This window comes from Butyrivibrio hungatei DSM 14810, assembly GCF_900143205.1.
GTDB lineage: Bacteria > Bacillota > Clostridia > Lachnospirales > Lachnospiraceae > Butyrivibrio > Butyrivibrio hungatei.
This window is the reverse complement of record NZ_FRDH01000011.1, coordinates 57,672-115,342: the sequence shown is the minus strand read 5'-3', so window position 1 is coordinate 115,342 and position 57,671 is coordinate 57,672. Positions and strand designations below refer to the sequence as shown.

Genomic DNA, 57,671 nt, shown 5'->3' with positions numbered 1-57,671 from the left:
ATTTGAAGTAAAGCCTGTTACATCGACATCAACTTCTGCAGACTGAATGTTCTGGATAACTGACTCTGGTCCGTTTATCCTGATCATATTCTGCTCTGTTGTAACATCTCCGATGATATAGCCATCAGACAACGTTCCGGAAGTAGTCGCTGTAAGAGCCAATGTCTTGGAAGCTTTACGCTCCACGCTGAGTTTGACAACGTCCGTACTGGTGACGATCTTTTGGATCTTGTCACTATATTTATTAGTCGTAACATTGATGGTTACTGTATTAAGGCTAGATAAATCCTGAACATCAGCTGTAGCAACCACATTGTTCTGGCTAAGTGAATCAATTATAGATCTGGGCGCATAAATAGTAACCGAACTGATAGTATCGCTACCATCAAGTATGGTGTACACCTGACCCTGATCTGTGATCAGATTTGTATTCTTGAGCGTTACAGGAACGTTCGTATATCTTACTGAAATAACCGGATCATTAATATTAGTAACAAGAAACCATATTATGATTGCAAAAATAAGAGAAGCAAGTTTGAGTCCCCAATTAGATGTAATCTTCTTCATTTTCTCACCTTAGCCTTTCTGGCAAGATGTTTGATAGGAGTCTCTTCTGTATGCTTGTCCTGCAAGATTCTCAAACGTTCTCTCAGCCTGTCGCTATCTACTGCTCTTTCAAGCTCGCCTTCGTAGGCAATACTTATTTTTCCTGTTTCTTCTGAAACAATGATAGTAAGTGAATCTGTAGCCTCTGAAACACCGATACCGGCTCTATGTCTAGTTCCAAGTTCCTTACCAATTCCCATATTATCCGACAAAGGAAGATAACATGTCGCCGCTGTCACTCTGTCGCCTCTGATGATGACTGCACCATCATGAAGCGGTGTATTATGTTCGAATATATTGATAAGTAGCTGGCTTGTAACAATACCATCTACATCTATTCCTGTTCTTTCATACTCAGCAAGAGGATGATTCTGCTCAATAACAATAAGGGCACCAGTTCTGACTTTACCCATTTCAACACATGCTCTTACTATCTCATTTAATGTTCTGTCTGAAAAACGGCCTTCTGTCTTGGGATCCCCCAAAGATAACACATTGGAAAAGAAATTTTTTCGTCCCAGCTCTTCCAACGCTTTTCTAAGTTCTGGCTGCAGTATTACAACCATAGCTATGATAGCTATACTGAATACTCTCTCGACAATCCATAGGATAGTAGACATATTAAACAGCGCAGCTATCAAAATAAAGACAACTATGACGATTATTCCCTTTAAAAGAGACCATAATCTTGTATTTTTTGCCCACACTAAAATATGATATACCAGAAATGCGATAATAAAGACTTCTAGTATATCTGAAAATCTTATAGTCGGCATGTGCAGACTAGTTCTATTAAAATCAAAAAGAAAATCTATCTGCTTCATAGTGTTCCTTTATATCTTATCTGTGCTGTTCTCTAGCACGATTTATCTTTTTTACTTTTCTCTCTGGAGTTGAAACTGTAACCTTAGGTACAGCCTTAACATAATAGTAGTACTCATCATCTTCGAACTGAACTTTCTCTGTTCTGCTGTAATCAAGGCTGAAGGAGAAGAATTCTACAACCAGCATCAAAAGAGCTGAGATAATTGTACCAAATATCACTCCAATTATCGAAATCTCTGCATCACACACAAGACTTCCAATGAGAATACAAATGATAAGTGAGATTGCTCCGCAAGCAATGGCGATTTTCCATGAATTATCTGCTGAAGATCTGCGGATCATATATACAATAACTACTGTTATCGCAAAAGCTACGATCATAACGATCATAGTCTTGTTACCAATAATTCCTGCAAGGATCGTATGGAACTCATTAGCAGCCTCTACTACTCCATCACTTCCAAAGGTTGCTGCGTTAGATGAAAAGTAAGAGATTACAAACGAAATAACTACTCCAAATGCAACAGACACTGCAGATGCAGGTGTTCCAAGAAGTCCCATCGCAAGTGGCATAACAAATGGGATATGAAGAAAATAAAAGACAGGAGTAAGTAAAACAGCCAGTGTATCCTTAGGTGAGAACCTGAAATACAATAAAAACATCAGCACAAAAATGATTGCAACGATCATTGCACATTCAGGTGCCAACGCATATAAATGTCCAAGAATAAACACAGCTGAAATAAATACAATAAAGTTTGCTGGAAGGATGGCGCAAAGAAGTGCAGCCATCATAACAATAGCAAAGTTATTGAGAGAATTCATATAACCAAGCTTGCCATTGATCATTAAAATAGATACAAGTGCAAGCAAGAACTTCCAAATGTAAGTAATGTAAGTTTCATTTTTGATATAAAATTTTTTGATGTATTGCTTTAATTCTAAAAGTGATGTCATGATATCATTGTTCCTTTTCGTACATTCTTGCTAGTTTTTTCAGATTTCCATAATACTCTTTCATATTCTTGCGCATCTTGGAATAACGATAGGAATAGATGATATATGATGCAAGAGAATACACGCCAACAAGCAGGAGGTAATATATAAGAAACCTCCTGCCGATTGTCAGTAAATTATCAGTATTATAAAGATTAGATATTACATTTTCAAAATCATAAAGTGCATATGTACCAACAATAATTGCAAAAACTATTGTAGCACTGATCACCGACTTGATAATGTTAAAGCCAATGTAATCACTTCTAAAGTAGGAATTGATAGTTCCGTTCTTTTTGCCTTCACGATCCATAAACGCAGTCATCTTGGTCATCAAAATGACTTTTTCTTCATTTAACATTTTTGCTCCTTAAGTATCCAGGAAGCGCATACCTGCCTTAGTCTCTTTCTTTACAGGCTGCTGCTGAACAGCAGGCTGAGGCTTAGCAAATGTATTAGTTAAATTATTTGCCATAGTACCTTTACATTTAGCACAAAATCTTCCTGTCAAAATAGGCTCTCCACACTTTTCACACTGAAGTGCAATTGGAGATCCCTCTGAGAACATTAGTCTCTCTTCACGGATCCACTGCTGAATCTGCTTTGTTGTAACCCCATTATCTTCGGCGATCTGCTTAATATCGGCATGTGGATTTTCCTCAATGTACTTCTTTACATTTTGAAAATCTTCTTCCAATGCCTTTTTACATGGCTCACAGATAGGCTGTCCACCGATGTAATTAAACATCTTTCCGCACCTAGAACAATTACGAATGTTCATAATTCTGACCTCCATTTATGTTAAGTAGTTTGCCCGATAGCTAGTGTCAGAGAATAAACATTCTCCACTCCCGCCATCTGAAACTCATGGGCGATCTCATCAATGGTACTTCCTGTTGTATAGATGTCATCAATAATAAGTATACACTTAAATTTTACATCATTTCGCACTATATTAAAAGCCTTTTTCAAATTAATGCGCCTGCCTCTGGCGTCCAGTTTCTTCATTGGCAATGTCGGTCTGGCTCTGACTATGATGTCATCTCTATATTCAATTCTTAGTTCCCTTGCAAGCTTTTTGGCGTATACTTCAGCCTGATTATAGCCTCTCTGCTTTTTCTTCCCACTATACATTGGAACAGGTATTATTGCTTCAACACCAAGCTGCTTTATCTTTTTAGACAGCTTTTTGGTTGTTACACGAGCATAGTAATCTGCATATTCCTGTCTTCCCATGTATTTGAATTTATATATGGATCCAGATATGCTCCTATACTGAAACACGCCAAAGTTTCTTTCAAATCTATGCTTTATTCGTACACAGTCACTACAGTACTCACTGTCATTTCCCATTCCAAGCTGCTTGCCGCATTTCATGCATTTTGAACCAGATATAAGCCTTACCTTTTTCTGGCATTCTAAATGAACGAGCTCTCCACTTTTAACCAGCTCATCACATATAGGGCAGTGCCTTGGATACAAAAAGCTCAGGGCTTTATCAATAAAATCAAATTGCATCAAAAACTTCTTTTATCCTATCTGAAAGTCCTGTATATCTCCTGAGTTGCTCCTCATTATCAACCATAGTCATCAGAGTCTGGCTACTTCCAAGGATACAGACCGTACTCTTAGCCCTTGTGACCGCCGTGTAGAGAAGATTTCTGTTAAGAAGCATTCTTGGTCCGCCAAGGAGTGGCAAAATAACTGCAGGGTACTCACTTCCCTGTGATTTATGTATCGTAATAGCATAAGACAGCTCAAGCTCATCAAGTTCAGAGAAAGGATACCTGACTCTTCTGTGCTCATCAAATTCCACCACAAGATCCTGAGAATATTCATTGATTTCTTTTACTATTCCCATGTCTCCATTAAAGATTCCCATTCCAGAATCTATAGGAACATTGTATTTACCTACAACTTCCCATTCAGCCTGATAGTTATTCCTGATCTGCATGACTTTGTCACCTTCACGAAGTGTCATATCGCCATAGGTATGCTCTTTTTTAGAAGGATCCGGCGGATTTAAATATTCCTGAAGAACCAGATTTAATTGCTGTGCTCCAAGTGGTCCTTTTTTCATAGGTGTCAGCACTTGAATATCATAAGGTCCGGCATCAACATACGCAGGAAGCTTATCCCTGATGAGCTGTACCATATGTTTGTATATGACGTTACTGTCATTTCTTTCAAGGAAAAAGAAATCCTTACTCTTATTATCAATAACAGGCTTTTCACCGTTGTGGATCCTGTGGGCGTTCATTACTATGTCACTCTCTTCCGCCTGCCTGAAGATCTTTTTCAGATATATAGTCGGAAACTTCTGGCTGGAAATGAGGTCACTAAGCACCTGACCTGCTCCAACGCTTGGAAGCTGAGAACTATCTCCCACCAGTATCAGGTGTACTCCAGGTACCAAAGCTTTTAACAATGAATAAAAGAGATGTGTATCTACCATGGACATCTCGTCAATGATGATGGCATCTGCTTCCAGAGGATTATCTCGATTTCTCTCAAAATGAACGCCTGAGCCTTTTTCATCATCCATCTGTCCTGAAACTTCAAGCAATCTGTGTATGGTCCTGGCCTCGTATCCTGTAGTCTCAGTCATGCGCTTTGCTGCTCTCCCCGTAGGTGCCGCCAGCATTATATCCATGCCCTGACTCGCATAATATTCAATTATAGTGTTGATAGTGGTAGTCTTACCCGTACCTGGTCCACCGGTTATTATCACCACTCCATTAGAAATGCTCTTTAAAACCGCATCTCTTTGAAGGGTATCAAGCTCAATGCCTTTTCTCTTTTCAATCTCAAGTATCCTGTCCAGATAAATCTTTTCCTCAGCCGGCTCAGTCTTCTCAGTAAGATTAAGATCAGAGAGCATTACTGCGCAGCCCTGCTCCTCATAGTAAAAACTGGCAGCAAAAATATTAGTGTCATTCTTGACCACCAGCTTCTTGTCAATTGTAAGGTTAGCTATTTGAGTGCGAACACTTTCTGAATCGATAAGCGCTTCTGGTCCTGTTTCCAAAAGTGCTAATGTCTTGGGCACAAGCTCATCAATAGGAAGATATGTATTTCCATCAAGCGATGCCTGTAAAAGAGTGAACAAAATGCCGCTTCTGATCCTGTATTCTGAATCGACTCTTATTCCGATCTTACCCGCAATCTCATCTGCAGTTCTAAAACCAATACCGGAAATATCATCAGCAAGCTGATATGGATTCTCCTGAATGATGCCATATAGCCTTGATCCATAGGTATTAAAAATCTTAACAGCCATGGTATTGCTGATACCATATTGAGAGAGAAACATCATGGCATCGCGCATTTCCCTCTTTTCAGCCATCTGCATAGCAATATCTATAGCTTTTTTCTCACTGATTCCTTTGATCTCAGCAAGTCTCTCAGGCTCATCTTCTATGATCCTAAAGGTTTCAGCGCCAAACTTCTTAACAATTCGTGCAGCCAGAGCTTCTCCAACACCTTTGATAGCTCCTGATCCAAGATATCTCTGCATAGAAACAGCATCATCCGGCATAATGATCTTGAAATTAGCCACTTTGAGCTGCTCACCATAAACCGGGTGATTTACAATATCGCCTTCAATCTCCAGAGTATCTCCCACATCAGCATCCTTGAATATGCCAGTGCAGACCAGTTCCTCTCCGTCCACAACAAGGCTCACTACTCCATAACCATTCTCGGCGTTTTTATATATAAAATGATCAATGTATCCTTTAACAACTTCTTTTTCCATAGCAAATAGTATACCACAACAAAAAGCGCGCAATCCTTAAGTTTTCTTAAGAATTACGCGCTATATTATTCATCAGTTATTTATTTTCCAACTTTCCTTCCGGAATGTCGTAATTACGCTTCAAGTTCTCATACAGCATCTGTGCAAATCCATTACTCTGAGTATCAACGGATGTTGAACAAACTTCCTGAAGTGTCTGATCTTTAAAGAAATCCACCAAAGTGTTTGTGGAATTATCTCCCTTTTCAGGTTTAAGAGCATCTACAGACTTCTGCATCTCTTTGAACATCTGCTCCAAGAAGTAAGCTTCAAAACCTTTGCAGGCTTCCATAAGCTCATCATCAGTAGATGACTTAGAAGTGCTCTCAAGCTTCTTTTGAAGAGCAACTGTACTTGCATTCTTGCTCTCCTGCATGGCATATTCAGTTACCGCGGTAGCATTAAGCCCCTTAATATCTAATCCAGCCATATTAGCTCCTTACTTTATCTCTTAAGACCATTAGCAGTCTGCATCATCTCATCAGTTGTCTGGATTGCTGTTGAATTCATTTCGTAAGCACGCTGTGCAACGATAAGGTTTACCATCTCTGTTGCTACATTTACGTTTGAACCTTCAAGATAACCCTGAACGATCTCACTAACCTTGATATTGTCTGCATCTGCCTCAAGAACAGGCTCACCGCTTGCTGCTGTCTCTTTCCAAGCTGCACTACCCACTCTCTCAAGACCTTCTCTATTTCTGAACTGCCAGATACCAATCTGAAGATTATTAACCGGTTCAGGTACACCCTCTTCATTTGGATAATATATCTTACCATCACCACCAATAGTGATCCTGCTGGCAATAGCGTTATCAATAGTGATCGCGTTACCATCAATATCAAGCACAGGGTTACCTTCAGCTGTTGTAAGTTCTACTGTTGTTCCACCTGTCTCTGTAAGAGCCCATGTGAAATTACCGTTTCTGGTATACAACTGTGTCTCACCATCAGCATCCATATAACTAAAGAATCCATCACCACTTATAGCAAGTGCTGCTGGGTTATCACTATTCTGAAATGATCCCTGGGAAAAGAACTGATTAATGGTTGAAGTTCTAACACCAAGTCCCACCTGTGAATTGGTTGGTTTTGGTGTGCCATTAGCAGTTGTTGTTACAGTCTGAAGCTCCTGATAAAGAAGAGATTTAAACTGAGCGCCCTGTGCCTTATATCCTACAGTGTTAACATTGGCAAGATTGTTTGAAATAGTATCTACATTAGTCTGCTGGGCATTCATACCAGTTGCTGCTGACCAAAGACTTCTTACCATAAGCCACCTCCGATTTCAATATCAAATAACATTTGAATACATCCGTCCTCCGTGACCTAATGTATCTCTCTTACCGTTTATCGGCAGATTTCTGTAATTACTTAATATTGTTTGCAAAAAATATTATGAAAGTCTACCAAGCTGATTAACTGCAATATCCAAAGATGAATCCACTGTAGTGATCATACGCTGGTTAGTATCGTAATTTCTCTGAACTGCGATCATATTGACCATCTCATCGACAACTGAAACGTTGGACTGTTCAAGGAATCCGGCATAAAGCGCTGATGTTGATTCTACAGCATTGGTTCCATCGATAGGAATATACATATTCTCGCCGTAATGCTCAAGATTATTATATGTTATCCTGCCATCAGGATATGTTGTCTTCTCAAAATCAAAGCGGCCAACTGTGGCAACTACTTCACCATCCTGAATAACTTCGCCCAGAGTATTGATCTCAACCGGAAGGTCCGGGTCGATCTCAATATGACCACCATCCTGAGAAAGGACATAGTCGCCATCCTGAGTTACTAAAACTCCGTCAGCATTCAAAGTGAAATTACCATCACGTGTATACATGATATTTGTCTGATTGGCTACATCTCTCTCGATATTAACAGCTTTGTTAGTGTATTCGATTCCAAAGAATCCATAACCGCCAATAGCCATATCGAAAGTATTATTTGTTTCCTTCATTGGTCCCTCAGACCAATCTACATAGCCTTCGCCAATCTTAACACCCGGATTAATAATGCCCAGTCCACGCGCAGTGAACGGGGCATCAGTATAATCTTTTATTTTCAGCGCAAGCTGATCACTGAAAGACTGTGATGTTGCGCCTTCCTTTTTGTATCCATTAGTGTTGGCATTGGCAAGATTGTTGGTGAGCACATCCATTCTGTGTTGCTCGTTGATCATACCTGTGTAAGCAGTATAAAGACCCTTTACCATACAAAATCCCTCATACCATCCTGGTTTATTTGCAGTTCAGTCCATGAACCGCACAACAAATTATTAGTCCTGACGATAACCTACAATAAACTCAACATAGCGACCGGTTCCGATAGCAACTGCTGTCATTGGATCCTCAGCTGTCATTGTGTTAATGCCAGTCTTAGAATAGATAAGATCCTCTAAACCACGAAGAAGCGCTCCACCACCTGTAAGAACAATTCCTCTGTCAGCAATATCAGCTGCAAGCTCTGGAGGAGTATTCTCAAGTACGCTATGAATAGCTTCAATAATCTGAGATGTTGGTTCTCTTAAAGCTTCCTCAGTCTCTTCTGAAGAAACTCTTACTGTCTTGGGAAGACCTGTAACAAGGTTTCTACCACGCACGTCAAGGTAATCATTCTCAGCTCTAGGATAAGCTGAACCGATCTTGATCTTGATATCCTCAGCTGTTCTGTCACCAATGAGAAGATTATGTTTCTTTCTCATGTAACGAACAATTGCCTCATCGAAGTCATCACCGGCAACCTTAACTGATGTACTAACAACAGTTCCACCAAGTGAAATAACAGCGATATCTGATGTACCACCACCTATATCAACGATCATATTGCCGCATGGCTTAGTAATATCAATTCCTGCACCGATAGCTGCTGCAATAGGCTCTTCGATAGTCTTAACATCTCTTGCGCCACAAAGTCTTGTAGCATCTTCTACTGCCTTCTTCTCAACTTCTGTTGCTCCACTAGGAACACATACAGCAATAAAAGGCTTTCTGTGAATTCTACGACCAATTGCCTTCTTGATGAAGTATCTCATCATCTGCTCAGTGATCTTGTAGTTTGAGATAACACCCTGTCTAAGAGGTCTGACTGCAACGATGTTGCCTGGTGTACGACCAAGCATAAGACGTGCATCCTCACCAATTGCCTTGATCTCTTCTGTGTCTCTATCGTAAGCTACAACTGAAGGCTCTTTTAAAACAACACCCTTACCTCTAATGTAAACAAGTACAGATGCTGTACCTAAATCAATTCCTATATCTGCGTACTGCATAACGTATAAAACCCCTTTCAATCAACAAAATAGCAAATATTTCAGCGCATAAATGCGGATAATACAGTTTATAATATCATTAGCATTATAAACCAAATCAAAAATAATGAAAAGGGGATATCCATCTTTTATATATATCGGATATCCCCCAATTCCTCTTTATATTATTTAAGCATCTTTTTGATATATGCTCCCGTGTAGGACTCCTTGCACTTGGCAACTTCCTCAGGCGTACCTGCTACTACAACCGTTCCGCCCTTGGATCCTCCTTCAGGTCCCATATCAATAATATAATCTCCAGTTTTGATAACATCAAGATTGTGTTCTATGACTACAACTGTGTTGCCCTGTTCAACAAGCTCATGCATGATCTTAACAAGCTTCTGAACATCTGCAAAATGAAGTCCTGTTGTAGGTTCATCAAGAATATAAACAGTTTTTCCTGTTCCCACTTTACTAAGCTCTGTTGCAAGCTTAATCCTTTGAGCTTCACCGCCTGAAAGTTCAGTACTTGGCTGGCCAAGCTTAACATAACCAAGTCCAACATCATAGAGAGTCTGAATCTTTCTCTTAATGGTCTTAACATTCTCAAAGAAAGGAAGTGCCTCTTCTACAGTCATATCAAGTACATCGTAGATGCTCTTTCCTTTGTACTTAACTTCAAGTGTCTCGTGATTGTATCTCTTACCTCCGCAGACTTCACATGGAACATATACATCTGGAAGGAAGTGCATCTCGATCTTGATGATTCCATCTCCGCCGCAGGCTTCACATCGTCCGCCCTTAACATTGAATGAAAATCTGCCTTTGGCATAACCTCTTGCCTTGGCATCAGGAGTACCTGCAAAAAGATCTCTGATAAGATCAAATACTCCAGTATACGTTGCCGGATTAGATCTTGGCGTTCTACCTATAGGTGACTGATCAATGGCAATTACCTTATCAACCTGTTCAAGGCCTTCTATTCCCTTGTGCTTACCTGGAATGCATCTAGCTCTGTTGAGATCTCTTGCGAGATGCTTGTAGAGTATCTCATTTACAAAAGAGCTCTTTCCTGAACCTGACACACCTGTGACTATGGTAAGTACACCAACAGGCACATCTATATCAATGTTCTTTAAGTTATTTTCAGCTGCTCCAATTACCTTGAGCCATCCTGTAGGCTTTCTGCGAACCTTTGGAACTTCGATCTTGAGCTTGCCAGCAAGGTACTGGCCTGTGATGGACTCCTTGACCTGCATGAGCTCTTCTGCAGTTCCGCAGGCTACGATCTTGCCGCCCTTGGATCCTGCTCCAGGACCAACATCCACAATATAATCAGCAGCTCTCATTGTATCTTCATCATGCTCAACTACAATAAGAGTATTGCCAAGATCTCTCAGATTCTTGAGAGTGTTAAGGAGCTTATCATTGTCTCTCTGGTGAAGTCCGATACTTGGCTCATCAAGGATATAGCAAACGCCGCATAGTCCTGAACCGATCTGAGTAGCAAGACGGATTCTCTGGGCCTCTCCGCCTGACAAGGTACCTGTTGCTCTTGAAAGAGAGAGGTAATCAAGGCCAACATCCACTAGGAAGCCAACTCTAGCCTTGATCTCTTTGAGAACCTGCGCTCCGACTATCTCCTGATGCTCGGTAAGTTTCATGTTATCGAGATAATTCTGAAGCTCATCTATGGACATAGATGTGATCTCATAAATATTCTTGTCATCAATAGTAACAGCAAGAGATTCTTTTTTTAGTCTCTGACCGCCACAAAGCTGGCAAGGAGTGATTCTCATGTACTCTTCATACTCAGCTTTGGCTGTCTCTGAAAAAGTCTCGCGATAACGCTGCTCAACATTTTTGATAAGTCCGTCGAACAGTACCGGATAATCACCTTCTCCACGGCTACCCTTATAGTGAACATTAACAGTCTTATCCGCACCATAAATGAGCATATTCTGAACCTTCTCAGAAAGATCCTGGAAAGGTGTATCCATGCTAAATTTATATGCCTTGGCAAGCGCCTTCAAGGTTGCATTGGAAAAGCTTCCTTCTTTGTTGGATGATTGCCATCCCATAACCTGAATACAACCTTCGTTAAGTGAAAGTGACCTGTCTGGAATCATAAGATCTGCATCAAATTCCATCTTGTAACCAAGTCCTGCACAATCAGGGCAGGCACCAAATGGATTGTTGAACGAAAAGCTTCTAGGCTCTATCTCTGAAATACTGATACCACAATCAGGGCAGGCAAAATTCTGGCTAAAACTAAGCTCCTTGCCATCAATTACATCCACGATCAAAAGTCCATCAGCAAGCTGAAGAGCACTCTCAACTGAATCAGTAAGTCTGCTTCTTAAATTCTCGTTGTCGCTTCTGACTACGATCCTATCTACAATGATCTCAATGCTATGCTTGATATTCTTATCAAGCTTGATCTCTTCTTCTGTGATCTCGTACTGGCTTCCATCGATCCTTGCACGGACATAACCAGCTCTTTTGGCTCTATCAAGAGTCTTGGCATGTTCACCCTTCTTGCCTCTGACAACAGGAGCAAGGATCTGGATCTTGGTTCCATCTCCAAGAGCCATGATCTGATCACACATCTCATCTACAGTCTGGCGTCTGATCTCCCTTCCACAGTTAGGGCAATGAGGAATACCGATCCTTGCATATAAAAGTCTGAAATGATCGTATATCTCAGTCACAGTACCAACAGTTGATCTGGGATTCTTGTTTGTTGATTTCTGGTCAATAGAAATTGTAGGTGAAAGTCCCTCTATTCTCTCAACATTTGGCTTATCCATCTGGCCAAGGAACATTCTGGCATATGAAGAAAGTGACTCCATATATCTCCTCTGTCCTTCTGCAAAGATGGTATCAAAAGCAAGTGATGACTTACCTGATCCTGAAAGCCCTGTAAAAACAGTAAGGGTCTCTCTTGGTATCTTCACATTTACATGCTTTAAGTTGTGCTCACTGGCACCCCTTACTCTGATGTAATCATGGATATCAGAAGAAAGTATCCTCTTGGTCGTAGTATTCTTTTTGGTCATTCTGTTATTTTCTGACATATCATTCTCCAAAAACATGAAACTGTTTTATTCCAGTTTCAGCAAAACCTCTTTAAGCGATATCAATTCATCACGGAGCATAGCTGCAGTTTCGAAATCAAGATCAGTTGCAGCTCTCTTCATCTTCTTCTGAAGCTGAGCAATAAGTTTCTCAAGTTCATCCTTGTCCATAGACTCAGGATCTTTCTCAAATCTGGCCTCTTCCTTGGCCACAGACTTCGTTACAGCAATCAGATCTCTGACCGCCTTCTTGATGGTCTGAGGTGTTATGCCGTGTTCTTCGTTGTACTTTTGCTGAATAGCTCGTCTTCTGGCAGTTTCATCGATAGCCTTCTGCATGGACTCAGTCATGTTATCTGCATACATGATAACTCTACCTTCTGCATTACGGGCTGCTCGGCCTATAGTCTGAATAAGTGAAGTCTCTGATCTAAGGAATCCTTCCTTATCGGCGTCAATGATCGCTACAAGTGATATCTCCGGAATATCAAGTCCTTCTCTCAAAAGGTTGATACCAACCAGAACGTCAAACACATCAAGTCTCATATCTCTGATGATCTCTGATCTCTCAAGGGTATCTATATCAGAATGAAGGTACTTGACCCTGATTCCTGACTCCGCAAGATATTCTGTCAGATCCTCAGCCATTCGTTTGGTAAGAGTAGTAACAAGCACTTTGTTTTTCTTGTCAATTTCAGTTCTGATCTCACTTATAAGATCATCTATCTGGCCCTCCACAGGTCTTACTGATATTTCAGGATCCAAAAGACCTGTTGGTCTGATGACCTGCTCGGCTCTTAAAAGTTCATGTTCCTCTTCATACTTACCAGGAGTAGCTGAACAAAAGAGCATCTGATCTATATGAGATTCAAATTCTTCAAAGTTAAGCGGTCTGTTATCAAGAGCTGATGGAAGTCTAAAGCCATAATCCACAAGAGTAAGCTTCCTGCTCCTGTCACCATGATACATAGCCCCAATCTGAGGAATAGTCATATGTGACTCATCCACTATTATCAAAAAGTCTCTGTCATAGAAGTCTAAAAGAGTAAGTGGTGGTTCCCCTGGTGCCATAAAATTCAGATGCCTTGAATAGTTCTCAATTCCCGAACAAAAGCCTGTCTCTCTCATCATCTCAAGATCAAAGTTCGTTCTCTCTGAGATTCTCTGAGCTTCTATCAGTCTATCTTCTCCCTTAAAGAACTTAACCTGTTCTTCAAGTTCTTTTTCAATGTTGTCGCAGGCCTTATTTATCTTTTCCTGAGGAACAACGTAATGAGAAGCAGGATAGATCATAACGTGAGAAAGCTCGTGTCTGACCTTGGCTGTAACAGGCTCTATCTCCGTGATCCTGTCTATCTCATCCCCAAAAAATTCAACTCGGATAAGATAGTCATCAGCATTGGCAGGGAATATCTCCAATGTGTCTCCCCTTACTCTAAAGTTGCATCTTCCAAGATCAAGGTCATTTCTGGTGTACTGAATAGCTATCAGTTCCTTGATGGTCTCATCTCTATCCTTGCTCATGCCAGGTCTTAATGAAATTGACATTCCCTTAAATTCATCAGGGCTGCCAAGGCCGTATATACATGAAACACTGGCCACAACTATTACATCATTTCTTTCAGAAAGAGATGCTGTAGCTGAGAGCCTGAGTTTATCGATCTCATCATTTATTGAAGAGTCCTTGGCAATATATGTATCTGTCTGGGGAACGTAAGCTTCAGGCTGATAGTAATCGTAGTAGGACACAAAATATTCTACGGCGTTTTCAGGAAAGAACTCTTTCATCTCGCCATAGAGCTGACCTGCCAGAGTCTTGTTGTGAGAAATGATAAGGGTTGGCTTGTTTAAAGCCGCAATAATATTGGCCATGGCAAAAGTCTTACCGGAACCAGTTACTCCAAGGAGCGTCTCAAACTGATTGCCAGCTTTAAATCCATCTACCAAAGCTTTGATTGCCTGAGGCTGATCGCCAGTAGGCTTATATGGCGCAACTAACTTAAAATCTCCCATATCAATCTCCACTAAAAATCATTCCAACATGCTAGTGGAAGTATAACACAATAATATGCCTTTCGCAAACACTTGTTCTGATTTAGATATTTATCGAATCATACGTATAGACCATATCCTGTTCTATCACAAAATCTTCCAGCATATCCTCTTCTACACATTCATTCTTTTCAAGGAGCTGCGTTGTGCACATCGAGGCTGTAGCCATTCCCTCTATCTCCTCTTTATCATCAATAGGGATATCAGCCAAAAGACCTCCAACTCCTAATATCAATACTATTGCCAAAAACACAATAGCAAATGTATATGCAAATATGATCATCTTTCCTCCTCTATTGCCTCCAAAGCTCCATCGATCCTTTGTTTTGCATTATAAAATCTCATTTTTACTGCAGGCAGCCTCTGTTCCACGTCGCAAGTAACAAACTCTTTTACCTGATCATAGTAAGATGTAGAAAAAGAAATCACCATCGCTACAATTCCAGATACAACGCCTATCTTCAGATATCTGAGCATCTTTCTATGCCGAACTCTTTCCGGAACTTTCTTTATTGCCTTTTCAATTTCCCTGCAGTTCTTATATCGTTCCTTGCGGCTGGGCTTTATACACCTGTAGACCACATCAAGGGTTTCAGGGCTTACTCCTCTAATGCCTTTTTTCTTTATCTCATTTAATCTGCTGCTGTCTTTTAGATTTGTTCCTGAAACCATCTGCAAAAGAGTCATTCCAAGGCAGTAGATATCTGTCTGCTGGCTACTCTGACCAAGACTTCCAAACTGCTCTGGTGCCGCATAGCCTACAGTACCAAGGTTTACAGTGTCCGCCTCAACATCATCTCTAAAAATCCGGGCTGCTCCATAATCAATGAGTCTTGCCTTTCCATCATCTCCGATTATGATATTGGCGGGCTTTAGATCTCTGTAGATTATCGGTTCATTTCGTTCATGCAGTATCCTTAGTGTTTCTGCCAGGTCCGCCGTATATTTTAGTGCTTCTTTTTCTTTCAATTTACCTTTTTTCTTGAGAATACTGAGAAGATCTTCTCCTGAAACATAAGAAATTTTGATGTATTCTTTTTCAACTCCTAAAAGTTCTGGGCCTCCATTGCCACCAAGCCTTTTAAGTATCTCTATCTCCGAGGCAAAGGTCTCCTTAGCGCTTTCACAGGTAGCATCTTTTACAAATTTCAGTGTGACGTACCTTTGCAGTTTCTGGTCATATGCAAGATAAACCTTGCTGGTTCCACCTCTACCTAGTTCCTTTATTATCTTCATGGTCAGAACTCCATGCAAAGGGCAGCTGCAGTGATATTGTCTTTTTCTTCCCTTTCCCACGCCATATCAAAAAGAGATCTGCACTGATCCAGCATATCCTCTGATGTCACGCACATCTGCGGGCAAAGTGCTCTAAATATCTCTTTTTCTTCCAGTTTCCTCCAAAAGCCATCAGAACAAGCCACAATAGTAGAGTCCGATTTAAATTCGCCCCTTACTATCTCAGGATCAGGCGCCTTAGAAGAGCCAACACACTGGATGAGCACATTTCCAACACTCTGATCCTGTGTGAGCTGCTTTATCTCCCTCCGTGACAGCAGGTAAATCCTTGAGTCGCCAACATTTAGCAAAATGTACTTTCTTCCAACCTGCAATAAAGCTGCCATTGTAGTCCCAAGAGAAATCCCCCTGTGCTTTCCATATCTTTTTATATCTCCATTTATCTTGCTAACAAGCCTTCTCCATGACTTTTCTACAGTATCCAGCAGCTTGTCATCAGACAGATCTTGCATCAGCGCCAGTTCTTCATGAAACCAGCTCTCCATTGTCCTTACTGCCTTGCAGCTTGCCACTTCGCCTTTGGAGAGTCCGCCCATTCCGTCACATACTACAACAAAAGAGATCCTTCCAAGCTTTCCAGAATTGGCAACCTTAATAAGTGACGAATCCTGGTTCTCCTTTCGCTTTTTACCTACATCGGTATTAATGCACGCTTTTACTTTCATAACAATAAAATCCTTTCGTACTAACACAATTCCAAAAGTGGAAAATTCGCTCGAAATGAGCAAGAAAAAACTGTGCTAAGAATTAGCACAGTTTTGAATAATACATTTTTTTATTTATCTTGTCAATCCATTTCCTGTTTGATCACTTCCACAGCCTTATTCAGCTGATTATCAGTCTTGTCCTCAGAATAGGCATCGGCATCAAACTCAACTTCTACATCAGGTTCGATACCAACTCCGTGGATATTAACACCATTAGGAGTAAAATAGCTGCTAACTGTAAGCTTAATAGCTGTTCCATCCTTCAGATCAAAGATTCTCTGAACAATTCCCTTTCCGTAGGTAGTTGTTCCAACAAGCTTAGCTTTATTGTAGTCCTTAAGTGCACCAGATAAGATCTCAGAAGCACTAGCAGAGTACTTATTGACCAGAACAACAACAGGTATATCGATCTCATGCTCACCATCGCAAGTATAATCTTCTCTGTTACCGTCTCTATCAACTGTATAAACTATCGTACCCTGTGGAAGAAGCTGTCTTGCGATCTCGCATACTGCCTGAAGACTTCCGCCGGGATTACTTCTAAGGTCGATAATAAGTCCCTTGATATTAGACTCTCTAAGCTCTGCCATTCCCTCAATGAACTGGTCAGGTGTGACATCATCAAACTCAGTGATCTGGAGATATCCAATTCCATCATCCATTACTTTTGTAGTTACAGTTGGAACCTCTACGGCATCTCTTATTACATCAACCTCTACTTCTTCAGCATCTGAGCCTCTTAAGAGCGTTAGATGTACTGAAGTGCCCTTTTCGCCCTTGATCATAGACACTACGTCTTCAAGTTCAAGGCCCTGAGTACTTTCTTTGTCAACTTCATAGATGATATCCTCTGGCAAAAGACCTGCTGCCTCTGCGGGACTTCCTGGAATTATACCAGAAATCCTAGGATAATTCAGTGTCTGATCAACGCCGACATATGCTCCGATCCCGTAGTAAACGCCAGCTGTATCAGTCATAAGATCATTGAGCTCTTCCTCAGTGTAATAAACCGAGTAAGGATCTCCAAGGGAATCCAAAAGGCCTTTATAAAGACCGTCTGTCTCTTTTTCCTTGTCTATTTCAGTCTTGTAATAATTTGAATCTATTACAGCTTCAAGTTTTTTGATCTTGTTTACAGTCTCTTGTGTCAGGATCTCGCTGTTATCCTTATTGATTCCAAACACGTTAGATGCAAGGAAAAGAGCTACAGCTGAGCACACAAACATAGAGCACAAAAAACCGATGAGGATTCCGGCTACAAGACGCTTGGTAAGTAAACTCTTAAGTCCTTCCTCCTGTTCATTTTCTTGACCATTATCCTGTTCAATATATTCGTTATTTTCCACTTTAACACCTCTACAAGGTTGTATCTATTTCAGGTAATTCCATGGACTTACATAAGCTCCATTTAATCTAACTCCAAAGTGCAGATGGTTACCGGTTGATCTTCCGGTAGAACCTACTGCAGCTATCTTGGTACCTGATGTTACATCTTGTCCTTTTGAAACATACAGCGCAGAGCAATGCATGTAGATCGTGTACAATCCACCACCATGATTGATCATGATATAGTTACCCATAGATGAATTATAATCTGCAGCAACTACTGTGCCGTTATAAGCCGCTAATATTGAAGAGCCTGCAGGAGCCGCAAGGTCGATACCATTATGCATCTTCTCGATTCCGAGAGTAGGATGCATACGCATTCCATAGTTATCAGAAATGCGGGAATATGATGGACATGGCCATGTAAACATACCGCCATCATACATATATTTGCTGTAAAGAGCTGCCTTATCAGCTGCAACTTCTTTTTCAAGTGCTGCGATAGCTGCATTCTCTGCTTTGATCTCAGCTTCATACTCAGCAATAGCTGCTTCTTTACTGGAGATATCGCTCTTAACGTTAGAAAGTTCCTGTTCTTTGGTATCAAGAAGAGACTGAAGATTCTTTTCTTCCTGCTCTTTTTCAGCCTTAGCAGCATCAAGAGTAGCTTTTTCCTCTTCCAGTGCCTCTTTGGTCACCTGAATGAGCTCTGTTGTAGCAATATACTCATCGAGTTTCTTCCTGTCATAGGAAGAAAGCATCTCGATATATTCAGCCTTATTGAGCATATCTGAAAAGCTTCCAGACTCAATGAGCAGTTCCACATATATTGTGTCGCCGCGCTCATACAGGAACTTAATCCTCTTTTTCATGGCTTCATACTGTTCCTGCTGGATACGTTCAGCTTCCTCAAGCTCTTTTTCTGTAGTCTCAATTTCCTGTTCTTTGGCAGTAATCTGGTCATTCAAAGAGTCGATCTTGCCCTGAATATCTGTAAGGGAAGCATCAAGCTGAGTAATGTAAGTATTAAGGTCAGACTTGCTCTTTTCAAGATCTTTTTTGACCTTCTCAAGATTAGTCTTGGCACTACTTAAGTTATCACGTTCCTTTTTAGCCTGTGATATCTGTTCCTCTTTTGCCTTGATACTTTCTTCTGTTACCTCCGCAGTAGCAGTAATGCAGCTATTGGCAAAAGTACAGATTGCAATAGCTGCACATAATAAAAGCGTTATTATTCTTTTGTTCAAGCCTTGTTTTCTGGTAAAAAACTTATACATGCAAATGCTTTCTTACTGTTGTGAAACTTCCGAAAAATCCGATACCAATACCTATTGCAAGTGATATTGGGAAAAGCTTGTTGAATACGATCTCAACAGGCAGGAAATTCAAGATAGATGACAACATTGTAAATTTTGATACTATATATGAGATCGCATTGGTATATACGAAATAAATGATGACCAACGGAATAAGTGAACCAATGATTCCAATGATAATACCTTCAACCACGAAAGGTGCTCTTACAAAGAAGTCCGTTGCTCCAATGTATTTCATAATATTGATCTCGTCTTTTCTGACAGCTATACCCATTGTAACTGTGTTGCTGATAAGGAATATTGATACCAGCAAAAGAATAATGATGATACCTGCAGAAATATATGCAATTAGCTTATTAAGACCGCTAAGAGTTGTAGCCGTTACTTCTGAACGGTTAACTTCTCTTACGACGTCAATAGATTCGATATATGTTACTAATGCGCCCTGCATAGATACGTCATTTAAGTATATCTGCAAGTTAGCCGAATCTGCCAATGGGTTCTCAGTAAAACCATCAGCGTATTCGCCAAGGTACTCCTCTTTAAAGCCTTCCCAAGCCTCATCAGCTGATACATATACAATTTCTCTGACTTCCGGGCGCTTCTCGAGGTCACTCTTAACAACAAGGATCTGCTCTTCGCCAACTCCCTCATTGAAGAAAACAGTTACAGAAACGCCTTCCTCAGCAGTCTTGACCACATTCTGGAAGTTCGTGATTATTGAATAAAACAGTCCGAACAAAAACAAACAAGCACTTATTGTCGCAATTGAAGCAAGTGTATACCACTTATTTCTGCCTAAATTCTTGAAGCCCTGTCCGATGGTGTAAAAGAAACTACTAATCCTCATCGATGTACATACCTTCTTCCTCGTCCTCTATGATGACGCCTTTTTTCATGGTGATAACTCTCTTCTTCATGGCATTAACGATCTCTCTGTTGTGAGTTACAACGATAACTGTTGTGCCATTCTCATTGATCTGCTCCATGAGTTTCATGATCTCCCATGAATTGTTTGGATCGAGATTTCCTGTAGGCTCATCGGCCAAAAGAATTGTTGGCTTATTTACCAAAGCTCTGGCAAGAGCAACTCTCTGCTGCTCACCACCTGAAAGCTGATTTATCTTGTTTTTGTACTTACCAGCAAGGTTAACTGTTGCAAGAATTGATGGAACATTTCTCTTGATCTCCCTTGTTGGAGTCTGAACGATCCTCTGTGCAAAAGCAACGTTCTCATAAACATTTCTGTCCTTGAGAAGACGGAAATCCTGGAATACGATTCCAAGGTTACGTCTAAACTTAGGAATCTTTCTATGTTTGATTTTTCTTAAATTGTAACCAAGAACAGTGATCTCACCGTCTGTTGGTACTAATTCTCTAAGTAAAAGCTTTATAAGTGTTGACTTACCAGATCCACTATCACCTACGATAAATACGAACTCACCTCTTTTGATGTGAAGTGTGACTCCGTTTAATGCAGGTGCCCCTGTAGAATATGACTTAGTGACATTCTCCAGAGTGATGACTTCATCATCAGGAATCTGTCTAGAAGTCCTTCTTTTTCTGTATCCTTTTTCCATACCTATCTCCTGATCAAGTAAACTTTTCCATGTACTTCATGTATCTTACAACCATAAGAGCAATTTTGAAAGTTATGGCATCATCAAATACTCTAAGGTCAAGTCCTGTGCTCTTCTGAAGCTTATCCAGTCTATACACAAGTGTATTTCTGTGAATAAAGAGCTGTCTTGATGTCTCTGACACGTTCAGACTGTTCTCAAAGAATTTATCGATAGTCGTAAGTGTCTCCTGGTCGAATTCATCAGGATTTTTGCCGCCGAATATCTCTTTGATAAACATCTTGCAAAGAGGAATAGGAAGCTGATAAATAAGTCTTCCAATACCAAGTTCGCTGTAGCAGATAACTTTTCGCTCGTCAAAGAATATCTTTCCAACATCTAGTGCCATCTTTGCTTCTTTGTAGGAACGGCTGACTTCTTTGATCTCCCCTACAACTGTTCCATATGCAATTCTTACTCCTGAAAGTCCCTCTTTTTCAAGAGTTGCAAGCATATCTTCTGCGACCTTAGCAATCTCGCCAGGCTTGCCCAGATCTGTAACATCCTTGACCACGATGATATTATCTTCATCAACTTCAGTAACAAAGTCTGTTCCGTTGCCAAAGTGAGTTCTTGCAACTTCAAGGGCATTGTTGTCCCTTCCGTTAATAGACTCAACGATCATGGCAACTCTCTTAGCATCAGTCTGGATGTGAAGCTTTTTGGCTCTGCTATAGATATCAACCAAGAGAAGATTATCAAGAAGGAGGTTCTTGATAAAGTTATCCTTGTCAAATCTCTCTTTGTAAGCCACAAGAAGACTCTGAATCTGATATGCGATCATCTTGCCGAGCATATAAACATGCTCGCCTGAACCTGTGCAGATCAGAATGTATTCAAGCTGCTGTTCATCATATATCTTGAAATACTGAAAGCCCTGGATTTCCTGTGAATCAGCTGGTGAATCAACGAAATCTCTGGCTACAGCTGTAACATTACCGATATCACTGGCTGTAGCTGCAACTTCCTTACCATCAGTATCAAGCACATAGAGATCAACATGCGCTATGTTTTTTAACCCATCAATGGTGTTCTGAAGAATTTGATTCGAAATCATTTTTCACTCTTTCTGCAGTCTTCTATCTGCGAATTGTATACATAGCATTTTAATACAAATGTACAAAAAAATCCACTCTTTAAAGGGCGTTTTTTGTACATTTTTCAATTTTCCTAGTCAAAAGTACCAAAAACGCCCTCTTCTTTTTGGTATCAACTTACCCCCTAAATAATCCGATATACTAGATATGATAAAGTGAAGTGTGCCCATTTGGCACAGGAGGTGAATATGGATATTCCAGCTTTATCGATGGCTCTTTCCCAAAATCAGATTTTAAATGATGTTGGGATTGCTATGCTATCCAAGAACCTCGATTTCATGGAAGATGTAGGAAGTGGATTGGTAGAGAGCATTGATGCTGTCTCAGAACTTTCTGTGAATCCTAATATCGGTTCAAACATTGACATCCGTATCTGATTGAGCCATCCAAAAATGCTCCAGGTTTTCCTGGAGCATTTGTTTTTTAGTAAGTGTAATTCGATATATATGCCACGAAGCACATATACGCTACTGAGATCACTATTGCTATCACAAGAGGCACTGTGATCAGTTTATAGCCTTGTTTTTCGCTCTTTCTAATATAGTTATAATATTCCGTCCTGCCCTGAATATCAGCAATCTTACGAACTATATAAAAAGCCGCAGTTGTAAATATGACAGACATAACCAAATAAAATGCCAGAAACTCCAAAGTGCTATGGTCTCCGACCACGTTTTCCACGACCACGTCTGCTTTCCCAACAGTTCCTGATGCAGTGTACATCACGATAACTTCAATAGTGTTGAACAGTGCATGGGCAATAAATGATGACAAAACACTTCCTGTTGCCTCCACCAATAGACAGAACATCACGCCCATTACCGCGCCATAAGCAAACTGGTTGAAATTAAGGTGCATCATTCCAAAAAGTACTGAAGAAAGGATGATAGATCCTACTATTCGTCCTGTCTTTTTGTAGCTGTGGAATATCACTCCTCTAAATACAATTTCCTCAATAAACGGTCCAATAAGTCCCATAGAAAGGATCATCTTCCACATCGGCATGGCAAGAACCTCATCGCTTATGGAACTTACCATGTTCTCAACAAAGAACATCGAGATGTAATTCACCAAAGTAACCAATGGAAAAAGTGCTAAAAGATAACCTACTGTAAGCACTAAAGAAGCTGGTTTTATGCCTCTCATTGGAATAACATGTGATATCTTTTCACCACTAAGCAAAACCACAGCCATTGTCGGCAAAAGTATAACAAGCTCACATAGGAGGTTATCCATAAAAATTGAAAGTGATCTTCCAGTAACTGCATAATAATAGCTGATCAAAAGAACCAGGACCAAAGTCGCTACTATCATATATAGATAAGTTCTGTTGGCACGCCTATAATCCATATTTTCTCCTTATTTCCTGATAATGGAATCCTTGCCTATCTCAACCTTGCCCTCTTTTAAAAGTCTTCCAATAGCTCGTTTAAACTCATTTTTACTCATATGAGTCTTCTCTCTGATAAGTTCAGGTGATGCCTTATCAGTGAAAGGAAGCTTTCCTCCATTATCATCAAGCATCTTGAGAACCTTTTTGGCGTCATCATCCATCTGAAGATAAGCCTTTTCCCTAACACTTAAGTTAAGTCTTCCATCCTCTTTGACTGATGTTACTCTGGCATTTACTTCATCACCGATCTGAATATTGCCATAGAGTTCTTTCTTTGGAATAAGTCCTGAATAGATGTCATCTACTGCAACAAAAGCGCCAAAGTTGTCACTCATCTCGTATACAGTTCCGATAACCTTATCATCTTTTGAATAAGGACTCTTGTCCAAAAGATATTTATATACATTCATTGTTACAGCAAGTCTGCTGCTCTTATCGATATAAAGGGCGCAGAGTACTTCATCACCAACCTTGATCTTGCCACGCTGCTCTCTAAATGGCATCAGTACGTCTTTTTCAAGGCCCCAATCCATAAATGCGCCGATCTTACTGAGTTCTTTTACTCTAAGTCTTCTTACGTCTCCTAACATGATCTTGGGAGTTGTTGTTGTTGCAATAAGTCTGTCGTCTGAATCTTTGTATATAAAGACCTCTATCTCAGAGCCTAACTTGGCATCAGCCGGAACCTGCTTGCCAGGAAGGAGTACCTTCTCCTCACTGTCCATGTTCTCAGCAAGATATACGCCAAAATCCACCTCTTTGATTACTACTAGTGTCTGTTTTTCACCTAATTTGATCATAAGTCCTCCGTTCAAAAAATATAGCGATGTCAATTATCACTAACTACTAGTTCTACAATACATACCGGTGAGCCTTCTGTGTTATTGAGACTCACAGTATATATACTATTATCTACTTCTTTGTTTTTTATAACAACCGGTAAAAGAATATCTCCAAGCCTTGCCTGTTTTTTGTATTCAGCACGCATTGAAACCACTTTTCTGCTCTTATCTTCCAGACAGTCTATTGCCATTCTGATGTACTGGCCGTTATTCACATGGTTATTGGTGTCAAGATTATGCCTTCTTACTACTATTTCTTCACAATCTATCTTTTCACCTGTTTCAGGTATCTTGATCTTCCTGTCGCCATACTCCATCTCAAGTTTATCTTCAAGAGGATAGGCAGCTACAATTACTGGAGTTACTCTTACAGGGACATTTTTTTCAAAATCAAATAATGTCCATACGGAATTGGCAATTGCAAGCCTCTCACCGTTATCAGTATCCATAAAGAAATTCCTAAGTCCCAATGGGCCTTTAAGCATATATGGAACTGTTCCTATAGTAACATGCTCACACAGCTTAGGATATCTATTGATCGTAATCTGCCATGAGTTCAATACCCAAGCCATATTCTGCTCTCTAAGATACTCCATTTTAGCTGGACCATCCTGAGTCTGAAAGGTTGAGCAATCCTGAAAATAATCAATCAGAGATTCAAGGGTAAGCTCTGCGTTACTATCAACTTCACTATATCTGATCCTGGAATTAAATGTATACATGCTTATAGTCTCCAATCAAAAAATAATTCCCGATTGTATAAAAAAAACGAGATTGTTTCCAATCTCGTTTCTAGCTGGGCTAGTAGGATTCGAACCTACGTAATGACGGAGTCAGAGTCCGTTGCCTTACCGCTTGGCGATAGCCCACCGACAAGAAATGATTATACGTGAGGTTTTAGAAAAATGCAAGTACTTTTTTCAAATTTTTCTAAAAACCTCACAATCACTTATTTTATCTACATTTCACGAGATGTTATCAGCCTTCAAAAAGAAGATCTGCATATGTTGGGAATGGCCAATCCTTTTTATCAACCAGCATCTCAAGCTTGTCTGCAGGTGCTCTGAGGGCATCCATAACAGGTCTTACCTTATCCTTGTAGAAGAAAGCAAGTTCTCTGTGGTCTGAAATCTTACCAGCCTTCTCTTCACACGCCTTGAGCTTGTCTAAAGCCTTCTTCATGTTGCCGAGCTGAGTCTGGATCTCCTTAAGTTCATCCTGCTGTACAGTGGCATCTACGCCTGCTGCCTTGATTTCATTAACATCTGCTGCAAGTCTTCCTGCATACTTCATAACTGCTGGAATGATCTGCTTGGAAGCCATATCTATCATTGTAAGTGCTTCGATATTGATTGTCTTAGCATATGTCTCAAAGATGATGTCTTTTCTTGATTCAAGTTCAACCTTTGTGTATACGCCAAACTTCTCGAATAGTTCGATTGCTTTCTTGGTTGTGAGAGTATCTGCTGCCTCAATAGTGGACTTGATATTTGGAAGTCCTCTCTTCTTTGCCTCTTTTACCCAATCCTCTGAGTAACCATCTCCATTGAAGATGATGCGCTGATGCTCAGTCATGTATTCCTTGATAATGTCATGAACTTCTACATCAAAATTCTTGGCCTTCTCAAGTCTGTCTGCTGCCTCGCAGAAAGCTTCAGCAACAATTGTATTAAGAGTAGTATTTGAGCTGGCCATTGAATCTGATGATCCAACCATTCTGAACTCAAATTTGTTTCCAGTAAATGCAAATGGTGATGTACGGTTTCTATCAGTAGCATCCTTCTCGAACTGAGGAAGTGTTGATACACCAGTCTTGAGCTTGCCGCCCTTCTTGCTGGACTTGGCTTCACCTGTCTCGATGAGCTGTCTGACAACGTCCTCAAGCTGTTCGCCAAGGAACACTGACATAATTGCTGGAGGAGCCTCATTAGCCCCAAGTCTGTGGTCATTTCCTACGTCTGAAGCACTCTGTCTCAAAAGATCTGCATGCTTGTCAACTGCCTTAAGAATACAAGCAAGAACAAAGAGGAACTGAATGTTCTTGTTTGGTGTATCACCCGGATCAAGAAGATTCACTCCATCATCTGTGCAAAGAGACCAGTTGTCGTGCTTACCTGAACCGTTCACACCTGCAAATGGCTTCTCGTGGAGAAGACATCTCATGTGGTGATGTTCAGCTACTCGCTTCATTGTCTCCATGATGATCTGGTTGTGATCAACTGCAATATTAGCTGTCTCATATATTGGAGCAAGCTCGTGCTGTCCAGGTGCTACCTCATTGTGCTGAGTCTTGTCTGGAACACCAAGCTTCCATAATTCTACGTTGAGATCTTTCATGAATTCGCCGACTCTCTCACGGATTACGCCAAAGTAGTGGTCCTCCATCTCCTGTCCCTTAGGAGCTGGCGCACCGAAAAGAGTTCTGCCTGTGAAGATAAGGTCCTCACGTTTCATTGACTTATCCCAGTCTACAAGGAAATATTCCTGCTCTGGTCCTACTGAAACGTTAACCTTTGTGGCATTTGTATTGCCGAATAATTTGACGATCCTAAGAGCCTGCTTGTTAACAGCCTCCATAGATCTTAAGAGAGGAGTCTTTTTGTCTAAGGCTTCTCCTGTGTATGAACAAAAAGCTGTTGGAATGCATAATGTAACACCAGCTCCTGATTCCTTCAAAAATGCTGGTGACGTGATATCCCATGTTGTATATCCTCTGGCCTCAAATGTTGCTCTAAGACCACCCGAAGGGAATGATGAAGCATCTGGTTCTCCCTTGATAAGCTCTTTTCCAGAAAAAGATGTAAGCATTCTTCCGTCTTTGTCAGCACTTCCAACAAATGAGTCATGCTTCTCAGCTGTGATTCCAGTAAGTGGCTGGAACCAGTGTGTATAGTGAGTTGCTCCGTTTTCTACTGCCCATTCTTTCATTGCATTTGCAACTACATCAGCAGATTCCTTGGAAAGCTCACCGCCATGTTCTGTGACACTAACAACCTCTTTGTAGACATTCTTTGGAAGACGTTCTCTCATCTTCGCAAGAGTAAAGACGTTCTGCCCGAATATTTCTTCAACATTCACCTTATTGTTCATCAATGCATCCCTTCCTTTGTTTAACTTGCTTACGCTACCCTTGAGTTTACAACAACTGTATTAAAACGTGTAGTATTTTTTTGATTTCTTTTGCAAAATTATTCAGAAGGGATTCTCAAAATATCGAATTTATCAGGCTTTACTGATAGATCAAGGTAAATAACCTGCTTTGGATGTGGGCATGAATCAACACTCTCACCATCCTCAGTATACATTCCATTCACCTTAGCCTTGACATCTGTTCCGTCAGGCTTCATGATTTCTATCTCATCGCCAACAGAGAACTTATTTCTCTGTTCGATCTTGGCAAAGCCTCTGTCGTCAACCTCTCCAACAATTCCAAGATAAATGTATTCGTTAACATAAGTATTATTGTCATAGATCTGAGCTTCATCACTAGGTTTTCCGAAATAAAAGCCTGTGGTAAAGAGTCTGTATGTACATCTTGAGATCTGATCAAGGTACCATGACATGTTCTCTCTGTACTTTTCTTCAGACTCAAAGTAATCATCGATTGCTTTTCTATAGGTTCTGGCAACTGTAGCTACATAAAGGGCTGTTTTCATTCTGCCCTCAATCTTGCAGCTGTCTACTCCGGCGTCCACAAGCTCAGGAATGTGTTCGATCATGCACAGATCCTTTGAATTAAAGATGTAAGTTCCTCTCTCATTCTCATAAACTGGAAGATATTCGCCAGGTCTCTGTTCCTCAACAATTGCATACTTCCATCTGCATGGATGTGTACAAGCGCCTTTGTTGGCGTCTCTTCCTGTGAAGTAATTTGATAAAAGACATCTTCCTGAATAGGAAATGCACATAGCACCGTGAATGAAACACTCCATTTCAAGGTCTTCCGGGATTCTCTCCTTGATCTCTTTGATCTCTCTAAGAGAAAGCTCTCTAGCAGCAACTACTCTCTTTGCTCCAAGATCATGCCAGAAATTATAAGTCTCGTAGTTTGTATTGTTGGCCTGTGTTGATACGTGGATCTCTATCTCAGGACAGATCCTTCTGGCTTTCATGAAAATACCAGGGTCTGCAATAATGAGTGCGTCTGGCCCTAACTCTTTTAACTCATGAAGATACTTCTCAACGCCGTCAAGATCATAGTTGTGAGCAAGGATATTAACTGTTACGTGAACCCTTACTCCATGGGCATGAGCAAACTCAATTCCCTCTTTCATCTCTTCTGGACTGAAGTTCTTGGCTTTAGCTCTAAGTCCAAAAGCGTCACCACCAATATATACTGCATCGGCGCCAAACATTACCGCTGTCTTTAATACTTCCAAACTACTTGCCGGAATCAATAATTCTGGTTTTTTCATAAATTACCTCATTTCGTCTTTACAGAAAGAGTCATTCCATCTCCAACTGTCAAAATAACTGTGTTAAGCATGTCGTTATGCTTTAGCTCATATAGATACTCACGCATTCTGGCGTGTATTGTTCTGTCTCTTCTTGTCACAGCAAATCTTGATTCTATGACGTCTCCGTCCTGAAGGACATTGTCTGATACCAAAAGACCTCCCTTATTGAGTATCCTTAAACACTCTGGCAGGAAGTTGATATACTGCCCTTTTGCTGCATCCATAAAAATAAAATCATACCCTGGAGTCAGCGTCTTTAAAATGTCTGTCGCATCACCTTCCAAAAGTGTGATTTTATGTTTTGAGTCGTACTTTATAAAGTTGTCCCTGGCTATAGGGATTCGCTTTTCATATTTTTCTATTGTAGTGATCTTGGCATCATCTCCGCTGTACTCAGCCATCAAAAGAGCTGAGAATCCAGTAGCACAGCCAACTTCCAATATATTCACCGGATTTGCCTGTGCCATCAGGAATTTGAGTAGTGCCTGAGAATCCTTGCGTACAATAGGGACGTCGTCCTTTTTGGCGATTCTTTCAAGTTCATCAAGATAAGGTGCATTGCCCTGATCAAGAGAATTGATGAATGCCGTCATTCTATCTTGTTCAGTTACCATTAGATTCCTCAGAATTTTCTACTTCTTCTGTCTCTTGTGTTTCTTCTATCACTTCAGTTTCCTCAGCAGCACCTTCTTCGAGAGCGCCATCTTTGTCTGAAGATTCCTCACCATTCTTGATGCCGCCAGACATGATAGAGAGCATCTCCTCCGGTGTCATTGCTGTGCTGAGAGTATATGTTCCTGGCTGTTCCATTCCGTGATACTCTGAGAACATCTCCTGAAGTTTGAACAAAAACTTATCTGTAATAAGCCCAACCTCTGCAAGTTTATCTGCAATCTGGCCCACTGAATCACCCTCTGAGATAGTTACAGTTACCTCTCTTCCTGTTCCGGAAGATACTGCTGTCTGATTAAAAATATGATAGCCATAGTTGTAAGCAACCTTGGCATACTTAATGATCAGCATAGCAACAATGATGATGAAAACTACCTTGACTATGGTGTCCAATATGCCCAAGCCGAGTTTCTTTGTATTCATAAAATACTTCTCCTAAAGACCTCAAATATTTGTAGACATTATTATTGGCATTATCATTGGTCTTCTCTTTGTCTTCTTCCAAATATAATCGCTTAAGACATCTTTGACAATATTTTTTAATTTATTCCAATCAGTTATGCCCTTATCAGTAGCTTCGATAAGTTCGTCGTAAACAAGATCTGTAGCATCGTCAATGAGCTTGTCTGACTCTCTGACATATACAAATCCTCTTGATACAATATTAGGACCTGAAATAAGCTGTCCACTTTCCTTATCAAGACCAAATACAACTATAACGATTCCATCCTCAGCAAGATGCTGTCTGTCACGAAGAACAACATTACCTACATCACCTACACCAAGACCGTCAACAAGGATAGCTCCTACAGGAACCTTACCCTTAACTTTTGCGCTCTCTTCATCAAGTTCAAGGATATCTCCAGAATGAAGAATGAATACATTCTCCTTTGCAATTCCAAGATCTCTTGCAATATTGCTCTGAGCAATAAGGTGTCTGTACTCGCCGTGAACAGGAATTGCGTACTTAGGCTTAACAAGTGTATAGATGAGCTTGATATCTTCCTGGCAGGCATGTCCAGATACATGAACATCCTGGAAGATTACATCTGCTCCCTTCATCTGAAGCTCGTTAATGATATTAGTAACAGCCTTCTCATTACCTGGGATTGGATGAGAAGAGAAAATAACAGTATCTCCAGCACCGATGGTGATCTTCTTGTGCTGGCTGCTGGCCATTCTACTAAGAGCGGCCATACTTTCACCCTGGCTACCTGTTGTAATGATAACAGTCTTGTTCTCAGGGTAATTTTTGAGCTGATCGATATCAATAAGTGTATTCTCAGGAATCTGGATGCATTCCAGTTTCTGAGCAATATCAATGATGCTCACCATACTGCGGCCTTCTACTACTACTTTTCTACCGCATTTATGAGCTGTGTTGATGATCTGCTGAACTCTGTCTACATTGGACGCGAATGTAGCTACAATGATCCTCTGGTTCTCATGTTCTTCAAAAAGAGAATCCAAAGCTCTTCCTACTGTTCTCTCAGAAGCTGTAAATCCTGGTCTCTCAGCATTTGTTGAGTCGCACATAAGGGCGAGAACGCCTTTTTTACCGATTTCAGCAAATCTCTGAAGATCTATAGGATCACCAAATACTGGTGTGTAATCAACCTTAAAGTCTCCTGTGTGGACTACAGTTCCGGCTGGTGAATATATTGCCAGAGCTGCCGCATCGACTATCGAGTGATTAGTTCTGATGAATTCAACTCTGAACTGCCCAAGGTTAATGGACTGTCCAAACTTAACTACTTTTCTTCGAGTCTTTTTGAGAAGATTGTGCTCCTCAAGCTTGTGCTCAATGATACCCATTGTAAGTCTTGTGGCATACACAGGGACATTGAGTTCATGAAGAATATATGGAAGTGCTCCTATATGATCTTCATGACCATGTGTTATAACAAAGCCTTTTACTTTGTCGATATTTTCCTGTAAATATGTGATATCCGGGATTACAAGGTCAATTCCCAACATGTCATCATCAGGGAATGACAAACCGCAATCCACTACAATAATACTGTCTTCATACCTGAAGGCAGTGATATTCATTCCAATCTGCTCAAGACCACCAAGTGGGATGATCTGCAGTTTGGAGCCATTTTCAGTTTTCTTTTTACTCAAAATTAATCCTCCATTTATACATTGGCGGAGAAATAGAAAAAGCTGTCAACCGCACTCCCCGTTAGGCATCAAGATCTATTCCATCCTCAGAAAGCAGCTTACGAAATACACCTGCAACAGCTTCCAGCTCCAGGTCATCGTCCACAATCACATAAACCGCTTCTTCATCTTTAATATCGGAGTCGTCGCGTAAAATAAGCGCTTCTCCGTCACCATCTTCTTCATCTGTAACAAGCAGGTAGGTCTTGCCTCCAAGGCTTGTCTGTTCAAGGCAGTAGAACTCTACTGCTTCGCCCCCATCCGGGCTAAATAAAATCTTTTCCAAATTATCCACCATTTCCTGACTATAATCAGGTTTTATCTTTGCTATTATCCAGATAATCCTGAAGAATTATCTGAGCTGCAATCATATCTACGTACTCTTTACGTTCACGACCTCTGATACCGGCTTCATCCATGATCTCGTCCGCTTCTACAGTCGTAAGTCTCTCATCCCACATAACAACTGGGATTCCCGTCCTACGTTCAAGCTTATCCTTGAACTCAAGGCATAACTCAGAACGCTCAGAAGGAGTCTGGTCCATATTAAGAGGTAGACCAAGCACCATCTTCTCAACATTGTACTCCTGGATCAACTCTTCAATTCGAGCCATTGTCCTTCTTAACTTATTTTCCTCTTTTCTACGGATTATCTCTTTACCCTGCGCAGTTAAAAGAAGCTCATCGCTTATGGCAACTCCAACTGTTCTGGAACCGTAGTCCAAACCCATGATTCGCATAATATTACTTTCTAGCCCAGTTGTTGCTCTTGATATACTCTGTGAGCATCTCCTCAACAAGCTCATCACGCTCAACCTTCATAATAAGGCTTCTGGCGCCCTTGTGACTTGTAATGTATGTAGGATCTCCAGACATGATATATCCAACAATCTGATTAACAGGATTGTATCCCTTTTCAAGCAAGGCATCATATACTACAGAAAGTACCATCTTAACGCCAGTTTCTGGCTCGACTTCAACTTTGAAGAATTGGGTGTTCTCTAAATTCTGCTCTGCCATATCATCTCTCCATTCGTATTTTTTTATTTTAAAAAGCACACAGGCTCAATATACTCCAAAAATAATTGTACACTAACTAATTCAAATAAGCAATGTATCAGGAGTTAGGAAGGCTGTTGGAACAACTGTAGAAATGGCTCCAGTACTAGCTTTGTAGTTCTCTTTATCATCAACGTGCAGTGCAACTCTGACATATCTGTCAGTATGTCCGATGATATAAGTCTGACCACCAATCTCTTCTTCATCTTCCCACAAAACTGTGAGCTCTGTTCCGATAAACTTACCTCTATATTCCTTGGAATGTTCCCTTGTCATGTTAAGAAGCACTTCACTTCTCTTGGACTTTTCTTTGTCCGTGAGCTGATCTGGCATTCCTGCGGCAACAGTTCCTTTTCTAGGAGAGTACTTAAATACATGCATCTCATAGAACTGGATCTCTTCTACAAACTTGCGGCAATCCTCAAACTCTTCCTCTGTCTCACCAGGGAATCCTACAATAACGTCTGTAGTGATAGCTGGTTTATCAAAAGCTTCTCTTAATAGTCTTACGCCTTCTCTAAATTCATCAGCTGTATAATGCCTATTCATTCTCTTGAGGACTGAATCACATCCACTCTGAAGTGATAAGTGGAAATGTGGACAAAGCTTATCAATGGCTGCCAATCTCTTTGCATTTTCTTCAGTTATGATCCTTGGCTCCAATGAACTAAGTCTTATTCTCTCTATTCCCGAAATTTCATTTATCTTTTCAATAAGATCAATAAGCTGAGCCTTACCAAAATCTATACCATAAGAGCTTGTGTGAATACCTGTAAGAACCACTTCTTTGCAGCCCTTCTTAACAAGGCCCTCGATCTCGCTCAGGATTTCATCCATATTTCTACTTCTTACTCTTCCTCTTGCGTACGGAATGACGCAATATGAACAGAACTGGTTACATCCATCCTGGATCTTGATATAGGCTCTTGTGTGCTCCGGAAGCTCTTTTAATGTCATACTCTCGTATTCATTAGTATGGTTGATGTCAATTATGGTACTACCAAAAAGAGTCTTATCTATAACTTCATTCCTGGCTTCGATGAACTCATTTAATATATCTACTATCTCTGATTTCTTGTTGTTTCCGATAGCAAGATCAATGCATTCATCCTTCTTGACGCCATCAAGACCTGTCTCTACATAGCATCCAACTGCAACAACTATAGAATCAGGATTCTCCTTCTTGGATCTATGGAGCATCTGTCTTGATTTTCTATCTGCAATATTAGTAACTGTGCAGGTGTTTATGATATAGATGTCCGCCTTCTCTTCGAAAGGCACGATTATAGCTCCCTGTTCCTGGAGTTTTTGACTCATAACATCCATTTCATAGCTATTTACTTTACATCCTAGGTTGTGCATTGCAACCTTTAATCCATTAACGTTATTTTGCATAAAGGCATTTCTTTCTTATTTTGTTTAGGGTTAGTCATTGACTTTTGCAGTTACTCCGTTTACTATAAAGAAAAGAAGGAGGTATTTGCGCAATGAAGACCGTAAAAATTTCTTTAAATTCTATCGATAAGGTAAAATCTTTCGTAAACGATATTACGAAGTTTGATTATGACTTCGACCTCGTTTCAGGAAGATACGTTATCGACGCTAAGTCTATTATGGGTATTTTTTCATTAGATCTTTCTAAGCCTATTGATCTTAACATCCATGCAGAAGACGGCGCAGATGAGGTTCTCGAGATTTTGAAGCCTTACATGATCTAATCTTTGGATTAGATCCATCTAAAAGATTATTATAGACCATCTTAAAAGTTCATTTTAAGATGGTCTTTTTTTGATAATCCCAGCGCAGAGCACTTGCTGAGGTTTTTACCTCGTAATCTCAATAACTTCGTCAGTATCAAGAGCAGTCTGCATAAGCTCATCTATCTTTTCTACGAGATTCTCCTCATGCTTTCTGATGATATCAGCTCTTGGCTTAGTAACAGGGTGCTTAGCAACGAAAATAGTACAGCAATCCTCATAAGGAAGGATAGACGTCTCGTAAGCATCAATCTTGTATGAAATATCTACAATATCCTGTTTATCAAAAGCAATGAGCGGTCTGTAAACAGGAATGTCTGTTACTACCTCTCCTGTACACATAAGGCTCTGCATTGTCTGTGATGCAACCTGCCCGATACTCTCACCAGTGATAAGTCCCATAGAACCTGACTTCTGAGCAAGAATATCTGCAATTCTCATCATATATCTTCTCATGATGATAGTAAGCTCATCATGTGGGCATTTCTCATAGATATACATCTGAATGTCAGTAAAGTTGATAACGTGAAGCTTAACCTTACCTGTATACTTTGCAATAACGCCAGCAAGGTCGATTACCTTCTGCTTGGCTTTCTCACTTGTATAAGGTGGGGCATTGAAATATACAGCTTCGATCTCAACACCTCTTTTTGCAACCATGTATCCAGCAACAGGTGAATCAATTCCGCCTGAAAGAAGAAGCATCGCTTTACCGGCTGTTCCTATTGGCATTCCACCTGGTCCAGGAATGATCTCAGAGAAGATATTTAGTTTCTCTCTAAGCTCAACGTTTATGAGGATCTCAGGATCATGAACATCTACCTTCATCTCTGGGAATGCATAAAGTATTCTGCCACCAAGCTCAGCTGCCATCTCCATAGAGTCCACAGGATAGCTCTTATCTACTCTTCTGCACTTAACCTTGAATGTCTTGTTCTTGTTAGGATACACGCCATCAATAAAATCTAATACAGCCTTAGCTACTCCATCAACATCTGGAAGATGGTTCTCTCCATCTCTTGCGATAGATACAGCCGGGCAGATTCCTGTTACTCCAAATACAGTCTGAAGCTGTGATACAGTCTCATCAAAATCAAAGCCTTCTGCTTCAATATAGATACGACCTGCAACCTTAGAAATATTAAAGCTGCCATCGCACTTAGCAAGCACTCTCTTTAGCTGCTTAACAAGTGCATCTTCAAAGATATATCTGTTCTTTCCTTTTACTCCGATCTCGGCATACTTAATTACAAAAGCATGATACTGCATAAAAACCTCTTTCTTTAATGACGGTAGAACTTACGCATATTCTCAACCTGTGAGCATAGCGTATCCAAAAAGTAATCAATTTCTTCCTTGGTAGTCATAAATGACATACTAATACGAATTGTGGATTCAAGCAAATCCTTTTCAAGACCAATGGCCTGAAGCGTATCTGAAATATGTGGGTTGTTGGATGTGCAGGCAGATCCAGCAGATACGTATATATTCTTGCTACTAAGCATGTTAAGAACTGTCTCTGCTGCAAGTCCTTTTATTGAAACACTGACAATATGTGGTGCTCCCTCTCTGCATGCTGGTCCATTTACCTTTATATCTGAAAGCCTCTCATTAAGAGAATTTATGAGATACTCTTTAAGCTCGTAGAGCTTGCTTTGCTTGTCCTCAAAGTTCTCGTAGCACATCTTGGCTGCTAGAGCAAGGCCAGCAATTCCAGGCACATTCTCTGTTCCTGATCTCATACCCTTCTGCTGTCCACCGCCATAGCAGATAGGATTGATCTTGGTTCCCTTTTTGATATACAAAAAGCCTATTCCCTTGGGTCCATGGATCTTGTGTCCGCTAACAGACAACAGATCAATCTTCATGCTCTTTGGTCTAATGACAAATTTGCCATATCCCTGAACGGCATCCACATGGAAATAGATATCGGAATTATATGCCTTAATAAGTTCACCAGCTTCCTGGATCTTTTGAACCGAACCTATCTCATTGTTAACAAACATCATTGAAACAAGTATAGTGTCTTCTCTAAGAGCTGCCTTTAAGTCCTCTAACTGAACCACGCCTGTCTCATCAACTGGAAGATATGTTATCTCAAAACCTTCCTTTTCAAGAGCTGAAGTAGTCTCTAGAATCGCAGGATGTTCGATAGCAGTTGTTATTATATGCTTGCCACGCCATTTATTAGCCTTGGCTACACCAATCAACGCAAGGTTATCTGATTCTGTTCCTCCAGAAGTAAATAATATCTCCTGTGGCTCAACCTTTAATGTAGCTGCTATAGTTTCTCTCGCCTGTGCGAGCCTCTCACCAGATACCATACCCATGTGATGTACACTGGATGGATTTCCATATTCTTCTGTCATTATCTTGGCAACAAGTGAAGCCACTTCATCGTAAGCTCTTGTAGTTGCCGAATTATCTAAATAAGCTTCCATTTCTTTATCCTTCAAGATGATACATAAGCCACGAGATTATTGTAAATCCCGCAGTTTCAGTTCTTAATATTCTCTTACCTAAAGTAATAGGCTTTATTCCATTCTCATTGCAAAGGTCGATCTCCTGCTCAGAAAAGCCGCCCTCTGGTCCTATAAACACAGCAATACTCTGCCCCGGCTTTATAGCTTCAATTATCTTCTTGGTCTCATCAATATGCTCAGCCATCTCATAAGGAATAAGCTTAACATCCATATCCTTGGCATATTGAACAGCTTCCTTCATGGTCATAGGCATATGAACATTAGGAATAATTGCACGTTTACTCTGCTTGGCTGCTGCTTCTGCAATAGCCTGCCAACGTTTTACCTTGCTTTCAGCCTTTTTCTCATCAAGCTTGACGATACATCTCTTAGTGGACATAGGCACGATCTCAAAAGCTCCCAGCTCAACAGCCTTCTGAATAATGAGCTCCATCTTATCAACCTTTGGAAGTCCCTGAAAAAGATATATTTTGGAAGGAAGCTCATTTCCCACTTCCTCTATAAAGCAAAGCTTACCAATGACAGCACTGTCAGTTATTTCTTCTATCTCGTAAAAGAGTTCTCTGCCTTCCTCTTCCTCACGTATGCTTACTGAAAACTGCTCTCCGACTTTCATTCTGAGAACATGAGCTATGTGATTGTAGTCGCTATCAGTGATCTCAACCCTTTTGCAATCAGGTGTTATTTGTGAACTGTCTACAAAAAAATGATACATCAGTTTTTCCTCGAAGTGATTGAAACCCAATCTCCCTGATGATGAATCTCAAGAATCTCAAGACCAGCATCAAGATGTGCTTTCTTAACCTCTTCTTCCTTGGTATTGATGATACCAGAGGTTATATAAATACCACCTGTTTTTAATTGATGCGTGATAACAGGCGTAAGTGGAACAAGTACATTGGCTAAAATATTTGCTACAACAATGTCATATTTATCATAGCCAACTGCATCCTGAATATTCTTGTCATCAATGATATTACCGATCATCATGTCAAACTTCTCAGGTGCAATTCCATTGTTTTCCATATTTTCTTTTACAGCTGGAACTGCGCATTTATCAAGATCAGTTCCTACTGCATGCTTGGCTCCAAACATGAGTGAAAGGATTGAAAGAACTCCGCTACCTGTTCCTACATCCAAAAGCTCAGTGTCGGAAGTTACATACTTTTTGAGCATTCTGATGCAAAGCTGAGTTGTCTCATGCATACCTGTACCAAAGGCAGTTCCAGGATCAATATGAAGAACCATATTTGCCTTTTCAGAGTCCTCATTACTCTCTTTTTCCCATGACGGAATTACAAGTATATCATCAATATAAAATTTATGGAAGTACTGTTTCCAGTTATTGATCCAATCAATATCCTCTGTAACATCTACAGAAATAGTGCCATCACCTATATCAGAAAAAGACTTAAGTTCATCAAGCTTTTCCTTGATCTCTGCCTGCATCTGTTCTGGAGTTTTCTTGACCTTAACATACTCTCCTTCATCATTTGGCATCTCAACAGTGAGCATGTTCTCATCATCTATTTCAAGGAAGAAATTAAGATATGCTGCGCCAGCCTCAATTCCTGTATCCTTTTCATCTGGCTCAAGCTCAGGCGCATCAATAAACATCTGCTCCTTATCTGCAGCAGAAAGTGGTGCGTTGTCTTCAATCTGAGCACCCTCTAATCCAATATCTTCTAAATAACTTACGATAATATCTTCTGATTCTTCGTTTGTACGAACTCTAAAGCGCATCCATTTCATAATTTTAGCTCCTTTTAATCACACAAAAGCGTGAAGCAGAATTTTGTCTCTGCTTCACGCGTATTGTATCATATTAAGATTACTTAAAAAAACCCTTTTTCTTTTTGCCTCCTGGACCATCATTTTCCGGGTCTTTACCGTCAGCTTCCATCATACGCTCAGCTGCTGTAAGTGAATCTCCTGTTTTTTCATCAAATTTCTTAAGGAGCTCTTTGGCTTCCTTAGAAAGCTTCTCAGGAACCTGAACTACAAGTGTTATGTAGTGGTCTCCTCTTGTATCCTTATCTCTAAGTGATGGAACGCCCTTTCCACGAAGTCTTACCTTTGTATCAGTCTGGGTTCCTGGCTTAACATCATATGCAACCTTTCCATCAACAGTATCAATAAGAACTGTTCCACCAAGAGCAGCAATTGCAAATGATACTGGTACCATTGAATAGATATTGTAGCCATCTCTCTGGAAGATTGGGTGATCAGAAATGATAACTTCTACAAGAAGATCTCCTCTAGGTCCACCATTAATACCTGGCTCACCTTTTTCACGAAGTCTTACGCTCTGTCCATTATCTATACCTGCTGGAATAGAAACTGAGATTTTCTTTCTAGTCGCAATGTATCCTGTTCCACGGCAGTCTGGGCACTTATCCTTAATTACCTTACCAGTTCCTCCACATTCAGGACATGTCTGAACGTTACGAATGGTGCCAAAGAATGACTGCTGCATATGTATCTTCTGTCCTTTACCGCCACAACTTGGACAAGTCTCAGCTGATGTTCCTGGCTTAGCACCTGTTCCATGACATGTAGGACATGGATCTTTCATTGTAAGCTCTAATTCTTTTTCACAGCCAAATACAGCTTCAAGGAAAGTAATTCTAACGCTGGCTCTTATATTAGCTCCCTTAGATGGGCCTGTTCTGGCACCGCCACGAGCTCTTCCACCGCCAAAGAAATCTCCAAATATATCACCGAAGATATCTCCAAAATCAGCGCCATTGAAATCGAATCCACCATATCCGCCAGCGCCTCCTTCGAATGCAGCATGGCCAAACTGGTCGTACTGCCTCTTCTTTTCAGGATCGCTAAGTACGGCATATGCCTCAGAAGCCTCTTTGAATTTCTCAGCTGCTGTTGCATCGCCAGGATTCATATCTGGATGATACTTCTTAGCAAGTACTCTATATGCTTTTTTGATTTCTTCCTCAGATGCGCTTTTGCTGACACCAAGGACCTCATAATAGTCGCGCTTTTGTTCTGCCATATTACTCCTCAACCTTATATCGCTGTCAATTAGAATCAGTATACTCTGAATAGCCAGACGAGAAAAGCTCGCCTGGCTATTTGTATTATAAAACTTTTATTAATTCTGACTTATTAAGATCAAACTTCTCTGTAGTCGCCATCAACAACATTGTCATCATTGCTTGATGTGTTTGCTGAGCCCATATCAGGACCTGCGCCAGCACCCATATCTGGGCCTGCTGCACCAGCTGCACCCTGAGCGCTCTCATACATTTTAGCAAAGAGTGCCTGAGCATCGTTCATGAGCTTCTCTTTCTGGCTCTTAAGTGAATCGATCTCGCTGTCTGAAAGCTCCTTATCCTTAGTCTGCTCAAGAGTTTCCTTGAGAGCCTTGATATCATCTTCTACAGTCTGCTTCTGAGCTGCATCGATCTTGTCGCCAACATCCTGAAGAGCCTTCTCTGTCTGGAATACGAATGAGTCAGCTTCATTACGAGCATCGATACCCTCTTTACGTTTCTTATCCTGAGCCTCATACTCCTGAGCCTCTTTAACAGCCTTATCGATATCCTCATCAGACATGTTAGAACCAGCTGTTATTGTGATGTGCTGCTCCTTACCTGTTCCAAGATCCTTAGCTGATACGTTAACGATACCGTTTGCATCGATATCGAATGTAACTTCGATCTGAGGTACTCCTCTCATTGCTGGAGGGATTCCATCAAGTCTGAACTGTCCAAGTGACTTGTTGTCCTTAGCGAACTGTCTCTCACCCTGAAGAACGTTGATGTCAACGGCTGTCTGGTTATCAGCTGCAGTTGAGAATACCTGGCTCTTCTTTGTAGGGATTGTTGTGTTACGCTCGATAAGTCTTGTAGCAACACCACCCATTGTCTCGATTGAAAGTGAAAGAGGTGTTACATCAAGAAGAAGAATGTCACCAGCACCAGCATCACCAGCAAGCTTACCACCCTGGATAGAAGCACCGATAGCTACGCACTCATCAGGGTTAAGGTTCTTGGAAGGTTCATGACCTGTGAGCTGCTTAACTTTCTCTACTACGCAAGGTACACGAGTTGATCCACCAACAAGGAGTACCTTTCCGATATCTGCATTTGTAAGACCAGCATCCTTCATAGCGTTCTGTACTGGGATTGCTGTTCTCTCTACGAGATCATGGATAAGCTCTTCAAACTTAGCTCTTGTAAGATCTACATCGAAGTGCTTAGGGCCATCTGCTCCAGCTGAAATGAATGGAAGGTTGATGTTTGTTGTTGTTGAAGATGAAAGTTCCTTCTTGGCCTTCTCTGCAGCTTCCTTAAGTCTCTGCATAGCCATCTTATCACCTGAAAGATCAACGCCTTCCTTATTCTTGAAGTCCTGAACCATCCAGTTGATGATTGCCTGGTCAAAGTCATCACCACCAAGGTGTGTATCACCGTTTGTTGAAAGAACTTCGATAACGCCATCACCAATCTCAATGATTGATACATCGAATGTACCACCACCAAGGTCATATACCATGATCTTCTGTTCTTTTTCGTTATCAAGACCATAAGCAAGAGCTGCTGCTGTAGGCTCGTTGATAATTCTCTTTACTTCGAGACCAGCGATCTTACCTGCATCTTTTGTAGCCTGACGCTGAGCATCGTTGAAGTAAGCAGGAACTGTGATAACTGCCTCTGAAACTTTTTCGCCAAGATACTGCTCTGCATCAGCCTTAAGTTTCTGAAGAATCATAGCTGAGATCTGCTGTGGTGAGTACTTCTTTCCGTCAATTGTACGACCGTTGTCTGTACCCATATCTCTCTTAATTGATGAGATTGTGTTGTCAGCGTTTGTAACTGCCTGACGTTTAGCTGGCTCACCAACGATCCTCTCACCATTCTTTGTGAAAGCAACGATAGAAGGTGTTGTTCTAGCGCCTTCTGCGTTTGCTATAACTGTAGGCTTTCCGCCTTCCATAACTGCTACGCAGCTATTTGTTGTACCAAGATCGATACCGATAATCTTACTCATTTTTCTTTCCTCCATACCTAAATTATCTGATAGTTTTAAACTTTATTGACTAACACCAACCATGCTATGTCTAAGCACTGTTTCGTGGAACATATATCCCTTTTGAAGTTCCTGTGCAACCATTCCTGATTCATACTCTTCGCTTTCAACCTGCATTACTGCATTATGAAGATTTGGATCAAATTCTTTTCCCACAGCTTCAATTGGGGTTACTCCAAGGTCTTCAAGCTGCTTCATAAGCTGTTTGTAGATCTTGTTCATACCGTCTGCAAAGGCTCCGTCTTTGTCCGCTTCAGGAACTGCTGCAAGTCCTCGCTCGAAATTATCGACAACAGGTAAAAGCTTCTCTAGTACATTAGCCTGTCCCTGCTCAAACATCTGTGCCTTTTCTTTATCTGTTCTCTTTCTGAAGTTCTCAAACTCTGCCATCTGTCTCATGACTTTGTCGTTGAGTTCATCGATCTTCTCTTTTAAAGGATCTTTCTTTTCTTTTTTAGTTTCCTCAGAAGTTTCTGCCTCAGCCTCTGTAACATTTTCTTCAGAAGCAGTTTCTTCTGCAGCCTTTTCTTCTTTTTCTTCTGCTTCTTTTTCAAGTTCTTCCATGATGTTCTCAAGAACTTCTTTATCTGCTTCACTTACAGGCTTCTTGGCCTTACCATGAACTTCTTTATTTTCTTTGTTACCCAATGTAAATGCCTCCTAATTCGTAAATCATCTATATAAATATGCGCTACTCTTTCTTGTAAAGATCATCCAGCGCATGTCTCATATTCTTCAAAGTAGAAATAACTTTGTCATAGTCCATTCTCTTTGGTCCGATAATTCCAACTGTTCCCTTCATGCCATCGCCAAGTTCGTAAGTAGCTGTTACTACGCTACAATCCTTCATGGCCTGAACAGGAGTTTCATTACCTATATAAACCTGAATGCCAGTCTCTTCTGAATCGGATGATAAGGTATCCTCAACGATACTTGAAAGATCTTTGGTATCCTCGAATGTACTTATAAGTTCGCTTGCCTTTGTGGAATCTGTAAGCTCTGGATATTTGAAAATATTCATAGTTCCACTTGTATATATCTGAAGGTCCTCATCAGCTGTAATCGATTCAGCTGCAGCATCAATGACATTACCTATGATCTCACTGTGTATGCCAGCTTCCTGTTTGACATTAGCTATAAGTCCCAGATTGATATCCTCAACTGCAAGACCATCAAGTCTAGTGTTCATGAGAATATTGAGCTTGAGCATTGTAGCTTCATCAAGCACTTCCTCTACAGGAATGATCTTGTTCTTAATGACATTACCTTCAAGTACAATGGTTGCCAAAAGATGCTCATCATCAACCTTAGATATCTGCATGAATTTAAGCTTGTTCTTCCTGATCTGTGGAGCTGAGATCATTGTGGCATAGTTGGTATCAACTGCCAGTGTCTTAGCTACCTGCTTAAGAAGATTCTCAAGCTTCTCCTCTTTATCAAGGAGCATTTCCTTCATGTTCTCTACTTCTTTTTCCTTGTCCCTGAGCATCTCATCTACATATACTCTGTATCCCTGATCTGAAGGAATACGACCTGCAGATGTATGAGGCTGCAAAATAAGTCCCATCTCCTCAAGGTCAGCCATCTCATTTCGAATAGTAGCAGAACTAAGATTTAAGTCTGTGTACTTGGAAATAGTACGGCTACCAACAGGTTCTCCTGTTTCAAGGTAGTTCTTAACGATTGCATGAAGTATTTTTCTTTTTCTCTCGTCTAGTTCCATATCGCCCTTCCTCTGTATTCACCGGTTAAATTCATTGGAATGGTATCTATTTTTAAGTGTTAGCACTCACTCGATTTGAGTGCTAACATCTTCTGTAACTTAAAATACAACTTTCTTAGACTGATGTCAACATGGGTTTTTATAAAAAATGTATTAATCTACAGCAAATGAATTTGTATGCAAGCATCCATTCGCTTGCCGGTCTTGTGCATCAAAAAAGCCCTCCACATTTCGTGGAGGGCAATCCTGTTTTATATAAGATCATTCAAGTCCAATTCTTCCCTGAACCTTATCATTTACTACATAGTAAGCTGCATCCTCTGATGGCTTAACGTAAATGCTAAGCTTCTTGATATCATTTACATTTCCGCCCATCTCATATGCGAAGTTGTTCTTTGAATCTTCAACGATCTTCTCATAAGGAATGTGCTTGTAAGAATACTGAAGCTCAATTGAAACCTGAACTGCCTCTGTTTTCTTAGCTACTGGCTTCTTTGCTGGAGCCTTCTTAGCTGTTGTCTTCTTTGCAGTAGTCTTTGTAGCAGGCTTCTTTGCAGCTGTCTTTGTAGTAGTTTTCTTTGCTGCTGGCTTTTTAGCCTCTGCCTTCTTTGGCTCAGCCTTCTTAGCAGCTGGCTTTTTAGCTGCAGGCTTCTTTGTTGCTGGTTTCTTAGCAGCTGGCTTCTTAGCCTCTGCTTTCTTAACTTCAGGCTTTGCTGCTGGAGCTGCTGCCTTTACTTCTGGTGTTTTAGTTGCTGTTGCAGCTACTGGAGTCTTAATTGTTGCAACAGGCTTTACAGATGTCTCTGTTTTCTTGATCTCGGCCATTTCTTGTCTCCTCCTCAAAAAATCACACTTGATTAATATAGCTCGTTAAAACAATAAAGTCTTTTCGAAATAGAGTTTACTCCCATTAACCCCCATTGTCAACGGATTTAGAAACAAAAAATGTCGATTAAATCAACATTTAAGCCTTATACACTTCCTCTACAAACTGACGCAGCCTATCCATGGCTCTTTTCACCTTGTCAGTGTCAATGCAATAAGCCATTCTGAAGTATCCGGGAGCACCGAATCCGTCAGCAGGCACAAATATCAGATCGTAATCCTTGGCCTTTTTGCAAAATGCAACAGAATCCTCTTCTAAAGCCTTTGGCATGATATAGAAGGTTCCATCTGGCTTGACCACAGTAAATCCAAGCTCCTTAAGAGTGCTATAGATAATGTTCATGTTGGTCTCATATACAGAAAGATCTGCTGTCATGTGGCAAACCTTGGCAACAGCCTGCTGTATGATGGATGGAGGACAGTTGTGTCCTGTGCCTCTTGAAATCTGTCCGCACATAGGAACGATAATATCACTTCCCTCGCATGCTGGGTTAACCGCCACATATCCAATTCTCTCACCAGGAAGTGAAAGAGACTTTGAGAATGAATAGCAGCTAAGTGTATTGTCATAGAACTTAGAAACATATGGGGAATCTGCACCCTCAAATACGATTTCTCTATAAGGTTCATCTGAAATAAGGAAAATAGTATGTCCATATTCCTTTGACTTTTCTTTTAATATAGAAGAAAGCTTCTCTAAAGTTGCCTTTCCATATGCTACACCTGAAGGATTGTTAGGCGTGTTAACAAGAACTGCCATAACCTTATCTGTGAGCATTTCCTCAAACTTATCAAAGTTGATCTGGAAAGTTTCGGTATCAGCAGGAACAATTTTTAGTTCAACTCCTGCGCCATTTATATATGGTCTGTACTCAGGAAAAAATGGTGCAAAAGCAATCATCTCGTCACCAGGTTTTGTGACAGCGCGTACTGCGTGTGATATAGCGCCTGCAGCTCCTGTAGTAGGAAAAATATGCTCAGGGCCATAGTTCATTCCAAAGCGTTTATTTAAAGACTCTGCAATCTTTTCTTTATATAATTGATTACCAAGACTAGGAGTATATCCATGAAGAGTCATGGTGTTTTCTGTCTCCAAAAGTCTTATCATTTCTTCTGTAAATTCCTTTGGCACTTCCACGCTTGGATTACCAAGGCTAAAATCAAAGACATTCTCGTAGCCTATTTCTTTTCCTCTGGCTGTTGCATATTCTGACAGCTCTCTGATCACTGACTTTGCTCCAAGCATATCTTTGTACTGCTGATTTATCATACCCAACCTCCTGATTAAAAAACCTTTGACAAACAGTATAGCACATTATTTCAATGATTCACAGTACTAAAGTTTAGCAATAGTTCGAAACCTTCTAGCAAGATTTGGTTGGAAGATTTCTGACAAAAAAAGTATAGTAAAAAAGTAAAGAACTATCGGTATTTGGGAGGTTTCAAATGGCTTCAGTAAAGTTTCATCTGCCAGGACTTCGTTACAATTATCCGCTTAACATGTACTGGCTTAGCTTATTAAAACAGTATCCTCATTACTTCCGCGAAGGTGTTGAAATAGCATCTTTTTTTGGTTGCTTTCCTTTTTCACTTTGGAACGGCGGAAGGCTTATAGATAACGACCAATGTGACAGAGCCTTTGTAGAAAATGTAATAAAGAGCATTAACTCTCAGGGCATTCCTGTTCGTTTCACTTTCACAAATCCCCTCATTACTGAGGAAGATCTCCGGGACCCTTTCTGTAACTTCTGCTTGAAGGCCGGTGACAATGGTAAAAATGAAGTTCTGGTATTCTCACCTCTTTTGGAAGAATTCATCAGAACCAACTATCCTTCCTACAAGATTGATTCCACAACCTGCAAAGAGATCCGTGATGTGGACGCTCTTAATGAGGAACTCGAAAAAGACTATAAGTATGTAGTCCTTGACTACAATATGAATAACAAGTGGGACATCATTGAGAATATCAATCACAAAGAAAAGCTTGAAGTTCTTGTAAACGCTCTATGCGTTCCAGATTGCAAGCGCCGCGGTGATCACTACAAGAACATCGCCCTTAATCAGAAAATAATAATGGAAAACAGAACGCTTCCTCCCGAAAAGAGAAAGCATATCATTCCTTGGACTTGTGAATACGGTGATAAGAACTGCATCTACACCATCCAGGAATATTCAACTCATATTTCACCAGAGCTTATCTGGGAAAAATATATACCAATGGGAATCAACAACTTTAAGATTGAAGGAAGAACAGCAAATCTTTTCTCACTTATCGAGACCTACTGCCACTACATGGTAAAGCCAGAATACCAGGGAAAAGTAAGGCTGTTACTCCTCAGAAACTTAGAAGCCTCAAAGATCATCCAGGTCAATAAGCCAAGACCTGCTGTATCTAAATAATGAAAACGAAGCTATATGCTTACGCATATAGCTTCGCAAAATACTTTCTTCACTCTCTTATCTCCAATCTACAATATGGTTTAGTTTTTAAATCTTCTTTGGGCACAAATCCCCAGTCTTCCCCATTAATATAAATTCTGCAGCCTTCTCCCTCTCTTACCAAATAAGCAGTTGTTTTATCAACAATTACTTCACCCTCTATTGCAGGAGGGTCATAATGTGGCTGAAATATGACAGAATATGACAGCAAGAACAAACAAAGCTCCAGCACAATTATGCCAACAGTCTTTTTTAAATCCTTTTTCGAATCATCCAAGATTCTATCCGCCCTTGATACCAGTGTCGATTTTCTTGACGCAATAGCAAATCCTGCTTCCATATATCTATAACAATAATCAAGCTTCACAATTGTCATCTTTTTCAAAGTTTCAACATAACTAATTTTTTCAGATAGAGTATATGACTTAACTGCATTCTCGTCGCATCGATACTCCATAAGAACGGCGTAATCTTTCTCAAACAATCTAAAAAATGGATTCCACCAAAAGATGCAGCAAAAAGCATGTAACAGCATTCTATTTCTAATATCTTTATGCTTAATATGTGCCGCTTCATGAACAAAAATATTGTAAAGATCTATGTCAGAATATTTAGTTTTAGGAAGAAAAAGTGAATATTCTTTTATTCCAAATGTAATTACTTCATCAACTTTGTCAGTCAGAAATACGCTGTCTGCTTTTAACCCTGCTCTATCTGCAATATACGCTTGCCTTCTAGGAAGTTTGCTCGCACACTCCCTTATATATTTTGACTTTTTAATATCCTTTTTTACAGAAATAATCCACAAAAAAATAGATACTATAGCCCCAACAAACCACAAAAGAGCCAGAGCCTTCCCAACTGATAAATCACGCCCAAAAGTGATTTGTAACAAATCATTAAATGTAGCAAGTATCCTTTTTGAACCAATCACGCGAAAAGCATCCGAGTCTAATGCAAGTATCACCCTGATTACAATCAACAATAGCAGAGTAATATACGGAGTTATAGCATCTTTAATCGCCTTTTCTCTAGCACATATTCCAAAATGAAATAATGTTATAAAAATTGTTCCTAAAGCAATTGCATTAAATAAAGACCAAAGACTAAATTGTATCATTTATCTTTAAGTTCCTTTTTCTTGTCCGAAATCATCCTGTCTAGTTCTTTAATATCTCTTGCATCAACATCACCTTCGCCTAAGAGATGCGATACTAATTGAGGCACTTCAATCTTACCTTCAAAAGAGTTGAGCTGTCCTATCATAAAATCTGTATAACTAATCACCGGCGAAAATGTTCTAGCTATTGTCTTCCCGCTATGAACATATCCATCTTCTTTTAGAAGGCCCTTAGTTATCAAACTGTTTATTATCGAAAAACCTGATCGGTCCTTCCAGCATCTGTCAGGGCTAGCCAATATCAAATCATTTAACGACATTGACCTATCTTCCTGCCAGAACGCATGCATAATCTCCATCTCGCTTTGCGTAAGGTACATATTGTTCTCCTAAATAACGAATATTCTTAATTACAATGATACACTTCATTTCTATACAGTCAACCCTTCTTGATTCTTTCTTTTATGTTCAACTGTTCAAAGTCAAAAAACGAAATATATATTCTTCATTTTCCTCAGCTATCATGCATATTTTATTCGCCCCAAAGCCTATACCTTTCTCATTTTTGGGGCTCTTCTCGATTCGTTGAACTTTGTTAGAGCTATTTCTACACTTAAATACCCCCTCGTCTTTATTGTATAAATACACATCATCACCTACAATTTTGCAAATACCATATTTACAATTGCTCTTAGGCAACTTAATCTTTTTCTGTATTTTCCCATCTAGAGATAGTTCCTGATAGTAGCTACTATCATTACTATAGTATGTCAAAACAACTCTGTTATCCAAAACATCCACTGCTGATACCGTTCCATCAGCAGGAAGCTTATCAACACTACCAGTTGCCATATTGACGATAGTTGCCTCGCCATCACAATTCATGGCATATATCATTGAATCGTGAGTTATAAAACTACTAGGTATATTGGTACTAGAAAGAAAAAAACTCCCATCATAACGCTTTACAATGTTTCCGTATGAATCAATCACATCTATTCTTGCATCTGCATCCGTAATAGTGCTCAATAAATGACCATCTACAAGTTCATTTTCAGAGCCATATATTAGCAAGCTACATTGGCCACTGTCATCTACATCCATACGAATTATTCTTTCGTTGCCACCGCAAAAATATGGTAATTTTCTGAATCCCATCTTATCCACATAGTACAAATAAAATTTTTCTTCTTTACAGCAGCAAAGATAAGCCACCTCGCCATTTGAAGCAAAAACCGATTTTTGCGTTCCTTCTCGATCGTATGCATATCTTTCTTCTGCTAAAATACTGCCTTTATTCCGAAGAATACTTAATCCAAACAATGACATCAAAATAATAAGAACCGCACCTATCAAAATGCCACATTTCTGTCCATTATTCATTATTTTCCCTTTTCGCTGATATAAATCCACACCCTATTTTCAATATTATCTATACATTCATCTAAAGACTTTTGGCCTGCAAAGTATCCTTCCATCTCTTCGCAGACAATTTCATATATTTTCCCATCATTAGTAGAAGATATCCTCGCATTTTCTACTAGTCTAACAAAATCATCTCGCTGCTTCTCAGTTATTGAATATATAGGCAGACGCTCAAATTCGTAACTAGTACAATATGTTTCTTTTACAACATCTTTACCATTTTCCATTTCAACTTTCATGGCTCTATCTAATTGCGAATTAATGACATCTCTATTTACCGATAAAGACACTCGATTATTCAGTTTTTCCTGAAAGTCTGGAAGAAGTAGCTGCTTAATAAATTCCCACGCATATTCCTTATTCTTGCTAGCCATACTTATGGCCATAGTATCTGAACCAGGTGTAATTAGTGTCCCACATCCTGTTTTGCTTGGATATCCTGCATATACTACATCACTCGTTTGCATTTCACCTTCTGCAATAGCAGTATCAAACACATTAGCTATATATATGGATTGAACTACGCAGTCCTCCAGTTCAAACGAACTCATATTTTGGTTATACTCATAATCAAAAGTATTGGCAAACTCTGCCATACTCCTGAATTCTTCACTATCAAAAAAGCTTTTACCATTTTCCCAATCAATATAATCGTCAAATGAATCATATAAAAGCTCTCCAAATATAGAAGCTTTGGTGTTATAACCCATTGGATACTTTTTCCCAAGTCTGTCGAAAGTATCAAGCATCGTTTTAAAATCCCAATTTTCAACATTGCCAATTTCTGATTTTCTTCCTACATATGTACTAAGGCTATAAGCCAATGGGATTACATATAATTTCTTATCTATAGCAAAGGAATCCAATATATTCATATATAATGAATCCCTCAAATCACTATCTTCATCTATATAAGGGTATAAATCTTCTGTATACTGCCCTATTATGTCTGATTTACTATATTCATATTGATAATCAATAATATCCGGACCTTCTCCCGATACAATTTCTCGCTCAATCAAATTTACTCCATCTTCAAAAAGTGTATCTGATCTATAATAGTTTTTTATTACTATTTCACACTCATTGTGCTTTTGATTAAAAAGAGCTATTTGATCTTCTAATAATGTATCTTTTCTTATTGTGTCCTGATCTGCATATACCATTGCCAAAACAATCTGCTTTTTCCCTGTGCTGTTCACATTACTTTTTGAACAGCCTGTTATTAGCAAAAATAAAGTAATAATTCCTAAAATTATACATATACTTTTTTTCATATTTCCTCTAATAAAATCATTTACTAAGCGAACTACTAAAAACATCATAGCCGATATATTCTATATCAACAGAGTCATTATCTATCAAATAATTCTCTGAAATAGTTGTTTTCAAGGATTCTTTTAGTTCATTGGGAATTTCTTTTTCATACACGACCAATATATCCAATTTGCTTAATTGATCATTGTAATACTCTGGATACACCCAATTCTGATAAACATAACCAGAAAGTGCATCATCAACCATTCTTTTTAGTTCCATCTCTTGCTTATAATTTGCATATCCTAAATCCCCATCTCGAATCGGCATCTCAGCAGAATTCCCCATGTGAATTCTAAACATTAAATAAATCAAAAAAATCACTATTATACCGATTAAAATTGCAATATTAACGACCTTTTTACCCTTTTTCTCTACACTCATTTCCCCCTCCATCATTTCTATTGCGAGTATAGGTTATCAATTAATAATAATAGTATACATTAATTATAATTGTGTCAATATTATTTGATTGTATTTCACCTCGTACTACACAGGTAAAATAGGCACAAAAAACTGCTTGATATTTCAAGCAGTTTTCGTTCAATAATATTCATTCCTTCATACTTGCCTTAACTATGCCGGCAACAGCTCCAAAAAGAACTGCCATTACAGGCCAGATGATCCATGTATACTCCCACATACCTGTAATAAAGCTAGCTCCAAGGTATGCTGCAACAACTACAGGCCAATAAATTGAACCAATCTTACCAATCTTCTTAGAAGCTTTCTTTCCTTCAAGTGTGTAATCGCCGCTCTGAAGAAGCTTGTCACATGCTGTAGAATACTCACTACCGTTTATGATAAGGTTAACGCCAGTAGAAACCAAGATCAAAAGAACTCCAACCATAAATACTACAAGTGACTCATTTCCGCATTTCTCTGAGAAAAGAGCTGAGATGATAAGTGGAACACTACAAAGGATGCAGCACATAACGCCAAAGCCAACCATCATGGTGCGTCTACTCTCAAATTCAGCCTTTCTCTCCTTGGCCATACCATCAACGCCGTAAGCTGTATCAATCTTAACTGTTTCAAGGAACTCAAAAGGCTTACGCTCCTGATTTATCATGATAAACATAAACACAGCGCATGCTACCATCACAAGAAGTACAACTATACCAATAGCAACAGCAAGGTTTTCACCTATGTAACCCATCTCAGAAAATCCTAAAAGAAACATAAGAAGCGCTGGTGAAACAATGCAAAGAGAAACACCAAATGCCACCTTAGGAGCAGTTCTCTTAACAACCTCTAAAAACCTTGTAGCCTCTTCCAATGAAACTTTTCTTGTATCTTCGTTATAAGAAGCAACATCTTCCTTATATTCGGATGAATCAACAACCTCAATCTCATCCTTTAATAAGTAGTCAGTACTTACACCAAAAAGATCTGCCATCTTCAGTATCTTATTAAGATCCGGTGTTGACTGTGCACTTTCCCACTTTGAAACTGACTGTCTTGATACATCAAGCTGATCAGCAAGTTCCTCCTGGGACCATCCAAGTTTCTTTCTCTCATTGATAATTTTGTCTGCTAATATCATTTTTATTTTCCTCCGTATCTGAAATTTGTTTTTTGATGTATTCAGATTACGAAAAATATCGGTTGCTATCTATAAAGTTAGCTTTGAAATTTGTCAACTGGCGGTTGCAAATGCGCTAATTTAGGGCACTTATAGAGATAATTGACCAATTCCCTCTATCAAATTTATAATTCCGTGGATAAACCATCCAGGTAATATTGATCCATTAGCTTTCTTTTCATTCACCCATGTCAGAAGGAGTGAAACAACCATTGGATAAACCAATAATGCTACAAAAGATATTATACCAAGAGTTCTGCCTGTGGCATATACCAGAGCAACGTGCATAGTCCCAAAGATAACAGCTGTGATTTTTGAACCTGTTGCTAACCCTAGCTTTGCGCTTAATCTTTTTAACAAAAAACCTCTAAAGAAAATCTCTTCAGAAAAAGCTGTCTGAACAAAAGCGTATACAATTACACTACCTATGGCAGATATTCCCATTCCCGAAAAAGTACTGTCAGCTGTCTCAAATCCTCTAAGGCAATATTTCTCAATGATTCCAAGCCCCTCGCAGACTAAAAGGACTCCTATCATTGCTATAAATATCGATTTCACCTTGCTCTTATCTGGCTTCTTTATTCCTACGAAAGAAAAGAAGCTTTCTTTTTTTCTATGGAATATAAGCCACCAGATAAAAGGCACAAGAGAAAACAGGATTACTTGAATGACAGCACTTACTAATGTGCTAATAAACAAACTCATTCCTGTGCCTCACCATTAGGGTCATATTTTAAGATGTCTCCAGGTTCACATTCAAGGGCATCACAGATTCCTGCAAGTGTGCCAAAGCGAACTGCATTAACTTTATTATTCTTAATCTTGGACAAATTTACATTGGATATTCCGACCTTATCAGCAAGCTCATTCAAAGACATGTGACGTCTTGCCATCATAACATCGAGTTCTAACACTATTCTTCCCATAGACGCCTCCTTACAGCAATCCATCAACTTCACGCTGAAGTTCTGCTCCATAAGCAAAATACTGAGCAAGGCAAAGGGCTACTAATCCAAATACCACCTCTGATAATGATATTGAGATGTTAAGATTATTTATTCCTACGATTACAGCAAAAACTGCATACATAACAATTTTGCTCACAGGAATAGCCAGCGCATAATAACCGATATTCTTGATTCTCTTGACATTGGCCTCTGAAAAAGGAGAATCTCCATTAGCCTTCTGGAAAACCTTATATATGTTTCTGAAAATTAGGGCTGAGAGTGCACAAAAGAATACGAAAGGAACAAGAGCCACAATTCCGGAGCCATTCATAAGGGAATTTATAAATGCCTCTGAATCTACTCCTGTAACAGATATGCTCTGTGAATCAAACGCCCCGCGTTTGTAAGCTTCTGCAATCATATCCCTTGTCGCAAAAAGAACTATCATAGAAAGAACAATACATACTGCCCCAATCCAACTGAGTACTTCAATGATTTTTGCCATAACCGCTGTTATGTTTCTTAAATTTGATTTTTGCATGTCGCCACCTCATATAATCTAAATAATATAAATGAATTAGTTTAAAACGTTAACGTTTATCGTTAAATTATTTATATCATACGATTATATGAGTGTCAACACTTTTTATCGTAAAACATTAAAAAATTATTTTTCCAAATTAATTACCAGTCTGAGCCCCAGTCTGTTGAGCCGGAATCCCAATTATCTGAACTCCATCCACTATCATAACTGTCATAGCTACTATAACTGCTATACCCTGAATCATAACGATCATAGCTACTAAAACCACCACCACCAAATCCAAAGAGAAGTGATAATATCAGGATAACGATGCTGATAATAACGCCAAGAGCTCCACCTCCCTGTGAATTAGAATGTCCTCTATAATCATAATGATCATAACTACTATGGCTGTCATTTTCGTTATTTTTAAAATATTCTTTGGCTTCATCCACAAAAGAATTGATCGGATAATCTGAAGCATGGAAATTCTTTATATATTCATAGCTGTCAGCATTGTCATCCAAAGTGCAATATGTACCAGAGCTTCTTCCCTCGTACTTATTTCTCTCACGTTCTGCCATCTCTGCAGCATAGTGAAGTTTCTGATTGTCAATCTCTTTCTGAAGTCTGTCATAGAGCTCAACTACAGCAAATTCTTCATCAGTTCCTCTGTAACGAACATTTCTGGTTCCGTCGTCTTTATTTTTATAGACAACAAATTCTCCAGTTTCTTCATCTTTATAGATACCAAAAGCTCTGGCTCCCTGATAATTAAAGCCAATAAAGAATCTTGTCTTACTAGCTGTAAAGCCATTTCTTTCACAGTAATCCTTTAATTCTTCAATTGTTTTTGGGATTCCACCGTCTTTGTAATCCATATCACTTACCTTCCTTTAGAAGTATTTGTATATCTATTATACAAATTTAAAAACATATCCGTTGCATCAGATAGTTTATCAGATTGTTCCAAGCTGCATTCGATAGTACTTCTCGTAGAGTCCGCCTTTTTTGATAAGCTCCTTGTGATTGCCTCTTTCTTTGATACCATCCTCATCCAGAACGATTATCTCATCTGCGCCTAGGATAGTAGAAAGTCTGTGGGCAATAGTAATAGTAGTTCTACCAACAGAGAGCTTATCAAGACTCTCCTGAATATATCTCTCACTTTCGTTATCAAGTGCACTTGTAGCTTCATCAAGAATCAGGATTGGAGGATTCTTAAGGAATACTCTTGCAATAGCAATTCTCTGCTTCTGTCCGCCAGAAAGCCTTGCTCCACGTTCTCCTACCTGTGTATCAAAACCATTTGGAAGGCTCTCTATAAACTCAAGAAGATCAGCATTTCTTGCAGCTTCTACTATCTCGTCCATAGTAGCATCAAGCCTGCCGTATGCAATATTCTCTTTTACCGTTCCATTAAAAAGATATACATCCTGCTGAACTATACCAATAAAGGATCTAAGAGATTTCTGAGTAACATCTCTGATATCTGTTCCGTCAATCTTAACGCTTCCTGCAGTAACATCGTAGAATCTAGGAAGAAGTGAACAAAGGGTAGTCTTACCACCGCCAGATGGTCCAACGATTGCAACTGACTTTCCAGCTTCTACATGAAGGTCGATATCTTTTAGTACTGCCTCTTCATCACCATAGGCAAAAGAAACCTTCTCGTAATCAATTACGCCCTTAACATCCTTGAGCTCTCTAGCATCATCTTTGTCAACAATCTCAGGCATGGTCTCCATGACCTCAGTAAATCTCTCAAAACCAGCAAGTCCCTTTTGAAGCTGCTCCGTAAACTCAACAAGGACATTTACAGGATTGATAAAGATATTGATATAAAGAGCATAGATAGCAAGATCTTCCCCAGTAAGCTGTCCCTTGGCAATAAAGAAACCGCCTGCCACAAGCACTGTCACAAACATAAGTCCCTCAAAAAAATTATTTCCTGAGTGGAACCAGGCCATTCTCCTGTAGTTGGCATTTTTGGAATCAAGGAAGGCAATGTTTGATCTGTCAAACTTCTCAGCCTCTATTGCTTCTCCGGTAAAAGACTTAACTACGCGGATGCCGCCAAGTGTATCCTGAAGTGAAGAATTGATACCTGCTATTTTCTTTCTATTATCTGAGAAAGTGGCACGCATCTTTTTGTTCTGACTAATAGAGAAAAAAGCCATGCAAATTACTACAGCCACAAGGCACAGTGTCATAGGCACATTTATTCTCAAAAGGAGGATAAAAGAGCCTACGATCTTGACTACAGAGATAAATATATTTTCAGGTCCGTGGTGTGCAAGCTCAGATATATCAAAAAGATCCGACACGAGCTTACTCATCATTTCACCGGTATTATGAGTGTCATAATATGAGAATGAAAAAGCCTGGTATCTGTCAAAGAGCTCTTTTCTCATACCAGATTCCATGCGGGCTCCCATCATATGTCCCTGGTAAGTTACGTAGTATCTGCAAAGATACCTGATTACATACATAACGATCAAGGCCAACGCCAAGATTCCCAGTCTGCTAAGGATCACCTTGGGCTCCTCAAGAAAAAGAGTACTCCTAAGGATTCTAAGGAACTGTGGAAAGGCCAAATCGATAATCGACAACACCGACGCGCAAAATAGGTCAAATAAAAACACTCCAATATATGGTTTGTAGTAAGGAATAAATTTCTTTATCAGCTTCATCTAGTAGTCTCCTCCCATTACTCCTTAACAAGCGTAGTCATCTTCTCAACTACAGCCTCAACTTCCTCCAAGAGCTGCTTCTCAGCCTTGTTTGGATTGCTCTCTTTTTTGTACTTATAGACAAATACTGGCACTGTGGTACTGTGGAATGCCATGTTTCCTTTGTAGCTTGATATAAATCCTGGAATCTTGCCAGCATCGATCTTGGCGCTTGGACTAACCTTTATCTCAATTGTTCCATCGCCGCCCTTAATCTCTAATACATAGAGGCTATGTGCCTTGGAGCGTAAAAGAGATATTCTAAGAAGGTTATCTGCAGACTCAGGAACTTCACCAAATCTATCGATAAGCTCATCCTTCATATCATCGCATTCCTGCTTGTTCTCAAGGCTTGCGATTCTCTTATATATTTCAAGCTTCTGCTCTTCGTTCATGATGTAGGTATCAGGAATGAAGGCACTTACATCAAGGTCAATATTTGTGTTGATCTCAGCAAGAGTATAATCTCCATCTGGAATCTCATTCTTCTTGATCCTAACAGCTTCGCCTAGCATCTTGCAGTATAGGTCATAACCTACAGCCTGCATATGTCCAGACTGCTTTCTTCCAAGGAGACTACCTGCGCCTCTGATCTCAAGATCTCGCATGGCGATCTTGAAGCCAGAGCCAAGGTCTGTAAACTCTCTGATAGCTGAGAGTCTCTTTTCTGCTACCTCTTTTAACATCTTGTCTCTCTTGTACATAAGGAAAGCATAGGCTGTTCTATTAGATCTTCCTACTCGTCCTCTGAGCTGATAGAGCTGTGAAAGTCCCATCTTATCTGAATCATGAATGATCATGGTGTTAACATTAGGAATATCAAGACCAGTTTCAATGATTGTAGTAGACACGAGTACATCTATAGTTCCATCAATGAAGTCATACATGATCCTTTCAAGCTCAGACTCTTTCATCTGGCCATGGGCAAAGGCAACGTTAGCCTCCGGAACCAGTTTCTGGATCTGTGCAGCCACATCCGCTATGGTGTTGACTCTGTTGTATACGTAATAAACCTGACCGTTTCTTGAAAGCTCTCTTACGATAGCTTCACGGACAAGCTCGTCATTGTACTCCATAACATAGGTCTGAATAGGCATTCTATCATTAGGAGCCTCCTCCA

At 39.9% G+C, this 57,671-nt stretch carries 58 protein-coding genes and 1 tRNA gene (2 of these 59 cut by a window edge); 3 read left to right on the top strand and 56 right to left on the bottom strand.

Annotated elements, in window-relative coordinates:
- The 21 genes from BUA02_RS12915 to BUA02_RS12815 form a co-directional block, all read right to left on the bottom strand.
- Positions 1–567, bottom strand: the 5' portion of a protein-coding gene (locus tag BUA02_RS12915) for a CdaR family protein (protein WP_072704849.1). 711 nt of this gene lie to the left of the window's left edge; 567 of the gene's 1,278 nt are visible here — the first part of the coding sequence; the start codon lies at positions 565–567; the stop codon falls past the left edge of the window.
- The gene (cdaA, locus tag BUA02_RS12910; RefSeq protein WP_071177079.1) at positions 564–1,430 is read right to left on the bottom strand and encodes a diadenylate cyclase CdaA; all 867 of its coding nucleotides are present in this window, start codon (positions 1,428–1,430) and stop codon (positions 564–566) included. The genes BUA02_RS12915 and cdaA overlap by 4 nt, the downstream gene beginning before the upstream one ends.
- Positions 1,431–1,446: 16 nt before the next feature.
- A complete protein-coding gene (locus BUA02_RS12905; protein WP_072704847.1) occupies positions 1,447–2,388 on the bottom strand; it encodes a hypothetical protein in 942 nt (313 codons plus the stop codon).
- 4 nt (positions 2,389–2,392) lie between these two features.
- Positions 2,393–2,788: a hypothetical protein gene (locus tag BUA02_RS12900; protein WP_071177081.1), complete on the bottom strand. Its 396-nt coding sequence runs from the start codon at positions 2,786–2,788 to the stop codon at positions 2,393–2,395.
- A 9-nt stretch (positions 2,789–2,797) separates the two neighbouring features.
- Positions 2,798–3,208, bottom strand: coding sequence for a flagellar protein (locus BUA02_RS12895; protein ID WP_072704844.1), 411 nt, complete (start codon positions 3,206–3,208; stop codon positions 2,798–2,800).
- A 20-nt stretch (positions 3,209–3,228) separates the two neighbouring features.
- Complete coding sequence (locus BUA02_RS12890; protein ID WP_072704841.1) at positions 3,229–3,945, bottom strand: ComF family protein; 717 nt, start codon at positions 3,943–3,945, stop codon at positions 3,229–3,231.
- Positions 3,935–6,184 carry an SF1B family DNA helicase RecD2 gene (gene recD2 / locus BUA02_RS12885; RefSeq protein WP_072704838.1) on the bottom strand — a complete coding sequence of 750 codons (2,250 nt, stop codon included), beginning with the start codon at positions 6,182–6,184 and terminating at the stop codon, positions 3,935–3,937. The genes BUA02_RS12890 and recD2 overlap by 11 nt, the downstream gene beginning before the upstream one ends.
- A gap of 76 nt (positions 6,185–6,260) precedes the next feature.
- Complete coding sequence (locus BUA02_RS12880) at positions 6,261–6,653, bottom strand: hypothetical protein (protein ID WP_072704835.1); 393 nt, start codon at positions 6,651–6,653, stop codon at positions 6,261–6,263.
- A 14-nt stretch (positions 6,654–6,667) separates the two neighbouring features.
- Positions 6,668–7,495, bottom strand: coding sequence for a flagellar hook-basal body protein (locus tag BUA02_RS12875; RefSeq protein WP_072704832.1), 828 nt, complete (start codon positions 7,493–7,495; stop codon positions 6,668–6,670).
- A gap of 123 nt (positions 7,496–7,618) precedes the next feature.
- Complete coding sequence (locus tag BUA02_RS12870) at positions 7,619–8,449, bottom strand: flagellar hook-basal body protein (RefSeq protein WP_072704829.1); 831 nt, start codon at positions 8,447–8,449, stop codon at positions 7,619–7,621.
- Between the two features lie 63 nt (positions 8,450–8,512).
- The gene (gene mreB / locus BUA02_RS12865; RefSeq protein WP_071177088.1) at positions 8,513–9,505 is read right to left on the bottom strand and encodes a rod shape-determining protein; all 993 of its coding nucleotides are present in this window, start codon (positions 9,503–9,505) and stop codon (positions 8,513–8,515) included.
- Positions 9,506–9,669: 164 nt separating this feature from the next.
- Positions 9,670–12,546 carry an excinuclease ABC subunit UvrA gene (uvrA, locus tag BUA02_RS12860; protein ID WP_072704886.1) on the bottom strand — a complete coding sequence of 959 codons (2,877 nt, stop codon included), beginning with the start codon at positions 12,544–12,546 and terminating at the stop codon, positions 9,670–9,672.
- Between the two features lie 45 nt (positions 12,547–12,591).
- Positions 12,592–14,577: an excinuclease ABC subunit UvrB gene (uvrB, locus tag BUA02_RS12855; RefSeq protein ID WP_071177089.1), complete on the bottom strand. Its 1,986-nt coding sequence runs from the start codon at positions 14,575–14,577 to the stop codon at positions 12,592–12,594.
- An 82-nt stretch (positions 14,578–14,659) separates the two neighbouring features.
- Positions 14,660–14,899 carry a hypothetical protein gene (locus BUA02_RS12850; protein ID WP_071177090.1) on the bottom strand — a complete coding sequence of 80 codons (240 nt, stop codon included), beginning with the start codon at positions 14,897–14,899 and terminating at the stop codon, positions 14,660–14,662.
- Positions 14,896–15,852: a serine/threonine protein kinase gene (locus BUA02_RS12845; protein WP_072704826.1), complete on the bottom strand. Its 957-nt coding sequence runs from the start codon at positions 15,850–15,852 to the stop codon at positions 14,896–14,898. The genes BUA02_RS12850 and BUA02_RS12845 overlap by 4 nt, the downstream gene beginning before the upstream one ends.
- A 2-nt stretch (positions 15,853–15,854) precedes the next feature.
- On the bottom strand, positions 15,855–16,577 hold the full coding sequence (locus tag BUA02_RS12840) for a PP2C family protein-serine/threonine phosphatase (protein WP_072704823.1): 723 nt from the start codon (positions 16,575–16,577) through the stop codon (positions 15,855–15,857).
- Positions 16,578–16,699: 122 nt separating this feature from the next.
- Positions 16,700–17,965: a S41 family peptidase gene (locus BUA02_RS12835; protein ID WP_242946511.1), complete on the bottom strand. Its 1,266-nt coding sequence runs from the start codon at positions 17,963–17,965 to the stop codon at positions 16,700–16,702.
- A 24-nt stretch (positions 17,966–17,989) separates the two neighbouring features.
- Complete coding sequence (locus tag BUA02_RS12830) at positions 17,990–19,222, bottom strand: murein hydrolase activator EnvC family protein (protein WP_072704821.1); 1,233 nt, start codon at positions 19,220–19,222, stop codon at positions 17,990–17,992.
- Entirely contained in the window at positions 19,215–20,111 is an 897-nt protein-coding gene (gene ftsX, locus BUA02_RS12825; RefSeq protein ID WP_071177094.1) for a permease-like cell division protein FtsX, read from the bottom strand. Before ftsX ends, BUA02_RS12830 begins: the two co-directional genes overlap by 8 nt.
- Positions 20,101–20,841, bottom strand: a complete 741-nt coding sequence (ftsE, locus tag BUA02_RS12820) for a cell division ATP-binding protein FtsE (RefSeq protein ID WP_072704818.1) — start codon at positions 20,839–20,841, stop codon at positions 20,101–20,103. Before ftsE ends, ftsX begins: the two co-directional genes overlap by 11 nt.
- A gap of 13 nt (positions 20,842–20,854) precedes the next feature.
- Positions 20,855–21,937, bottom strand: a complete 1,083-nt coding sequence (locus BUA02_RS12815) for a PucR family transcriptional regulator (RefSeq protein WP_072704815.1) — start codon at positions 21,935–21,937, stop codon at positions 20,855–20,857.
- Positions 21,938–22,165: 228 nt separating this feature from the next.
- On the opposite strand from BUA02_RS12815, the gene BUA02_RS12810 reads away from it, so the two are divergent.
- On the top strand, positions 22,166–22,354 hold the full coding sequence (locus BUA02_RS12810) for a YjfB family protein (protein WP_072704811.1): 189 nt from the start codon (positions 22,166–22,168) through the stop codon (positions 22,352–22,354).
- A 46-nt stretch (positions 22,355–22,400) separates the two neighbouring features.
- On the opposite strand, the gene BUA02_RS12805 is transcribed toward BUA02_RS12810, so the two are convergent.
- From BUA02_RS12805 to mtaB, 13 genes are all read right to left on the bottom strand, one after another.
- Positions 22,401–23,327, bottom strand: a complete 927-nt coding sequence (locus tag BUA02_RS12805; protein WP_072704807.1) for a CPBP family intramembrane glutamic endopeptidase — start codon at positions 23,325–23,327, stop codon at positions 22,401–22,403.
- Between the two features lie 9 nt (positions 23,328–23,336).
- On the bottom strand, positions 23,337–24,170 hold the full coding sequence (locus BUA02_RS12800) for a CvfB family protein (RefSeq protein ID WP_072704804.1): 834 nt from the start codon (positions 24,168–24,170) through the stop codon (positions 23,337–23,339).
- Between the two features lie 29 nt (positions 24,171–24,199).
- Positions 24,200–24,934: an acyl-[acyl-carrier-protein] thioesterase gene (locus tag BUA02_RS12795; protein ID WP_072704801.1), complete on the bottom strand. Its 735-nt coding sequence runs from the start codon at positions 24,932–24,934 to the stop codon at positions 24,200–24,202.
- Positions 24,935–25,008: 74 nt separating this feature from the next.
- Positions 25,009–25,081, bottom strand: a tRNA-Gln gene (locus BUA02_RS12790).
- A gap of 109 nt (positions 25,082–25,190) precedes the next feature.
- Positions 25,191–27,302, bottom strand: a complete 2,112-nt coding sequence (locus BUA02_RS12785) for a glutamine synthetase III family protein (protein WP_072704799.1) — start codon at positions 27,300–27,302, stop codon at positions 25,191–25,193.
- Between the two features lie 98 nt (positions 27,303–27,400).
- Positions 27,401–28,627 carry a peptidase U32 family protein gene (locus BUA02_RS12780; protein WP_072704796.1) on the bottom strand — a complete coding sequence of 409 codons (1,227 nt, stop codon included), beginning with the start codon at positions 28,625–28,627 and terminating at the stop codon, positions 27,401–27,403.
- Between the two features lie 8 nt (positions 28,628–28,635).
- Positions 28,636–29,283 (bottom strand): O-methyltransferase, encoded by a 648-nt coding sequence (locus BUA02_RS12775; RefSeq protein ID WP_072704793.1) that lies wholly within the window; start codon positions 29,281–29,283, stop codon positions 28,636–28,638.
- On the bottom strand, positions 29,273–29,764 hold the full coding sequence (locus BUA02_RS12770) for an endolytic transglycosylase MltG (protein WP_072704790.1): 492 nt from the start codon (positions 29,762–29,764) through the stop codon (positions 29,273–29,275). Before BUA02_RS12770 ends, BUA02_RS12775 begins: the two co-directional genes overlap by 11 nt.
- A gap of 21 nt (positions 29,765–29,785) precedes the next feature.
- Positions 29,786–31,465: a ribonuclease J gene (locus BUA02_RS12765; RefSeq protein ID WP_071177105.1), complete on the bottom strand. Its 1,680-nt coding sequence runs from the start codon at positions 31,463–31,465 to the stop codon at positions 29,786–29,788.
- A 61-nt stretch (positions 31,466–31,526) separates the two neighbouring features.
- Complete coding sequence (locus BUA02_RS12760; protein ID WP_071177541.1) at positions 31,527–31,790, bottom strand: DUF1292 domain-containing protein; 264 nt, start codon at positions 31,788–31,790, stop codon at positions 31,527–31,529.
- 25 nt (positions 31,791–31,815) lie between these two features.
- Complete coding sequence (gene ruvX / locus BUA02_RS12755) at positions 31,816–32,244, bottom strand: Holliday junction resolvase RuvX (RefSeq protein WP_071177106.1); 429 nt, start codon at positions 32,242–32,244, stop codon at positions 31,816–31,818.
- 4 nt (positions 32,245–32,248) lie between these two features.
- Positions 32,249–32,524, bottom strand: coding sequence for an IreB family regulatory phosphoprotein (locus tag BUA02_RS12750; protein ID WP_071177107.1), 276 nt, complete (start codon positions 32,522–32,524; stop codon positions 32,249–32,251).
- Between the two features lie 81 nt (positions 32,525–32,605).
- On the bottom strand, positions 32,606–33,958 hold the full coding sequence (gene mtaB, locus BUA02_RS12745; RefSeq protein ID WP_072704787.1) for a tRNA (N(6)-L-threonylcarbamoyladenosine(37)-C(2))-methylthiotransferase MtaB: 1,353 nt from the start codon (positions 33,956–33,958) through the stop codon (positions 32,606–32,608).
- 92 nt (positions 33,959–34,050) lie between these two features.
- Between mtaB and BUA02_RS12740 the strand changes: the two genes are divergently transcribed.
- Positions 34,051–34,281 carry an HPr family phosphocarrier protein gene (locus BUA02_RS12740; RefSeq protein WP_013282005.1) on the top strand — a complete coding sequence of 77 codons (231 nt, stop codon included), beginning with the start codon at positions 34,051–34,053 and terminating at the stop codon, positions 34,279–34,281.
- Positions 34,282–34,386: 105 nt separating this feature from the next.
- Here the strand turns inward: BUA02_RS12740 and thiI are convergent, their stop codons facing one another.
- The 10 genes from thiI to BUA02_RS12690 all read right to left on the bottom strand — a co-directional run bounded on the left by thiI (position 34,387) and on the right by BUA02_RS12690 (position 45,733).
- A complete protein-coding gene (gene thiI / locus BUA02_RS12735; protein WP_072704784.1) occupies positions 34,387–35,589 on the bottom strand; it encodes a tRNA uracil 4-sulfurtransferase ThiI in 1,203 nt (400 codons plus the stop codon).
- Positions 35,590–35,603: 14 nt separating this feature from the next.
- Positions 35,604–36,761, bottom strand: a complete 1,158-nt coding sequence (locus tag BUA02_RS12730) for a cysteine desulfurase family protein (RefSeq protein WP_071177110.1) — start codon at positions 36,759–36,761, stop codon at positions 35,604–35,606.
- Between the two features lie 4 nt (positions 36,762–36,765).
- Positions 36,766–37,518 carry a 16S rRNA (uracil(1498)-N(3))-methyltransferase gene (locus tag BUA02_RS12725; protein ID WP_072704782.1) on the bottom strand — a complete coding sequence of 251 codons (753 nt, stop codon included), beginning with the start codon at positions 37,516–37,518 and terminating at the stop codon, positions 36,766–36,768.
- Positions 37,518–38,555 carry a 50S ribosomal protein L11 methyltransferase gene (gene prmA, locus BUA02_RS12720; RefSeq protein ID WP_071177112.1) on the bottom strand — a complete coding sequence of 346 codons (1,038 nt, stop codon included), beginning with the start codon at positions 38,553–38,555 and terminating at the stop codon, positions 37,518–37,520. The genes BUA02_RS12725 and prmA overlap by 1 nt, the downstream gene beginning before the upstream one ends.
- 79 nt (positions 38,556–38,634) lie before the next feature.
- The gene (gene dnaJ / locus BUA02_RS12715) at positions 38,635–39,816 is read right to left on the bottom strand and encodes a molecular chaperone DnaJ (RefSeq protein ID WP_072704779.1); all 1,182 of its coding nucleotides are present in this window, start codon (positions 39,814–39,816) and stop codon (positions 38,635–38,637) included.
- 119 nt (positions 39,817–39,935) lie between these two features.
- Complete coding sequence (dnaK, locus tag BUA02_RS12710; protein WP_072704775.1) at positions 39,936–41,816, bottom strand: molecular chaperone DnaK; 1,881 nt, start codon at positions 41,814–41,816, stop codon at positions 39,936–39,938.
- A 42-nt stretch (positions 41,817–41,858) separates the two neighbouring features.
- Entirely contained in the window at positions 41,859–42,503 is a 645-nt protein-coding gene (gene grpE / locus BUA02_RS12705; protein ID WP_330393343.1) for a nucleotide exchange factor GrpE, read from the bottom strand.
- 43 nt (positions 42,504–42,546) lie between these two features.
- Positions 42,547–43,578 (bottom strand): heat-inducible transcriptional repressor HrcA, encoded by a 1,032-nt coding sequence (gene hrcA, locus BUA02_RS12700; RefSeq protein WP_072704772.1) that lies wholly within the window; start codon positions 43,576–43,578, stop codon positions 42,547–42,549.
- Positions 43,579–43,839: 261 nt separating this feature from the next.
- Positions 43,840–44,403 (bottom strand): DUF6465 family protein, encoded by a 564-nt coding sequence (locus BUA02_RS15970; RefSeq protein WP_072704769.1) that lies wholly within the window; start codon positions 44,401–44,403, stop codon positions 43,840–43,842.
- Between the two features lie 139 nt (positions 44,404–44,542).
- A complete protein-coding gene (locus BUA02_RS12690; RefSeq protein WP_072704766.1) occupies positions 44,543–45,733 on the bottom strand; it encodes a pyridoxal phosphate-dependent aminotransferase in 1,191 nt (396 codons plus the stop codon).
- A 176-nt stretch (positions 45,734–45,909) separates the two neighbouring features.
- Between BUA02_RS12690 and BUA02_RS12685 the strand changes: the two genes are divergently transcribed.
- Positions 45,910–46,863, top strand: a complete 954-nt coding sequence (locus BUA02_RS12685; protein WP_072704763.1) for a hypothetical protein — start codon at positions 45,910–45,912, stop codon at positions 46,861–46,863.
- Positions 46,864–46,912: 49 nt separating this feature from the next.
- Here the strand turns inward: BUA02_RS12685 and BUA02_RS12680 are convergent, their stop codons facing one another.
- From BUA02_RS12680 to mfd, 12 genes are all read right to left on the bottom strand, one after another.
- Positions 46,913–48,022 (bottom strand): M56 family metallopeptidase, encoded by a 1,110-nt coding sequence (locus tag BUA02_RS12680; RefSeq protein ID WP_072704760.1) that lies wholly within the window; start codon positions 48,020–48,022, stop codon positions 46,913–46,915.
- Positions 48,019–48,402, bottom strand: coding sequence for a BlaI/MecI/CopY family transcriptional regulator (locus BUA02_RS12675; RefSeq protein WP_071177121.1), 384 nt, complete (start codon positions 48,400–48,402; stop codon positions 48,019–48,021). The genes BUA02_RS12680 and BUA02_RS12675 overlap by 4 nt, the downstream gene beginning before the upstream one ends.
- 88 nt (positions 48,403–48,490) lie before the next feature.
- On the bottom strand, positions 48,491–49,405 hold the full coding sequence (locus BUA02_RS12670) for a hypothetical protein (RefSeq protein ID WP_072704758.1): 915 nt from the start codon (positions 49,403–49,405) through the stop codon (positions 48,491–48,493).
- Positions 49,405–50,724 (bottom strand): ABC transporter substrate-binding protein, encoded by a 1,320-nt coding sequence (locus BUA02_RS12665; RefSeq protein WP_072704756.1) that lies wholly within the window; start codon positions 50,722–50,724, stop codon positions 49,405–49,407. The genes BUA02_RS12670 and BUA02_RS12665 overlap by 1 nt, the downstream gene beginning before the upstream one ends.
- A 16-nt stretch (positions 50,725–50,740) precedes the next feature.
- On the bottom strand, positions 50,741–51,148 hold the full coding sequence (locus BUA02_RS12660; protein ID WP_072704753.1) for a hypothetical protein: 408 nt from the start codon (positions 51,146–51,148) through the stop codon (positions 50,741–50,743).
- Between the two features lie 169 nt (positions 51,149–51,317).
- Positions 51,318–52,310 (bottom strand): helix-turn-helix domain-containing protein, encoded by a 993-nt coding sequence (locus BUA02_RS12655; protein ID WP_072704751.1) that lies wholly within the window; start codon positions 52,308–52,310, stop codon positions 51,318–51,320.
- 129 nt (positions 52,311–52,439) lie between these two features.
- Positions 52,440–53,054, bottom strand: a complete 615-nt coding sequence (locus tag BUA02_RS12650) for a CPBP family intramembrane glutamic endopeptidase (RefSeq protein ID WP_072704748.1) — start codon at positions 53,052–53,054, stop codon at positions 52,440–52,442.
- Positions 53,051–53,275 carry a helix-turn-helix domain-containing protein gene (locus BUA02_RS12645; RefSeq protein WP_071177543.1) on the bottom strand — a complete coding sequence of 75 codons (225 nt, stop codon included), beginning with the start codon at positions 53,273–53,275 and terminating at the stop codon, positions 53,051–53,053. Before BUA02_RS12645 ends, BUA02_RS12650 begins: the two co-directional genes overlap by 4 nt.
- Before the next feature lie 10 nt (positions 53,276–53,285).
- Entirely contained in the window at positions 53,286–53,837 is a 552-nt protein-coding gene (locus tag BUA02_RS12640) for a DUF2975 domain-containing protein (RefSeq protein ID WP_072704745.1), read from the bottom strand.
- Positions 53,838–53,980: 143 nt separating this feature from the next.
- Entirely contained in the window at positions 53,981–54,700 is a 720-nt protein-coding gene (locus BUA02_RS12635; protein ID WP_071177128.1) for a hypothetical protein, read from the bottom strand.
- Positions 54,701–54,778: 78 nt separating this feature from the next.
- Positions 54,779–56,512, bottom strand: coding sequence for an ABC transporter ATP-binding protein (locus BUA02_RS12630; RefSeq protein ID WP_072704741.1), 1,734 nt, complete (start codon positions 56,510–56,512; stop codon positions 54,779–54,781).
- 17 nt (positions 56,513–56,529) lie between these two features.
- Positions 56,530–57,671, bottom strand: the 3' portion of a protein-coding gene (gene mfd, locus BUA02_RS12625; RefSeq protein ID WP_072704737.1) for a transcription-repair coupling factor. 2,428 nt of this gene lie beyond the right edge of the window; the window shows 1,142 of its 3,570 coding nt (coding positions 2,429–3,570); its start codon lies off the right edge, out of view; the stop codon is at positions 56,530–56,532.

Coding starts and splice junctions, on each gene's coding strand:
- BUA02_RS12675 (WP_071177121.1), bottom strand. CDS start 48,402: ATGTACCTTACGCAAAGCGAGATGGAGATTATGCATGCGTTCTGGCAG.
- prmA (WP_071177112.1), bottom strand. CDS start 38,555: ATGAAATGGATGCGCTTTAGAGTTCGTACAAACGAAGAATCAGAAGAT.
- hrcA (WP_072704772.1), bottom strand. CDS start 43,578: ATGGAACTAGACGAGAGAAAAAGAAAAATACTTCATGCAATCGTTAAG.
- BUA02_RS12640 (WP_072704745.1), bottom strand. CDS start 53,837: ATGCAAAAATCAAATTTAAGAAACATAACAGCGGTTATGGCAAAAATC.
- BUA02_RS12795 (WP_072704801.1), bottom strand. CDS start 24,934: ATGTATACATTTAATTCCAGGATCAGATATAGTGAAGTTGATAGTAAC.
- BUA02_RS12905 (WP_072704847.1), bottom strand. CDS start 2,388: ATGACATCACTTTTAGAATTAAAGCAATACATCAAAAAATTTTATATC.
- BUA02_RS12680 (WP_072704760.1), bottom strand. CDS start 48,022: ATGATACAATTTAGTCTTTGGTCTTTATTTAATGCAATTGCTTTAGGA.
- BUA02_RS12650 (WP_072704748.1), bottom strand. CDS start 53,054: ATGAGTTTGTTTATTAGCACATTAGTAAGTGCTGTCATTCAAGTAATC.
- uvrA (WP_072704886.1), bottom strand. CDS start 12,546: ATGACCAAAAAGAATACTACGACCAAGAGGATACTTTCTTCTGATATC.
- cdaA (WP_071177079.1), bottom strand. CDS start 1,430: ATGAAGCAGATAGATTTTCTTTTTGATTTTAATAGAACTAGTCTGCAC.
- BUA02_RS12660 (WP_072704753.1), bottom strand. CDS start 51,148: ATGAGTGTAGAGAAAAAGGGTAAAAAGGTCGTTAATATTGCAATTTTA.
- mtaB (WP_072704787.1), bottom strand. CDS start 33,958: ATGCAAAATAACGTTAATGGATTAAAGGTTGCAATGCACAACCTAGGA.
- BUA02_RS12730 (WP_071177110.1), bottom strand. CDS start 36,761: ATGGAAGCTTATTTAGATAATTCGGCAACTACAAGAGCTTACGATGAA.
- BUA02_RS12900 (WP_071177081.1), bottom strand. CDS start 2,788: ATGTTAAATGAAGAAAAAGTCATTTTGATGACCAAGATGACTGCGTTT.
- BUA02_RS12665 (WP_072704756.1), bottom strand. CDS start 50,724: ATGAAAAAAAGTATATGTATAATTTTAGGAATTATTACTTTATTTTTG.
- BUA02_RS12775 (WP_072704793.1), bottom strand. CDS start 29,283: ATGGTAACTGAACAAGATAGAATGACGGCATTCATCAATTCTCTTGAT.
- BUA02_RS12810 (WP_072704811.1), top strand. CDS start 22,166: ATGGATATTCCAGCTTTATCGATGGCTCTTTCCCAAAATCAGATTTTA.
- BUA02_RS12740 (WP_013282005.1), top strand. CDS start 34,051: ATGAAGACCGTAAAAATTTCTTTAAATTCTATCGATAAGGTAAAATCT.
- BUA02_RS12630 (WP_072704741.1), bottom strand. CDS start 56,512: ATGAAGCTGATAAAGAAATTTATTCCTTACTACAAACCATATATTGGA.
- BUA02_RS12875 (WP_072704832.1), bottom strand. CDS start 7,495: ATGGTAAGAAGTCTTTGGTCAGCAGCAACTGGTATGAATGCCCAGCAG.
- recD2 (WP_072704838.1), bottom strand. CDS start 6,184: ATGGAAAAAGAAGTTGTTAAAGGATACATTGATCATTTTATATATAAA.
- dnaJ (WP_072704779.1), bottom strand. CDS start 39,816: ATGGCAGAACAAAAGCGCGACTATTATGAGGTCCTTGGTGTCAGCAAA.
- BUA02_RS12815 (WP_072704815.1), bottom strand. CDS start 21,937: ATGATTTCGAATCAAATTCTTCAGAACACCATTGATGGGTTAAAAAAC.
- ruvX (WP_071177106.1), bottom strand. CDS start 32,244: ATGCGAATCATGGGTTTGGACTACGGTTCCAGAACAGTTGGAGTTGCC.
- ftsE (WP_072704818.1), bottom strand. CDS start 20,841: ATGGAAAAAGGATACAGAAAAAGAAGGACTTCTAGACAGATTCCTGAT.
- thiI (WP_072704784.1), bottom strand. CDS start 35,589: ATGCAGTATCATGCTTTTGTAATTAAGTATGCCGAGATCGGAGTAAAA.
- BUA02_RS12845 (WP_072704826.1), bottom strand. CDS start 15,852: ATGAAGATAATAAAGGAACTAGGTAGAGGTGGAACCAGCAAGGTTTAT.
- BUA02_RS12635 (WP_071177128.1), bottom strand. CDS start 54,700: ATGGATTACAAAGACGGTGGAATCCCAAAAACAATTGAAGAATTAAAG.
- BUA02_RS12830 (WP_072704821.1), bottom strand. CDS start 19,222: ATGTATAAGTTTTTTACCAGAAAACAAGGCTTGAACAAAAGAATAATA.
- BUA02_RS12770 (WP_072704790.1), bottom strand. CDS start 29,764: ATGAATACAAAGAAACTCGGCTTGGGCATATTGGACACCATAGTCAAG.
- BUA02_RS12670 (WP_072704758.1), bottom strand. CDS start 49,405: ATGAATAATGGACAGAAATGTGGCATTTTGATAGGTGCGGTTCTTATT.
- mreB (WP_071177088.1), bottom strand. CDS start 9,505: ATGCAGTACGCAGATATAGGAATTGATTTAGGTACAGCATCTGTACTT.
- BUA02_RS12780 (WP_072704796.1), bottom strand. CDS start 28,627: ATGAAAAAACCAGAATTATTGATTCCGGCAAGTAGTTTGGAAGTATTA.
- BUA02_RS12840 (WP_072704823.1), bottom strand. CDS start 16,577: ATGAAAGTAAAAGCGTGCATTAATACCGATGTAGGTAAAAAGCGAAAG.
- BUA02_RS12655 (WP_072704751.1), bottom strand. CDS start 52,310: ATGATATTAGCAGACAAAATTATCAATGAGAGAAAGAAACTTGGATGG.
- BUA02_RS12685 (WP_072704763.1), top strand. CDS start 45,910: ATGGCTTCAGTAAAGTTTCATCTGCCAGGACTTCGTTACAATTATCCG.
- BUA02_RS12800 (WP_072704804.1), bottom strand. CDS start 24,170: ATGATCAAATTAGGTGAAAAACAGACACTAGTAGTAATCAAAGAGGTG.
- BUA02_RS12850 (WP_071177090.1), bottom strand. CDS start 14,899: ATGATCATATTTGCATATACATTTGCTATTGTGTTTTTGGCAATAGTA.
- BUA02_RS12890 (WP_072704841.1), bottom strand. CDS start 3,945: ATGCAATTTGATTTTATTGATAAAGCCCTGAGCTTTTTGTATCCAAGG.
- BUA02_RS12870 (WP_072704829.1), bottom strand. CDS start 8,449: ATGGTAAAGGGTCTTTATACTGCTTACACAGGTATGATCAACGAGCAA.
- BUA02_RS12895 (WP_072704844.1), bottom strand. CDS start 3,208: ATGAACATTCGTAATTGTTCTAGGTGCGGAAAGATGTTTAATTACATC.
- dnaK (WP_072704775.1), bottom strand. CDS start 41,816: ATGAGTAAGATTATCGGTATCGATCTTGGTACAACAAATAGCTGCGTA.
- BUA02_RS12785 (WP_072704799.1), bottom strand. CDS start 27,302: ATGAACAATAAGGTGAATGTTGAAGAAATATTCGGGCAGAACGTCTTT.
- BUA02_RS12725 (WP_072704782.1), bottom strand. CDS start 37,518: ATGTATCATTTTTTTGTAGACAGTTCACAAATAACACCTGATTGCAAA.
- ftsX (WP_071177094.1), bottom strand. CDS start 20,111: ATGAGGATTAGTAGTTTCTTTTACACCATCGGACAGGGCTTCAAGAAT.
- BUA02_RS12805 (WP_072704807.1), bottom strand. CDS start 23,327: ATGGATTATAGGCGTGCCAACAGAACTTATCTATATATGATAGTAGCG.
- BUA02_RS12690 (WP_072704766.1), bottom strand. CDS start 45,733: ATGATAAATCAGCAGTACAAAGATATGCTTGGAGCAAAGTCAGTGATC.
- BUA02_RS15970 (WP_072704769.1), bottom strand. CDS start 44,403: ATGGCCGAGATCAAGAAAACAGAGACATCTGTAAAGCCTGTTGCAACA.
- BUA02_RS12645 (WP_071177543.1), bottom strand. CDS start 53,275: ATGGGAAGAATAGTGTTAGAACTCGATGTTATGATGGCAAGACGTCAC.
- uvrB (WP_071177089.1), bottom strand. CDS start 14,577: ATGGGAGATTTTAAGTTAGTTGCGCCATATAAGCCTACTGGCGATCAG.
- BUA02_RS12750 (WP_071177107.1), bottom strand. CDS start 32,524: ATGGCAGAGCAGAATTTAGAGAACACCCAATTCTTCAAAGTTGAAGTC.
- BUA02_RS12880 (WP_072704835.1), bottom strand. CDS start 6,653: ATGGCTGGATTAGATATTAAGGGGCTTAATGCTACCGCGGTAACTGAA.